Annotated in this window: 50 protein-coding genes; 31 read left to right on the top strand and 19 right to left on the bottom strand. The window is 71.2% G+C overall.

All coding sequences use genetic code 11. The features are described from left to right. Positions 1–31 precede the first annotated feature (31 nt). Positions 32–1,378: a PH domain-containing protein gene (locus AC07EJ_RS23570; RefSeq protein ID WP_478884884.1), complete on the bottom strand. Its 1,347-nt coding sequence runs from the start codon at positions 1,376–1,378 to the stop codon at positions 32–34. Then, entirely contained in the window at positions 1,375–1,899 is a 525-nt protein-coding gene (locus AC07EJ_RS23565; protein ID WP_478884883.1) for a PH domain-containing protein, read from the bottom strand. Before AC07EJ_RS23565 ends, AC07EJ_RS23570 begins: the two co-directional genes overlap by 4 nt. Positions 1,900–1,930: 31 nt before the next feature. Between AC07EJ_RS23565 and AC07EJ_RS23560 the strand changes: the two genes are divergently transcribed. Continuing rightward, positions 1,931–3,082, top strand: coding sequence for an NADH-quinone oxidoreductase subunit D (locus AC07EJ_RS23560; RefSeq protein WP_393586768.1), 1,152 nt, complete (start codon positions 1,931–1,933; stop codon positions 3,080–3,082). On the opposite strand, the gene AC07EJ_RS23555 is transcribed toward AC07EJ_RS23560, so the two are convergent. Beyond that, positions 3,047–4,093 (bottom strand): SAM-dependent methyltransferase, encoded by a 1,047-nt coding sequence (locus AC07EJ_RS23555; RefSeq protein ID WP_478884882.1) that lies wholly within the window; start codon positions 4,091–4,093, stop codon positions 3,047–3,049. The genes AC07EJ_RS23560 and AC07EJ_RS23555 overlap by 36 nt on opposite strands. A 118-nt stretch (positions 4,094–4,211) precedes the next feature. On the opposite strand from AC07EJ_RS23555, the gene AC07EJ_RS23550 reads away from it, so the two are divergent. Both AC07EJ_RS23550 and AC07EJ_RS23545 read left to right on the top strand, forming a co-directional pair. Further along, complete coding sequence (locus tag AC07EJ_RS23550; protein ID WP_389487488.1) at positions 4,212–5,414, top strand: sensor histidine kinase; 1,203 nt, start codon at positions 4,212–4,214, stop codon at positions 5,412–5,414. Between the two features lie 88 nt (positions 5,415–5,502). Then, positions 5,503–6,177, top strand: coding sequence for a response regulator transcription factor (locus tag AC07EJ_RS23545; protein ID WP_362900904.1), 675 nt, complete (start codon positions 5,503–5,505; stop codon positions 6,175–6,177). Positions 6,178–6,213: 36 nt separating this feature from the next. Here the strand turns inward: AC07EJ_RS23545 and AC07EJ_RS23540 are convergent, their stop codons facing one another. Then, positions 6,214–7,320, bottom strand: coding sequence for a DUF5937 family protein (locus AC07EJ_RS23540; protein ID WP_389487486.1), 1,107 nt, complete (start codon positions 7,318–7,320; stop codon positions 6,214–6,216). 193 nt (positions 7,321–7,513) lie between these two features. Here AC07EJ_RS23540 and AC07EJ_RS23535 point away from each other — a divergent pair, with 193 nt between their 5' ends. Further along, complete coding sequence (locus AC07EJ_RS23535; protein WP_389487484.1) at positions 7,514–7,732, top strand: hypothetical protein; 219 nt, start codon at positions 7,514–7,516, stop codon at positions 7,730–7,732. Between the two features lie 22 nt (positions 7,733–7,754). Here the strand turns inward: AC07EJ_RS23535 and AC07EJ_RS23530 are convergent, their stop codons facing one another. Continuing rightward, positions 7,755–8,954: a threonine aldolase family protein gene (locus AC07EJ_RS23530; protein ID WP_478884881.1), complete on the bottom strand. Its 1,200-nt coding sequence runs from the start codon at positions 8,952–8,954 to the stop codon at positions 7,755–7,757. A gap of 134 nt (positions 8,955–9,088) precedes the next feature. Between AC07EJ_RS23530 and AC07EJ_RS23525 the strand changes: the two genes are divergently transcribed. The 11 genes from AC07EJ_RS23525 (at position 9,089) to AC07EJ_RS23475 (ending at position 19,036) form a co-directional block, all read left to right on the top strand. Further along, positions 9,089–10,018 carry a Rossmann-like and DUF2520 domain-containing protein gene (locus tag AC07EJ_RS23525; protein ID WP_478884880.1) on the top strand — a complete coding sequence of 310 codons (930 nt, stop codon included), beginning with the start codon at positions 9,089–9,091 and terminating at the stop codon, positions 10,016–10,018. Beyond that, positions 10,015–11,004, top strand: coding sequence for a pantoate--beta-alanine ligase (gene panC, locus AC07EJ_RS23520; protein ID WP_389487478.1), 990 nt, complete (start codon positions 10,015–10,017; stop codon positions 11,002–11,004). Before AC07EJ_RS23525 ends, panC begins: the two co-directional genes overlap by 4 nt. Continuing rightward, positions 11,001–12,755: an L-aspartate oxidase gene (locus AC07EJ_RS23515; protein WP_389487476.1), complete on the top strand. Its 1,755-nt coding sequence runs from the start codon at positions 11,001–11,003 to the stop codon at positions 12,753–12,755. The genes panC and AC07EJ_RS23515 overlap by 4 nt, the downstream gene beginning before the upstream one ends. A gap of 5 nt (positions 12,756–12,760) precedes the next feature. Next, positions 12,761–13,747 carry a carboxylating nicotinate-nucleotide diphosphorylase gene (nadC, locus tag AC07EJ_RS23510; protein ID WP_478884879.1) on the top strand — a complete coding sequence of 329 codons (987 nt, stop codon included), beginning with the start codon at positions 12,761–12,763 and terminating at the stop codon, positions 13,745–13,747. 5 nt (positions 13,748–13,752) lie between these two features. Then, positions 13,753–14,550, top strand: coding sequence for a type III pantothenate kinase (locus AC07EJ_RS23505; protein WP_362900890.1), 798 nt, complete (start codon positions 13,753–13,755; stop codon positions 14,548–14,550). A gap of 179 nt (positions 14,551–14,729) precedes the next feature. Further along, entirely contained in the window at positions 14,730–16,328 is a 1,599-nt protein-coding gene (locus tag AC07EJ_RS23500) for a hypothetical protein (RefSeq protein ID WP_389487472.1), read from the top strand. A 115-nt stretch (positions 16,329–16,443) separates the two neighbouring features. Then, on the top strand, positions 16,444–17,079 hold the full coding sequence (locus tag AC07EJ_RS23495) for a hypothetical protein (RefSeq protein WP_389487470.1): 636 nt from the start codon (positions 16,444–16,446) through the stop codon (positions 17,077–17,079). Positions 17,080–17,092: 13 nt separating this feature from the next. Further along, complete coding sequence (locus AC07EJ_RS23490) at positions 17,093–17,275, top strand: hypothetical protein (protein ID WP_393586782.1); 183 nt, start codon at positions 17,093–17,095, stop codon at positions 17,273–17,275. A 96-nt stretch (positions 17,276–17,371) separates the two neighbouring features. Beyond that, complete coding sequence (locus AC07EJ_RS23485; protein ID WP_478884940.1) at positions 17,372–17,908, top strand: BlaI/MecI/CopY family transcriptional regulator; 537 nt, start codon at positions 17,372–17,374, stop codon at positions 17,906–17,908. 9 nt (positions 17,909–17,917) lie between these two features. Further along, a complete protein-coding gene (locus tag AC07EJ_RS23480) occupies positions 17,918–18,460 on the top strand; it encodes an amino-acid N-acetyltransferase (protein WP_389487466.1) in 543 nt (180 codons plus the stop codon). Between the two features lie 237 nt (positions 18,461–18,697). Next, entirely contained in the window at positions 18,698–19,036 is a 339-nt protein-coding gene (locus AC07EJ_RS23475; protein ID WP_389487464.1) for a histone-like nucleoid-structuring protein Lsr2, read from the top strand. Here AC07EJ_RS23475 and AC07EJ_RS23470 read toward each other — a convergent pair. After that, positions 19,015–19,590 carry an SCO3374 family protein gene (locus AC07EJ_RS23470; RefSeq protein ID WP_389487462.1) on the bottom strand — a complete coding sequence of 192 codons (576 nt, stop codon included), beginning with the start codon at positions 19,588–19,590 and terminating at the stop codon, positions 19,015–19,017. The genes AC07EJ_RS23475 and AC07EJ_RS23470 overlap by 22 nt on opposite strands. A gap of 432 nt (positions 19,591–20,022) precedes the next feature. Between AC07EJ_RS23470 and AC07EJ_RS23465 the strand changes: the two genes are divergently transcribed. Next, positions 20,023–22,551, top strand: a complete 2,529-nt coding sequence (locus AC07EJ_RS23465) for an ATP-dependent Clp protease ATP-binding subunit (protein ID WP_389487460.1) — start codon at positions 20,023–20,025, stop codon at positions 22,549–22,551. A 78-nt stretch (positions 22,552–22,629) separates the two neighbouring features. On the opposite strand, the gene AC07EJ_RS23460 is transcribed toward AC07EJ_RS23465, so the two are convergent. After that, positions 22,630–25,686 carry an NACHT domain-containing protein gene (locus AC07EJ_RS23460; protein ID WP_478884878.1) on the bottom strand — a complete coding sequence of 1,019 codons (3,057 nt, stop codon included), beginning with the start codon at positions 25,684–25,686 and terminating at the stop codon, positions 22,630–22,632. Positions 25,687–26,147: 461 nt separating this feature from the next. On the opposite strand from AC07EJ_RS23460, the gene AC07EJ_RS23455 reads away from it, so the two are divergent. Continuing rightward, the gene (locus AC07EJ_RS23455) at positions 26,148–26,825 is read left to right on the top strand and encodes a M23 family metallopeptidase (RefSeq protein WP_389487456.1); all 678 of its coding nucleotides are present in this window, start codon (positions 26,148–26,150) and stop codon (positions 26,823–26,825) included. 69 nt (positions 26,826–26,894) lie between these two features. Here the strand turns inward: AC07EJ_RS23455 and AC07EJ_RS23450 are convergent, their stop codons facing one another. Then, the gene (locus AC07EJ_RS23450) at positions 26,895–27,467 is read right to left on the bottom strand and encodes a TetR/AcrR family transcriptional regulator (protein ID WP_389487454.1); all 573 of its coding nucleotides are present in this window, start codon (positions 27,465–27,467) and stop codon (positions 26,895–26,897) included. Between the two features lie 146 nt (positions 27,468–27,613). Here AC07EJ_RS23450 and AC07EJ_RS23445 point away from each other — a divergent pair, with 146 nt between their 5' ends. The 3 genes from AC07EJ_RS23445 to AC07EJ_RS23435 all read left to right on the top strand — a co-directional run bounded on the left by AC07EJ_RS23445 (position 27,614) and on the right by AC07EJ_RS23435 (position 30,472). Next, positions 27,614–29,362 (top strand): MDR family MFS transporter, encoded by a 1,749-nt coding sequence (locus AC07EJ_RS23445; protein WP_389487452.1) that lies wholly within the window; start codon positions 27,614–27,616, stop codon positions 29,360–29,362. 143 nt (positions 29,363–29,505) lie between these two features. Then, on the top strand, positions 29,506–29,973 hold the full coding sequence (locus AC07EJ_RS23440) for a helix-turn-helix transcriptional regulator (protein ID WP_389487535.1): 468 nt from the start codon (positions 29,506–29,508) through the stop codon (positions 29,971–29,973). A 52-nt stretch (positions 29,974–30,025) separates the two neighbouring features. After that, positions 30,026–30,472, top strand: a complete 447-nt coding sequence (locus AC07EJ_RS23435) for a VOC family protein (RefSeq protein ID WP_389487450.1) — start codon at positions 30,026–30,028, stop codon at positions 30,470–30,472. Between the two features lie 78 nt (positions 30,473–30,550). On the opposite strand, the gene cseC is transcribed toward AC07EJ_RS23435, so the two are convergent. The 5 genes from cseC to AC07EJ_RS23410 form a co-directional block, all read right to left on the bottom strand. Continuing rightward, positions 30,551–31,936, bottom strand: coding sequence for a two-component system sensor histidine kinase CseC (cseC, locus tag AC07EJ_RS23430; protein ID WP_389487448.1), 1,386 nt, complete (start codon positions 31,934–31,936; stop codon positions 30,551–30,553). Positions 31,937–32,124: 188 nt separating this feature from the next. Beyond that, positions 32,125–32,841: a two-component system response regulator CseB gene (cseB, locus tag AC07EJ_RS23425; protein ID WP_389487446.1), complete on the bottom strand. Its 717-nt coding sequence runs from the start codon at positions 32,839–32,841 to the stop codon at positions 32,125–32,127. 114 nt (positions 32,842–32,955) lie between these two features. After that, on the bottom strand, positions 32,956–33,609 hold the full coding sequence (locus tag AC07EJ_RS23420; RefSeq protein ID WP_389487444.1) for a hypothetical protein: 654 nt from the start codon (positions 33,607–33,609) through the stop codon (positions 32,956–32,958). Next, positions 33,597–34,145 carry a SigE family RNA polymerase sigma factor gene (locus tag AC07EJ_RS23415; RefSeq protein WP_389487442.1) on the bottom strand — a complete coding sequence of 183 codons (549 nt, stop codon included), beginning with the start codon at positions 34,143–34,145 and terminating at the stop codon, positions 33,597–33,599. The genes AC07EJ_RS23420 and AC07EJ_RS23415 overlap by 13 nt, the downstream gene beginning before the upstream one ends. Before the next feature lie 181 nt (positions 34,146–34,326). Beyond that, positions 34,327–35,223 carry an HhH-GPD family protein gene (locus tag AC07EJ_RS23410; RefSeq protein WP_389487440.1) on the bottom strand — a complete coding sequence of 299 codons (897 nt, stop codon included), beginning with the start codon at positions 35,221–35,223 and terminating at the stop codon, positions 34,327–34,329. A 144-nt stretch (positions 35,224–35,367) separates the two neighbouring features. Between AC07EJ_RS23410 and AC07EJ_RS23405 the strand changes: the two genes are divergently transcribed. Beyond that, complete coding sequence (locus AC07EJ_RS23405) at positions 35,368–36,930, top strand: sensor histidine kinase (RefSeq protein WP_478884877.1); 1,563 nt, start codon at positions 35,368–35,370, stop codon at positions 36,928–36,930. Positions 36,931–37,004: 74 nt separating this feature from the next. Beyond that, the gene (locus AC07EJ_RS23400) at positions 37,005–37,652 is read left to right on the top strand and encodes a response regulator transcription factor (RefSeq protein WP_478884939.1); all 648 of its coding nucleotides are present in this window, start codon (positions 37,005–37,007) and stop codon (positions 37,650–37,652) included. Here the strand turns inward: AC07EJ_RS23400 and AC07EJ_RS23395 are convergent, their stop codons facing one another. Next, a complete protein-coding gene (locus tag AC07EJ_RS23395) occupies positions 37,653–38,294 on the bottom strand; it encodes a phosphatase PAP2 family protein (protein ID WP_389487436.1) in 642 nt (213 codons plus the stop codon). A gap of 185 nt (positions 38,295–38,479) precedes the next feature. Between AC07EJ_RS23395 and AC07EJ_RS23390 the strand changes: the two genes are divergently transcribed. Next, positions 38,480–39,277 (top strand): hypothetical protein, encoded by a 798-nt coding sequence (locus tag AC07EJ_RS23390; RefSeq protein WP_389487435.1) that lies wholly within the window; start codon positions 38,480–38,482, stop codon positions 39,275–39,277. Between the two features lie 306 nt (positions 39,278–39,583). On the opposite strand, the gene disA is transcribed toward AC07EJ_RS23390, so the two are convergent. Together disA and radA are read right to left on the bottom strand one after the other, a co-directional pair. Further along, positions 39,584–40,708: a DNA integrity scanning diadenylate cyclase DisA gene (disA, locus tag AC07EJ_RS23385; RefSeq protein WP_362900849.1), complete on the bottom strand. Its 1,125-nt coding sequence runs from the start codon at positions 40,706–40,708 to the stop codon at positions 39,584–39,586. 130 nt (positions 40,709–40,838) lie between these two features. Further along, a complete protein-coding gene (radA, locus tag AC07EJ_RS23380) occupies positions 40,839–42,248 on the bottom strand; it encodes a DNA repair protein RadA (RefSeq protein ID WP_389487433.1) in 1,410 nt (469 codons plus the stop codon). A 254-nt stretch (positions 42,249–42,502) separates the two neighbouring features. Between radA and AC07EJ_RS23375 the strand changes: the two genes are divergently transcribed. Beyond that, positions 42,503–44,305 carry a BACON domain-containing protein gene (locus AC07EJ_RS23375; protein ID WP_393586796.1) on the top strand — a complete coding sequence of 601 codons (1,803 nt, stop codon included), beginning with the start codon at positions 42,503–42,505 and terminating at the stop codon, positions 44,303–44,305. Between the two features lie 80 nt (positions 44,306–44,385). Here AC07EJ_RS23375 and AC07EJ_RS23370 read toward each other — a convergent pair whose 3' ends face one another. Continuing rightward, complete coding sequence (locus AC07EJ_RS23370; RefSeq protein ID WP_478884938.1) at positions 44,386–45,198, bottom strand: DUF3109 family protein; 813 nt, start codon at positions 45,196–45,198, stop codon at positions 44,386–44,388. 233 nt (positions 45,199–45,431) lie between these two features. On the opposite strand from AC07EJ_RS23370, the gene AC07EJ_RS23365 reads away from it, so the two are divergent. The 4 genes from AC07EJ_RS23365 to ilvD all read left to right on the top strand — a co-directional run bounded on the left by AC07EJ_RS23365 (position 45,432) and on the right by ilvD (position 50,075). Next, on the top strand, positions 45,432–46,364 hold the full coding sequence (locus tag AC07EJ_RS23365) for a Ppx/GppA family phosphatase (protein WP_389487429.1): 933 nt from the start codon (positions 45,432–45,434) through the stop codon (positions 46,362–46,364). Positions 46,365–46,553: 189 nt separating this feature from the next. Continuing rightward, positions 46,554–47,378: a sugar phosphate isomerase/epimerase family protein gene (locus tag AC07EJ_RS23360; protein ID WP_389487427.1), complete on the top strand. Its 825-nt coding sequence runs from the start codon at positions 46,554–46,556 to the stop codon at positions 47,376–47,378. Continuing rightward, on the top strand, positions 47,375–48,010 hold the full coding sequence (locus AC07EJ_RS23355; RefSeq protein WP_389487425.1) for a TetR/AcrR family transcriptional regulator: 636 nt from the start codon (positions 47,375–47,377) through the stop codon (positions 48,008–48,010). The genes AC07EJ_RS23360 and AC07EJ_RS23355 overlap by 4 nt, the downstream gene beginning before the upstream one ends. A 211-nt stretch (positions 48,011–48,221) precedes the next feature. Then, a complete protein-coding gene (gene ilvD / locus AC07EJ_RS23350) occupies positions 48,222–50,075 on the top strand; it encodes a dihydroxy-acid dehydratase (protein ID WP_478884876.1) in 1,854 nt (617 codons plus the stop codon). A gap of 258 nt (positions 50,076–50,333) precedes the next feature. Here ilvD and AC07EJ_RS23345 read toward each other — a convergent pair whose 3' ends face one another. Further along, positions 50,334–52,706: a serine/threonine-protein kinase gene (locus AC07EJ_RS23345; RefSeq protein WP_478884875.1), complete on the bottom strand. Its 2,373-nt coding sequence runs from the start codon at positions 52,704–52,706 to the stop codon at positions 50,334–50,336. 233 nt (positions 52,707–52,939) lie between these two features. Between AC07EJ_RS23345 and AC07EJ_RS23340 the strand changes: the two genes are divergently transcribed. Continuing rightward, complete coding sequence (locus AC07EJ_RS23340) at positions 52,940–53,257, top strand: SH3 domain-containing protein (RefSeq protein WP_389487419.1); 318 nt, start codon at positions 52,940–52,942, stop codon at positions 53,255–53,257. Positions 53,258–53,437: 180 nt separating this feature from the next. On the opposite strand, the gene AC07EJ_RS23335 is transcribed toward AC07EJ_RS23340, so the two are convergent. Then, the gene (locus AC07EJ_RS23335) at positions 53,438–54,148 is read right to left on the bottom strand and encodes an alpha/beta fold hydrolase (protein WP_478884874.1); all 711 of its coding nucleotides are present in this window, start codon (positions 54,146–54,148) and stop codon (positions 53,438–53,440) included. A 126-nt stretch (positions 54,149–54,274) separates the two neighbouring features. On the opposite strand from AC07EJ_RS23335, the gene AC07EJ_RS23330 reads away from it, so the two are divergent. Further along, positions 54,275–54,802, top strand: a complete 528-nt coding sequence (locus tag AC07EJ_RS23330) for an EamA/RhaT family transporter (protein WP_389487415.1) — start codon at positions 54,275–54,277, stop codon at positions 54,800–54,802. 128 nt (positions 54,803–54,930) lie between these two features. After that, positions 54,931–55,704, top strand: a complete 774-nt coding sequence (locus AC07EJ_RS23325; protein WP_389487413.1) for a class I SAM-dependent methyltransferase — start codon at positions 54,931–54,933, stop codon at positions 55,702–55,704. The last annotated feature ends 808 nt before the right edge of the window (positions 55,705–56,512 follow it).

Below are 56,512 nucleotides of genomic sequence, written 5' to 3'. Positions count from 1 at the left end.
GAGGCCCCGCCCCATCGCCGTGCCGCCGCTCTCACGAAGCCATCCAGCGGTCCGGCCGTGCCACCTTCCGTCCCGTGCGCGAGCGGTCCGCCTGGGAGCACAGGAGTTCCGCCGCCTCCCCGGCGTCCCGCAGCCGGGCCGTCACCGTCTTGTTGGCGCCCGTGTCCACATGGACGTCGGCCACACCTCGGAACCGCTCCCAGGGCCCCTGCGTGAGCCGCACGCTCTGCACCTTCGCGTGCGGCACCAGCGCGAGCCGCCGCCGCACCAGTCCGTGCCGGGACGCGAACACGGCGTCGGTGGTCGCGAGCCCGTAGCCCCGCCACCAGACGGGCATGCACCACGCCGAGCGCTTCGGCGGCCGGGCGAACGCCTCCTCCTCAGGAACCGTCACCCCCGGAAGCACTCGTTCCACCAAGCCCTGTGCGATCCCGCGCGGCGCGACCGGCACCAGGACGGAGTTCGACGAGCCGGCCACGTCCAGCTCCACGCGCACCCAGCCGAGCCGCCGCCACAGCAGCGGCTCCACGATCCGGACGGTCTGCACCCGCCCCGGCGGCACCGTCTCGTGGTCGCGGTCGAGGAGGCCGTGGTCGATGCGCAGGCCGTCCGGCGACTCGCCCACCGTCCAGTCGTACTCCTTGATGAAGCGGCCCACGCTGTTCGTGCCCGCGCCGCCCACGAGCGGGATGGCCACGGCGAGCACCGTCCACAGGTTGTGGGTGGCGAACCACAGCAGCGTCGGCACGACGACCGCGGCGAGCAGCATCGCCCAGGGCCCGCCGGTGAGCAGGAGCGCGACGGCGAGCATGCGGGGCGGCACGTGCAGGATCTGCTCGGCCGGCGCCTCGCCGACGCCGCGCACGGACTCGGGCGCGAACCCGGCCGCGCGGGCGAGGAGTTCGGCGCGCAGTTCGCGGGCCTCCCGCTCGCCGAGATAGGCGAGTTCGTCCTTCTTGTCCGCCCCGACGACGTCCAGTTTGAGCTTGGCGACGCCCACGAAACGGGCGAGCAGCGGCTGGGTGACGTCCACGGCCTGGATCCGGTCGAGCCGGATGTGGGCGGTGCGGCGGAACAACAGGCCGGTACGGATGCGCAGTTCGGTGTCGGTGACGGAGAAGTGCGTGAACCACCAGGTCAGGAACCCGTAGAGGGCGGCGGCCGGGATCAGTACGGCTATGCCGATGAGGAGGGTGCTCGCGGTGAGCTGGGCGAGCCTGCGCTGCGCCTCGTTCAGGTCGTGGACCGCCCAGCCGAGGACGATCGCGACGGGCGCCCAGGCGCGGCGCAGCGGGGTGACGGGGTGCAGGCGCCGCTCCGGCGCCTCGGCGGGCACGTCCTGGTCCCGTACGTCCTCGTGGACGTCCGGGGTGGTCACAGCCCCGCCGATCGGGCCTCGCCGAGTTCGGTGAGCCGGTCGCGCAGGCGCTCGGCCTCGGCGGGCGTCAGGCCGGGGATCGTGGCGTCGGTCGCCGCGGCCGCCGTGTGCAGCTGAAGGCTCGCGAGTCCGAACTTCCGCTCCAGGGGCCCGGACGTGACCTCGACGAGCTGCATGCGCCCGTACGGCACGATCGTTTCCTCACGCCACAGGACGCCCCGGCTGATCAGCAGGTCGTCGGCGCGCTCGGCGTAGCGCCACGAGCGCCAGTTGCGCCCGAGCATCGGCCATCCCCACAGCAGCCCGGCTAGCGGCAGCAGCGCGAACGCCGCCCACACGCCGCCGGCGAACACCCCGAGCAGCACCCCCACCGCCACCGTCAGCGGCACGAGCCACAGCACGAGCAGCAGTCTGCGCACCTTCAGCAGCCCCCTGGGGAGCCCGGTCCACACCGGCTCAGCCCCGGCTCCCGCCCCGGCTCCCGCCTTCGGAGCCGCCGTCCCCTCAGTCCCCGTTTCCATGCACCCACCCTACGTACGAGACACTGTTCCCATGACGCCCACGAGGGAGACGACGGTCGGCATCGGCGGCGCCGCCGAGACCACCGACATGGTGCTCAACATCGGCCCGCAGCACCCGTCCACGCACGGGGTGCTGCGCCTGCGCCTCGTCCTCGACGGCGAGCGCATCCAGCAGGCCGAGCCGGTCATCGGCTATATGCACCGCGGCGCGGAGAAGCTCTTCGAGGCCCGCGACTACCGGCAGATCGTGATGCTGGCCAACCGCCACGACTGGCTCTCCGCCTTTTCGAGCGAGCTCGGGGTCGTGCTCGCCGTCGAGCGGATGCTCGGCATGGAGGTCCCTGAGCGCGCGGTGTGGCTGCGCACCCTGCTCGCGGAGCTGAACCGGGTCCTCAACCACCTGATGTTCCTTGGTTCGTACCCGCTCGAACTGGGCGGAATCACCCCGGTGTTCTATGCCTTCCGGGAGCGCGAGGAAATCCAGAACGTCATGGAGGAGATGTCCGGCGGCCGCATGCACTACATGTTCAACCGCGTCGGCGGCCTCAAGGAGGACATGCCGGCCGGCTGGACCACCCGCGCGCGTGGGGCGGTCGCCTCGGTGCGCTCGCGCATGAGCGTGTACGACGACCTGGTCCTCGGCAACGAGATCTTCCGCGGCCGCACGCGCGGCGTGGGCGTGCTGTCCCCGGAGGCGGTGCACTCCTACGGGGTGAGCGGTCCGATCGCCCGCGCCTCCGGAGTCGACTTCGACCTGCGCCGCGACGAGCCGTACCTCGCGTACGGGGAGCTCCAGGACACCCTGAAGGTCGTCACGCGCCGCCAGGGCGACTGCCTGGCCCGCTTCGAGGTCCTCCTGGAGCAGACCCACAACGCGCTCGACCTCGTCGACGCCTGCCTGGACCGGCTCGCCGAGCTGCCGCCCGGCCCCGTCAACCAGCGCCTCCCGAAGGTCCTCAAGGCGCCCGAGGGCCACACGTACGCGTGGACCGAGAACCCGCTCGGGATCAACGGCTACTACCTGGTCAGCAAGGGCGAGAAGACGCCGTACCGGCTCAAGCTGCGGTCCGCCTCGTACAACAACATCCAGGCGCTCACCGAACTGCTGCCCGGCACGCTCGTCTCGGACATGGTGGCGATCCTCGGGTCACTGTTCTTCGTCGTCGGTGACATCGACAAGTAGGTCGGTGACGTCGGCAAGGAGCAGGTCCCGCGCCCGTACGCCCACGGGCTGCACCAGCCATCCGAAGTCGCCGAGCCCGCCCGCCGCGGTGAGCTCGGCGGCCTCGCCGGCTCCGGAGAGGGCCCGTACGTAGGCCGCCGGATCGCTGGAGGCGAGTGCCAGCGGCGGCCGTCCGCCGCTCACCCCGAGGGCGTGCAGGGCCGCGCGCTGCGTGAGCAGCAGGGCGCCCGGGAGCGCGCACGCGTCGAACGCCACATGGGCCGTGATGTCGCACGAGCCGTCCGGCACGGGCGGCGTCTCGCGGCCCTCACGGAAGCCCGTGAGCGTCCCGAAGGGCGGCCGGGCATCCCGCGAGTGCGCGTAGTCGACGGCGACCGCCACGCCGGTCTCCAGCGTCCCCGTGGCCGCGGCCCAGGCGGTGTCCCTGGGGAGGCCGATCTCCGCGCGGAGCCCCGGTCCACCGGCGAGCGGCCACCACCGGGCCAGCCAGTCCGCCTCCGGACCGTCCACCACCGGCTCCCCGAGCCCCTCGGTCCCGTCCTCCTGCACGAGGACCTGGCGCGGCACTCCGGAGGCGTCGGTCTCGACGACGTCCAGGGGGACGTTGTCGAGCCACTCGTTTGCGAAGAGGAGTCCGGTGACCCCCTTCGGGGGGTGTGCGCGCCACTCGATGCGGTGGTCGAGGCCGGCGGGACGCTCCGCCCGTTCCACCGCGTACGCGGTGGTGCGGGCCGCCACCTCGGCGGGCAGTGACTCCAGAACGGCCGTCACCAGCTCGCCGCGGCCCGCGCCCATGTCGACGAAGGCGAGCTCGGCAGGACCACCGAGCGCCTCGTCCACCCGGCACAGAAGCCGCGCGACGGCCCCGGCGAACAGCGGCGACGCATGCACCGACGTGCGGAAATGCCCCGCGGGCCCCTCGGGTCTGCGGTAGAAGCCGCTGGGCCCGTACAGCGCCTCTTCCGTCGCCTCGCGCCACCCATGCCCCGCACCCCGCTGCTCTTTCGTCACAGGGAAAGGCTAGGTGCGCAGGAGGGGTCGGCCTCCACCTTGGGGAGTACGCCGGCGGCACTCGGATCGAACCTCCGGTTGACCCCTGCACACTGCACGCTTCTTTACGCTGGGTTACGTGCAGCGCCTCTACGACTTCTTCCGCCGACACCCGACGTGGGTCGACAGCTTCTGGGCCGTCGTCCTCCTCGGGGTCTCCGGCATGAGTCTGATCGCGGGGCAGGAGAACATGCAGGGTGATGCCCGCCTCGTCGGCATCCCCGTCGTCCTCGCGCTGAGCCTGGCCGTCGCCCTGCGCAGGCGCGTTCCCGAGCGGATGCTGGTCCTCATCGCCGTCGTGGGCGTGTTCCAGCTCGTCGCGGACGTACGGGTGCTGCCGGCCGACTTCGCCATGCTGGTGGTCATCTACACCGTGGCGGCGGACAGCCCGCGCTGGGCGTCCCGATTCGCGCTCGTCGGCGGCCTGTGCGCGGCGCCGCTCGCGCAGCTGCGCTGGCCCATGCACGAGACGAGCACCGCGGGCAACGTACTGCTCACGGTCTTCCAGATGGTGCCGTTCGCGCTCGCCTGGGTGCTCGGCGACTCCGTCCGCACGCGTCGCGCCTACCTGGCGCAGCTGGAGGAGCGCGCCGACCGCCTGGAGAAGGAGCGCGAGGCCCAGTCGAAGGTCGCGGTCGCCGCCGAGCGGGCCCGGATCGCGCGGGAGCTGCACGACGTCGTCGCCCACAACGTGTCGGTGATGGTGGTGCAGGCGGACGGCGCCGCGTACGTCATGGACGCCGCTCCCGAGCAGGCACGGAAGGCCCTGGAGACGATCTCCGGGACCGGCCGGCAGGCGCTCGCCGAAATGCGGCGCCTCCTCGGAGTGCTGCGCACCGGTGAGCACCAGGAGAGCGGCGAGTACGTGCCGCAGCCCGACGTCGAGCAGCTCGACGAGCTGATAGAGCAGGTGCGCACCGCGGGTCTGCCCGTCGACTTCAAGGTCGAGGGCACCCCGCGCCCGCTGCCCAGCGGAGTGGAGCTGACCGCGTACCGCATCGTGCAGGAGGCGCTCACCAACACCCGTAAGCACGGTGGCGCGAACGCGGGCGCGAGTGTCCGGCTCGTCTACTTCGACGACGGCCTCGGCCTGCTGGTCGAGGACGACGGCAAGGGCGCTCCGCACGAGCTGTACGAGGACGGGGGCGCCGACGGCCGCGGGCACGGGCTCATCGGCATGCGGGAGCGCGTCGGTATGGTCGGCGGGACGCTCGACGCGGGACCGCGTCCCGGCGGCGGATTCCGGATCAGTGCCCTGCTGCCGCTCAAGCCCGCCCACTGACGCCGCACACGCACCGACCTTGCGCACGTACCGACCTCGCACACGTACTGAACCCGACCCCGTACACGTACCGAAAGGGACCCCCTTCATGGCGATCCGCGTGATGCTCGTCGACGACCAGGTGCTGCTGCGCACCGGTTTCCGGATGGTGCTCGCCGCCCAGCCGGACATGGAGGTCGTCGCCGAGGCGGGCGACGGGGTCGAGGCCCTGGAGGTGCTGCGCGGCACGGCGGTCGACGTGGTCCTGATGGACGTCCGCATGCCGAAGCTGGACGGCGTGGAGACGACGCGGCGGATCTGCATGGACGAGAACCCGCCGAAGGTGCTCATCCTGACGACGTTCGACCTCGACGAGTACGCGTTCTCGGGGCTGAAGGCCGGAGCGTCGGGGTTCATGCTCAAGGACGTGCCGCCCGGCGAGCTGCTCGGCGCGATCCGGGCCGTGCACAGCGGCGACGCGGTGGTCGCGCCGTCGACGACGCGGCGGCTGCTCGACCGCTTCGCGCCGATGCTGCCCAGCTCCGGGAAGGAGCCGCAGCTCGCCGAGCTCGGCCGGCTGACCGAGCGCGAGCGCGAGGTCATGATCCTCGTCGCGCAGGGCCTGTCGAACGGCGAGATCGCGGCCCGGCTCGTCCTGTCGGAGGCGACCGTGAAGACGCACGTGGGCCGCATCCTCACCAAGCTGAACCTGCGCGACCGCGTCCAGGTCGTCGTACTCGCCTACGAGACGGGGCTCGTGCGGGCGGGCGGCGGGGCGGCCTGACCGGCAGGACCGCACGAACCGTACGGACCGGGGCGGCTAGCGCAGTACGCCCTCGATGAAGTCGCTGCCCAGGCGGGCGACGGCCGTCAGGTCCAGCTGGTGCTGGACGTAGCGGCCCCGGCGGCGTGTGGTGATCAGGCCCGCCTTCTTGAGCACGGTCAGATGCCGGGATATCTCCGGTGCCGTCATCCCGTGCGCGTCGGACAGCTCGCTCGTCGTGTACGCGCCGCGTGCCAGGTGGCGGCACAGCCGCATGCGTACGGGGTGTGCGAGGGCCGTCATCCGGCGCGTGAGCTGCTCGACGGTGGCCGGCGTGGTGAGGCCGGGTGAGCCGACGGGATACGTGATCGCCGGCTGCCACCCGAAGCGGTGCAGCACCATGAGATGCGGCCAGCCGAGGCTGGTCGGCACGAGGACGAGGCCGCCGTCCTCCGTGAACGTACGGCCCACGGTGATCTTGTCGACCGTGATCAGGTTCGCCGCCTCGTCGAGCGTGACGACCGAGGACACCGCCGTCAGCGCCTCGGCCAGGCCCTTGCGCCTCAGGAGCTCGGTCTTGTGCCGCGCGTCGGCCGCCAGCTGGTGGTGGACGCGGGCCCAGATGTCCGCGAAGAACGCCTCCTCGCAGTCCTCCACGAGCCTTCGGAACCAAGCGCGCACGGCAGGCGGGTCGTCCAGGAGCCGCCGGGTGAACTGGACCTGGGGCAGGCCGCGCGTGGCCGCGAGGTCCATGGCGCGGCGGCGCATGTCCGGGTCGTCCAGCGGGTTGGCCTCACGCATCGCGTAGCTGTTCTGGCAGGTGAACTCCAGTGCCGCGTCCACGAACTGACGGTCGGTCAGCTTGTCGAGGAGGTCGAGCTCCTCGGCGAGCGTGGCGCCGGGCAGGGCGGCCCGGCCCGGGATCCCGGCGAACGGCGCGAACACGTCCGAGAACGTCGCGCGCCACAGGAAGTCCGCCTCGCAGAGCCGGTCCGCGAGGCACGGGTCGAGGCTCGCGGACACCGCGGTCGTCCAGCCCTGGAGCCCCGGGTGGTGTGCGGGCTCGGACAGCGCGTGCAGCGCCATGCCCAGCTCGGACAGGGGTGAGGGCACCACGCTGATCCGCTCCGGGGCCAGCCCGCTGATGTCGATGCTCACGCTCATGACCCCATGGTGCACGCAGGGTCCGACATCCGAGTTCTCGATTGACGGCTCCCGTCAATCGACGTGACGGGGCGGGGTCGCCGGGCGGAGTCTCGTTTATGTCGGACCGAAGCGGCAAAGCGCAATCAATCTTTACAAATAGCCGCATTCCTGGTCATGACGTGACAGTGAGAAGACCAGCGAGGGGTACGTCATGAGCATCACCCAGCAGTACGCACTGGATGTCTACCGCGCCTCCCAGCACGGCGATCCCGCCCCGCCCGCGCCGGGCCTCCACGACTGGGGCACCATCCGTGAGCTGCGCGACCACCGCCGCTTCAACGCGGTCATCGACGGCCGCCCGGCGCGCGGCCGGATCCGGGCGGCCCTGGCCCGCCTGATCCACACACGGCGCAGGCCGGCGGGCTGCTAGGACCTCTCGTTCGGAGCAGGCCCTAGCCGCTCACAGAAGGCGTGGTTCCCGCCGTCCCGGGGATCCGCGCCACGAAGTCCGCGACGGCCGCGCGGACGTCGTCGGCGGTCCATTCGAGGCCGCGCGCGGACACCGTGACCTCGGTGACCGAAAACCCCGGAGGACCCTGTTCCGACCAGCGCCGGAACAGCGACGTCCGGGTCTGTTCGGCCTGCGTCACCGACGCCTCGTCGAGCTGGTCGGAGGCGTACGGCAGCCAGACCTGGAACTCGTGCGTGTGCGGCACCTCGGGGTGCACCCGCACCCACGGCACCCCGGCCTCGGCGAACCCTTCGCGCAGCGCCTCGGCGACCACGCGCGCGTGGGCCACGTACTCGGGCACGCGCGGCAGCTCCTGCTCCAGGCCGACCAGGGCCGAGAGCACCGCGGGGAACTGCTGGAAGAGCTGGCCTCCGTAGCGGTGCCGCCAGGTCTTCGCCTCGTCGACGAACGACCGGGGCCCGGCGAGCGCCGCTCCGCTGAGGCCGCCGAGCGTCTTGTAAAACGACACGTACACGCTGTCGGCGAGATCGGCGATCTCGGCCAGGGAGCGCCCGAAGTGGGTGGTGCACTCCCAAAGGCGTGCCCCGTCGAAGTGGACGACGGCGTCCCGTTCCCTGGCCGCCTCGGTGACGGCGACCAGCTCGTCCCAGGTGGGCAGGACGTAACCGGCGTCCCGGAGCGGCAGTTCGAGCATCAGCGCGCCGAAGGGCTCGGCGAAGTCGCGCACCTCGTCGGCGTTCGGCAGCCGCGGCTCGCTCGTCGGGTGGACGGTGCGCAGACCGCTCACCGCGCTGAAGGCGCCGCGCTCGTGCCGCTCCGGGTGTGCCATCGGGTGCAGGGCGACCGTCGGGTTGCCCGTGCGGCCCGCCCAGCAGCGCAGGGCGACCTGCTGAGCCATCGTGCCGGTGGGGAAGTAGGCCGCCGCCTCGGTACCGAGGAGCCCCGCGACGCGCTCCTCCAGGTCGGCGACGATGCCGTCGCCGTAAAGATCGCTGGTCTGGCCGGGGTCGGCGACGGACCAGGCAGCCTCCGTGAGGGCCGTCAGACGCTCACCGATCGTGGCGTCGAGGCCGTGCACGCCGAGGATCCGCTCGGCGCCCTGCACAGCCGCGGCGCGGCGGGCCCGCGCCTTCGTCGTGTCGTCCGCCGCGGGGTTCTCCCGCTCTTCGCTCTCCGTCATCCGCCGATGATGTCGTATGCGCGTGCGGTTGCCCACAGCCCGTGGAGGGACCGGAGCCCCTGGAGCAGATCGCGTTAACATGACGAGAAATCGTCCGGTACCCCGAGCGGACTGGAACGGAAGGCCGTCGTCCTGTGAACGCACCTCCTCGACCCGAACCCACCGACCCCAGGGACCGCCCCGCCCGGCTCACTGTCGGAGTGGTCGGCGCGGGCCGTGTCGGTCCCGCCCTCGCGGCCGCCCTGGCCCTCGCGGGACACCGCCCCGTCGCCGTTTCCGCGGTCTCCGAGGCATCCGTGCGCCGGGCCGCCCTCATGCTGCCCGACGTCCCCGTGGTGACGCCCGCCGAGGTCCTCGCGCGCGCCGAACTCGTGCTCCTCACGGTGCCCGACGACGCGCTGCCCGGCCTCGTGGAGGGGCTCGTCGAGACCGGTTCCGTACGCCCGGGACAGCTGATCGCGCACACCTCGGGGCGGTACGGAGCCAAGGTGCTCGACCCCGCACTGCGAGCCGGCGCCCTGCCGCTCGCGCTGCACCCCGCCATGACGTTCGTCGGCAGCCCCGTAGACGTACAGCGGCTGGCCGGGTGCGCCTTCGGCGTGACCGCGCCCGAGGAGCTGCGGCTCGCCGCCGAGGCGCTCGTCATCGAGATGGGCGGCGAGCCGGAGTGGATCCGTGAGGAGTCGCGCCCGCTGTACCACGCGGCGCTCGCCCTCGGCGCGAACCACCTGGTCACGCTGGTCGCCGAGTCCATGGATCTACTGCGCGACGCGGGCGTCGAAGCCCCCGACCGGATGCTCGGCCCGCTGCTCGGCGCGGCCCTCGACAACGCCCTCAGGTCCGGTGACGCGGCGCTCACCGGGCCTGTCGCGCGCGGGGACGCGGGCACGGTCGCCGCCCATGTCGCCGAGCTGCGCAAGCACGCGCCCCAGACCGTCGCCGGGTACCTGGCGATGGCCCGCGCCACCGCCGACCGGGCCCTCGCGCACGGTCTGCTCAAGCCCGAGCTCGCCGAGGACCTCCTCGGGGTCCTGGCCGACGGCGCCGAGGGGGACCAGCGATGACCACTGTGCTGCACACCGCCGAAGAGCTCCGCACGCGCGCGCGTGCGGGCCGCCGCGCCGTCGTCATGACGATGGGCGCCCTGCACGACGGCCACGCCGAACTGATCCGCACGGCCCGCTCGATCGCCGGCGCCGACGGCGAAGTGGTGACGACCGTCTTCGTGAACCCGCTCCAGTTCGGCGCGGGCGAGGACCTCGACCGCTATCCGCGCACCCTCGACTCCGACGTCAAGATCGCCGAACAGGCGGGCGCCGACGTCGTGTTCGCACCCTCCGTGGACGAGGTCTACCCCGGCGGCGAGCCCCAGGTCCGCGTCACCGCGGGCCCCATGGGCGAGCTCCTCGAAGGCGCGTCGCGGCCCGGCCACTTCGACGGCATGCTCACCGTCGTCGCCAAGCTGCTCCACCTGACCGCGGCCGACATCGCGCTGTTCGGGCAGAAGGACGCCCAGCAGCTCGCCCTGATCCGGCGCATGGTGCGCGACCTGAACTTCCCCGTGGAGATCGTCGGCGTGCCCACCGTGCGCGAGTACGACGGCCTCGCCCTCTCCAGCCGCAACCGCTACCTCTCCGCCGACGAGCGGCGCACCGCGCTCGCCCTGTCCCGGGCGCTCTTCGCCGGCGCCGACCGGCACGCCGCCCAGGAGGCGCTGCGCGCGCGTGCCCACGAAGCGCCCTCCACGCACGCGCGTGCCGACGCACTGAACGCGATAGGCGAGGCCCGCGCCGCCGCCGACGCGCACGCCGTCGCGAAGGCGTCGCCCGGCGGCCCCGAAGCCGTCCGCGCCGCGGCCCGCCAGGTCCTTGACGAGGCCGCCCGCGTCCGGCCACCGCTCACGCTGGACTACCTCGCCCTCGTCGACCCGGCCGACTTCACCGAGGTGAAGCACGGCTACACCGGAGAGGCCGTGCTCGCCGTCGCCGCCAGGGTCGGCGCGACGCGACTGATCGACAACATCCCCCTGACCTTCGGAGCTCCCGTATGAGTGCCACAGGGACCACAGCCACCGGTACAGCGACCGGCATACGCCTGCACGCGCCCGCGCCCGGCTGGTCCGTCACCGCCGACGTCGTGATCGTCGGCTCCGGTGTCGCCGGACTCACCGCGGCCCTGCGCTGCCAGGCGGCCGGACTGCGGACCGTCGTCGTCACCAAGGCCCGCCTCGACGACGGCTCGACGCGCTGGGCGCAGGGCGGCGTCGCCGCGGCGCTCGGCGAGGGCGACACCCCCGAGCAGCATCTCGACGACACGCTCGTCGCGGGCGTGGGTCTGTGCGACGAGGAGGCGGTCCGCACCCTCGTCACGGAGGGCCCCGACGCCGTACGGCGCCTCATCGAGACCGGCGCCCACTTCGACGAGTCGGCCGACGGCGACCTCGCGCTCACCCGCGAGGGCGGCCACCACCGCCGGCGCATCGCGCACGCGGGCGGCGACGCCACCGGCGCCGAGATCTCCCGCGCTCTCGTCGAGGCGGTACGCGCGCGGGGCATCAGGACCGTCGAGAACGCCCTGGTCCTCGACCTCCTCACGGACGCCGACGGCCGCACGGCGGGCGTCTCCCTGCACGTCATGGGGGAGGGCCAGCACGACGGCGTCGGCGCGGCGCTCGCCCCCGCCGTGGTCCTCGCGACCGGCGGCATGGGCCAGGTCTTCTCCGCGACCACCAACCCGCACGTCTCCACGGGCGACGGCGTCGCGCTCGCCCTGCGCGCGGGCGCCGAGGTGTCCGACCTCGAATTCGTGCAGTTCCACCCGACGGTGCTCTTCCTCGGCGCGGGCGCGGAGGGCCAGCAGCCCCTGGTCTCCGAGGCCGTACGAGGCGAGGGCGCCCACCTCGTCGACGCCGACGGGGTGCGCTTCATGGTCGGCCAGCACGAACTGGCCGAACTCGCGCCCCGCGACATCGTCGCCAAGGGCATCACGCGCCGCATGCTGGAACAGGGCGCCGAGCACATGTACCTCGACGCCCGGCACTTCGGCGCCGAGATGTGGGAGAACCGGTTCCCCACGATCCTCGCCGCCTGCCGCGCCCACGGCATCGACCCGGTCACCGAGCCCATCCCCGTCGCTCCGGCCGCCCACTACGCGTCCGGGGGCGTCCGCACGGACCTCCAGGGCCGCACGACGGTCCCGGGCCTGTACGCGTGCGGAGAGGTCGCCTGCACCGGCGTCCACGGCGCGAACCGCCTCGCCTCCAACTCCCTCCTGGAGGGACTGGTCTACGCCGAGCGCATCGCGGACGACATCGCCGCGAGCCACCAGGAAAACGGCCTCCACGCGCGCGTGCCCGCCCCCGTGCCGTACCCGGAGACCCCGACCCACCCCCTGATGCCGCCCGAGGCCCGGTTCGCCATCCAGCGCGTCATGACGCAGGGCGCCGGAGTGCTCCGTTCCGCGGACTCGCTCGCCGACGCCGCCGCGGGACTCGGCCGCATCCACGCAGAGGCGGCGGGCGCCCTCGCGGAGAACGGCAAGACCGCGGAGCCCGGCGTCGACACCTGGGAGGCCACCAACCTCCTGTGCGTCGCCCGCGTCCTCGTCGCAGCGGCCCGCCGCCGCGAGGAGACCCGCGGCTGCCACTGGCGCGAGGACCACGGCGACCGCGACGACGCACAATGGCGCCGCCACATCGTCGTACGGCTGAATCCGGACCGGACCCTGGCCGCGCACACGACGCCCACCGCAGAATTCCCCCCGACCCGCCCCGAGCGCCGTACACACCAGCAGGAGCTGTGAGAGACGTGAGTACCCCCGACCTCCCCCTCGCCGAGAGCGGCGGCTGCGGCGACGGCTGCGGCTGCAGCGGCGGAGCCGACGCCGACATGGCCGACATGATGGAGTGCGGCCTCGACCCCGCCCTCGCCCAGCTCCTGGCCGACGCGGGGCTCGACCCCGTGGAGGTCGAGGACATCGCGCACATGGCCATCGCCGAGGATCTGGACGGCGGCGTGGACGTCACCACGGTCGCCACCATCCCCGAGGACGCCGTCGCCACCGCCGACTTCACCGCCCGCGAGGACGGCGTCGTGGCGGGCCTGCGCGTCGCCGAGGCCGTGCTCTCCGTGGTCTGCACCGACGAGTTCGAGGTCGAGCGGCACGCGGAGGACGGCGACCGGATCACCGCCGGGCAGAAGCTCCTCAGCGTCACGACCCGCACCCGCGACCTGCTGACCGCCGAGCGCAGCGCTCTCAACATCCTGTGCCGCCTGTCCGGCATCGCGACCGCCACGCGCGCGTGGGCGGACGCTCTGGAGGGGACGACCGCGAAGGTCCGCGACACCCGCAAGACGACGCCCGGCCTGCGCTCCCTGGAGAAGTTCGCCGTCCGCATGGGCGGCGGCGTCAACCACCGCATGTCGCTCTCGGACGCGGCCCTGGTCAAGGACAACCACGTGGTCGCCGCCGGTGGCGTCGCACAGGCCTTCAAGGCCGTACGGGAGTCCTTCCCGGGGCTCGCCGTCGAGGTCGAGGTCGACACCCTGGACCAGCTGCGCGAGGTCGTGGAGGCGGGCGCCGACCTGATCCTCCTGGACAACTTCACGCCGGCCGAGACCCAGGAGGCCGTCGCCGTCGTGGGCGGCCGCGCCCTCCTGGAGTCCTCGGGCCGGCTGACCCTGGCCAACGCGCGCGAGTACGCCGGGACGGGCGTCGACTTCCTCGCGGTGGGCGCGCTGACCCACTCGTCGCCGATCCTGGACATCGGCCTCGACCTGCGCGCGGCGGAGTAGTCGCCATGCTGCTCACCATCGACGTAGGCAACACGCACACCGTCCTCGGCCTGTTCGACGGCGAGGAGATCGTCGAGCACTGGCGCATCTCCACCGACGCCCGCCGTACCGCCGACGAACTCGCCGTGCTTCTCCAGGGCCTGATGGGCATGCACCCGCTGCTCGGCGACGAGCTCGGCGACGGCATCGACGGCATCGCCATCTGCTCGACCGTCCCCTCGGTCCTGCACGAACTGCGCGAGGTCACCCGCCGCTACTACGGAGACGTCCCCGCCGTCCTGGTCGAACCCGGCATCAAGACCGGCGTCCCGATCCTCATGGACAACCCCAAGGAGGTCGGCGCCGACCGCATCATCAACGCGGTGGCGGCGGTCGAGCTCTACGGGGGGCCCGCCATCGTCGTCGACTTCGGCACGGCGACCACCTTCGACGCGGTCTCCGCGCGCGGGGAGTACGCCGGCGGCGTCATCGCCCCCGGCATCGAGATCTCCGTGGAGGCCCTCGGCGTCAAGGGTGCCCAGCTCCGCAAGATCGAGATCGCCCGTCCGCGCAGCGTCATCGGCAAGAACACCGTCGAGGCCATGCAGTCCGGCATCCTGTACGGCTTCGCGGGCCAGGTCGACGGCGTCGTGACCCGCATGGCGCGCGAACTCGCCGACGACCCGGACGACGTGACCGTCATCGCCACCGGCGGCCTCGCGCCCATGGTGCTCGGCGAGGCCGCGGTGATCGACGAGCACGAGCCGTGGCTGACGCTGATCGGCCTGCGCCTGGTCTACGAGCGGAACGTCTCCCGCTCCTGACGCGCCCTGTCGGCGACGCGCCCTGTCGGTGGTGCCCCAACTGCCCCTTCGCGTACGGACTTTCGACAAGGCGTGCGCGAAGGGCGCAACCGTTCGTACGCTTCGCTCGTCTCCGCAGAGACGGGGCACGAGTCGGCATGCGATGGACGTGGGGCGAAATGTGGCGTAAGGGCAGACAGTTGGCGGCTGCGACGGCGGCGATCGCGCTGACCGGGGCCGGTCTCACGAGCGCCACGGCCTGGGCCGCGGACGGCCCCACGCCTCCCACGCAGTCGTACGCCGTCATCACCGCGCCCGCGCAGATAGCCGTCCCGGCGTCGGGCACCGCCATGGCCCCCGAGGTGGGCTACGGCTTCGCCGACGACGGCGTGGAGGGGCTCCCGCTGCCCGAGAACGCCAAGCTGGTGATCGACGCGAGCGGCCTCAAGGGCATCGCCACGATCAAGGCCAAGAACGACCGGTGCACGGCGGACGGAGCCGTCGTCACATGCCTGGACGACGGCAATCTGCACGGCCCGTTCGAGCCCTTCACGCTCAGCGCGGTCGCCGGTACGAAGCCCGGCGACACCGGAACGCTGCGCTACGAGGTCACCGCGGACAAGGCCACCCCCGACACCGAGACCTCCAAGGTCGTCATCGGCTCCCCGAAGATCCAGGTCGCCGCACTGCCCGCCAGGTCCGGCCTGACGCCCGGCCAGTCCGTCGGCTACCCCGTGGTCCTGCGCAACACGGGCGACCTGCCCACCGAACAGATCACCGTCCGCCTCACCGGCAGCCCGGGCGTCACCTTCGCCGGGAAGCACAGCAACTGCCTCTACCTGCCGGGCGACTTCGGCAGGGACGACGCCGACGTGACCTGCGTCTTCAAGACGGCCATCGCTCCGGGTGACACGGTTGGATTCTCCGACCCGCTCGAAGGGTCCCTCGGCAAGGACGCCTTCCACACCTGGACCGACATCACCGCCGAGGCCGTCCCGGCCTCCTCCGGCACGGACACCGGCGGCACCCCCGGCAAGGGCGCCGCGCTCACCCTGACACCTGCCACGGGCACCGGTTTCGCAGACAGCCACCGGGTGACGTACGACGCCGACAACGCCGCCGACTTCCTCGCAGTCGGCGCCGTCCTCGTGCCCGGCAAGAAGGGCTCCACCCACCCGCTCGCCTTCGGCCTGCGCAACGCGGGCCCCGCCGTGGTCACCCACCCCGACAGCAAGCCCGTGGCCTACGCCGAGGTGACACTCCCCAAGGGCGTCGTCGCCAAGAGCGTGCGCGTCGACGAGGAGCCCGACGACCAGGCGAGCGGCGACTGCTTCACGTACACCGGCGGCAAGACCTCGCCCTTCGAGCCGGGCCACCGCCGCTACCTCTGCCCGGACACCGTCTCCGAGGAGAGCGGCGACGGCCAGATGTACCGCTTCCAGGTCAGCTACGAGAAGGACCTCGCCGCAGGCGCCGCCCGCGGCACGGTCACGGTGCGCCCCGGCGACGGGATCGTCCTGAACGACCCGGACCAGTCCAACGACGAGGCGGCGATCACCGTCGGTGAGGCGTCCTCCTCCCCGTCGCCGTCCCCGTCGGCGTCGGGCGGGACCGCGGCCCCCTCGCCCTCCGCGTCCGCCACCGTCTCCGTGACGTCGGGCGGCTCGGGGACCTCGGGCACGTCCGGGTCCATGGCGGCGACCGGTGCCGGGTTCCTGCCGTGGCTGGCCGCCGCGGCCGCGGCGGCGCTCGGTGTGGGCGCGATCGTGTTCGCCATGTCGCGGCGCCGGGCCGAGTGACCTGGGGCGGCCGAGTGGCCCGGGGCGAGTGACCGGGCCGCAGGCCGCGCAGCAAGCCACGCCGCAAATTGGCGGTTAAGCGGATTTTGTCCGTCGTGCTGCGTATCGTCGGCCCATGCCCACGCCCTACGGAAACCGCGGCGGCATGGCGTTCGGCGCTGAAGAGCTGCGTGTGCTCCGACGCGCCCTTGCCCTTGCCCTTCACCCGAGTCCCGTCTCCGCCGAGGACATCCAGGACTGCCTCCGGCTCGCCGAATCGGTCGACGAGGCAGCCGACGAAGGCGCCCGAATCCGCGCCTTCCTGCTGGCCGACCTCGCCCGCTACCGGGCTGCCCTGCCCGGCACCACCACCGGCTACCTGGAGCTGCTCGACGAGTCGCTCGCGGCGGGCTATCAGCCCGGCGCCGACGACCTCGCCGCCCTGCGCGCCCTGCGCGGCAACCCCTCCGCCGCCACCCTCCTCGAACGCTGCCGCACGCTCGCCGAGCGCGACGTGCGGGCCAGGCTCGAGGGCCGGGCGCCGGCGCGCGGGCAAACGCGCGTCGCACAGCCCCGCGTCCCGGCCTGCCGTACCCGGCTGCTCGCCCTGCCCGGGGGCCTCTCCGCGACCGGGAAGCCGGCATCCGAACCCAGGCCCCCGGCGAACCCCCCGGCCCCGCCGCGCCCCATGCCCACCCCGGCCGAGGTCTTCCCGCCCAAGCGCCGCCCCGTGCCCCCCACGGCCCCGCCGCAGGAGCTCGCCGTCGGATAGCTACTCTGGGGGCATGGACTACGTCTCCGCGCTCGTGCCCCCCGTAGTGATGGCCGTCTTCTTCATCGGTCTCATCGTGACGATGGTGAAGTCCCAGGGCGGCGACAAGAAGGCCAAGGAAGACGCGGCCGTCGACGCGGCGATCGCCCGCGCCGAGGCGGCCCGCCAGGCCACCCCGCAGCCCAGCGACATCTGAGAAGGGCGCCCCACCGGGCGCCCTTTTTGTTGTCATTGAGCCCCGTTCGCCACGTCCGGCGCCCTATTACCGACTTCTGCCACTAGTGTGCTGCTCGTGCCGCGCCCATTGGGAGAACTCGAAGACGCAGTGATGACACGGGTGTGGAAGTGGAACCGCCTCGTGACGGTTCGCGAAGTCCTGGAAGACCTCCAGCAGGAACGGTCCATCGCCTACACCACGGTCATGACCGTTCTGGACAATCTTCACCAGAAGGGCTGGGTACGCCGCGAAGCGGAAGGCCGGGCCTATCGATATGAGGCCGTCTCCACTCGCGCCGCGTACTCCGCCGCGCTGATGAACGACGCATGGTCCCAGAGCGACAACCCGGCGGCGGCTCTCGTCGCCTTCTTCGGCATGATGTCGCCGGAACAACGCGAAGCGCTGGCCGATGCCGTGCGCATGGTGCAGGGACCTCGGGGGCAGTCCACCGCGACTCAAGAGCCCGAAGCCGCCGAAGCCACCGAAGCTCCCGAAGAGCCGCGCGACTCCGAACGAACTCCAGGGCCTGAAGCATCGGAACGGCCGGAGGGACCTCAAGAGCCTGAAGGGCCCGAAGGACCCGAGGCGCCGGCTCCGGACGCCGGGCGATAGCGTCCGCTCATGCCAGCACAGCTCCCCGAAGACACAGCAAAAGCAGTCACCGTGCGCAGGGCGAGGACGGCCGATGTGCCGTCCGTGCGCCGACTCCTCGACGCGTACAGCCGTGAGGGGATCCTGCTCGACAAAGCCACCGTGACTCTTTACGAGGACATCCAGGAGTTCTGGGTCGCGGAACGGGACGACAACGCGGAGGTCGTCGGCTGCGGCGCCCTGCATGTCATGTGGGAAGACCTCGCGGAAGTCCGCACCCTCGCCGTGAATCCGGTGGTCAGGGGCGCGGGCGTCGGCCATCAGCTGCTCCAGAAGTTGCTGCAGACCGCGCGCTGGATCGGTGTTCGCCGGGTTTTCTGTCTCACCTTCGAAGTTGAGTTCTTCGCGAAGCGCGGTTTCGTGGAGATCGGAGAGGCACCCGTCGATACGATCGACACCGATGTCTACAGCGAGCTCTTGCGTTCCTATGACGAGGGTGTCGCTGAGTTCCTCGGTCTCGAACGAGTGAAACCGAACACCTTGGGCAACAGCCGGATGCTTCTGCATCTGTGATCGCCCCCCGGTATTCCTGAGCAGCTGCCTGCCCGGGTGCCCTATGTCCGAAACGCGCATCTTTCCGGGCTTCTCGGGGCGCTTGGTCTCTCCTGGATCTCTCCCAGGGGTTTGTGTTTTTCCAGCAAAAGCGGTTTGCTTTCCGACGTACTGCGTACTGCATATAACAAGGGGACGGCGAATCAACGACTGAGGTCGTGGGGTCCGGCCCTACAGATATCGATGAAAGGAAATCCGGTGGCACAGAAGGTTCAGGTCCTTCTTGTCGATGACCTCGACGGTGGCGAGGCGGACGAGACCGTGACGTTCGCGTTGGACGGCAAGACTTACGAGATCGACCTCACCACCACCAACGCGGACAAGCTCCGCGGGCTTCTTGAGCCGTATCTCAAGGGCGGTCGTCGCACCGGAGGCCGTTCCGCCGGCGGACGCGGCAAGGCGCGCGCCGCGGTGGCGGGCGGCAGCCAGGACACGGCGCAGATCCGTGCCTGGGCCAAGGAGAACGGTTACGAGGTCAACGACCGCGGTCGTGTCCCCGCGTCCATCCGTGAGGCCTACGAGAAGGCCAACGGCTGAGCGCAAGCACGTCGCAGCCGGATCCGGTGGCACTGAGTCGCCGCCGTTTCCACCAGCCGTACGAGACCGGGGGCGCCCCCACCGCCCCCTACGGCCGACAGCGCCGTCAGAGCCGGAAGTGTCGGCTCGACGTCGCACCCGGGCTCGGGGGGCCGCACCCAGACAGCGGCCTCCTGCGGGTCCGGCACTCCCGGGGGCGCGGGCGCGTCGATCCGCCCGCCCGCACCGATCACGGTGAGATCGAGGGGCAGCGCCCCCCACTCCAGCCAGTCGAGCAGCCCCGGCAGCTCCTCCGCGCTGCCCGCGGCCACCAGCAGGCGCATCGTCTCCCCTTGCAGGGCCACCGGACACCCGGGGTCCAGCCGCCGCAGCACGGCACGTCCCGCCTCCGCGGGCAGCTCCAGTACGTCGAAACGCAGCCCCGTCAGCAGCTGAAGGCCCATGGGGCCCGGCGCGGTGGGCCAGCCGAGCGCGTTCTCGTACCACTCCCGCACCGGATCGCCCGCGTCGAGCGGCCGACGGGGCAGGGGCACGGTGTGCACGATGGAGACCATGTCCGGAGCAACCGCCGGGAACCCTCGCGGGTTACGCAGCGTTGTCAGATGAGTGCGCAGAGTTTCTCAAATGGGGGCGTGCGGGGGTGTTGGGCGGCGCAAGAGTGTTCGCCCGTAGCGGAGGGAACCGGCGCGCGCCGCATGGAGTGTCACTCCTGGCGGGTAAGACATCCCTAGTGAGGAGGGGCGACACGTGGGTTCGGGCCGTCTTGCGTTCGCCATCGGCGTACTGATGGTGGGGGTAACTGCCTGGCCTGCGGGAACATCGTCTCGCACCATCGGTGTTGGAGCAGTTGTCGGCGTTCGGGTCTGGAGGCCATCGACGGGTGTCGGCAGTTGGAATGAGCGGTCCCCGCTTGCGGGACTAAGCTGCGGAAGGACAGGGAGGGGAGCGTCCCCTTACTGCCTGACCGCTCTGAGGAGCGATTAACGATGTTCGAGAGGTTCACCGACCGCGCGCGGCGGGTTGTCGTCCTGGCTCAGGAAGAAGCCCGGATGCTCAACCACAACTACATCGGCACCGAGCACATCCTCCTGGGCCTGATCCACGAGGGTGAGGGTGTCGCCGCTAAGGCCCTGGAGAGCCTCGGGATTTCGCTCGAGGCGGTCCGCCAGCAGGTGGAGGAGATCATCGGTCAGGGCCAGCAGGCCCCGTCCGGGCACATTCCCTTCACCCCCCGTGCCAAGAAGGTCCTGGAGCTGTCGCTCCGCGAGGCTCTTCAGCTGGGTCACAACTACATCGGCACGGAGCACATCCTGCTCGGCCTGATCCGTGAGGGCGAGGGCGTCGCCGCCCAGGTCCTGGTCAAGCTGGGCGCCGATCTCAACCGAGTGCGGCAGCAGGTCATCCAGCTGCTCTCCGGCTACCAGGGCAAGGAGACCGCCGGCGCCAGTGGCGGTCCTGCCGAGGGCACGCCCTCCACGTCCCTGGTCCTCGACCAGTTCGGCCGGAACCTCACGCAGGCCGCCCGCGAATCCAAGCTCGACCCGGTCATCGGGCGCGAGAAGGAGATCGAGCGGGTCATGCAGGTGCTGTCCCGCCGCACGAAGAACAACCCGGTCCTCATCGGCGAGCCCGGCGTCGGCAAGACCGCCGTCGTCGAGGGCCTCGCGCAGGCCATCGTCAAGGGCGAGGTGCCCGAGACCCTCAAGGACAAGCACCTCTACACCCTCGACCTGGGCGCGCTGGTCGCCGGTTCCCGTTACCGCGGTGACTTCGAGGAGCGCCTGAAGAAGGTCCTCAAGGAGATCCGCACCCGCGGCGACATCATCCTGTTCATCGACGAGCTGCACACGCTGGTCGGTGCGGGTGCCGCCGAGGGCGCCATCGACGCCGCTTCGATCCTGAAGCCGATGCTGGCCCGCGGTGAGCTCCAGACCATCGGTGCGACCACGCTCGACGAGTACCGCAAGCACCTGGAGAAGGACGCCGCTCTCGAGCGCCGCTTCCAGCCCATCCAGGTCGCGGAGCCGTCGCTGCCGCACACGATCGAGATCCTCAAGGGTCTGCGCGACCGCTACGAGGCCCACCACCGCGTCTCCATCACGGACGAGGCCCTCGTCCAGGCGGCGACCCTGGCCGACCGGTACATCTCGGACCGCTTCCTGCCGGACAAGGCGATCGACCTGATCGACGAGGCCGGTTCCCGGATGCGCATCCGCCGGATGACCGCGCCGCCGGACCTCCGCGAGTTCGACGAGAAGATCGCGGGCGTGCGCCGCGACAAGGAGTCGGCCATCGACTCCCAGGACTTCGAGAAGGCAGCTTCGCTCCGCGACAAGGAGAAGCAGCTGCTCGCCGCGAAGGCTAAGCGCGAGAAGGAGTGGAAGGCCGGCGACATGGACGTCGTCGCCGAGGTCGACGGCGAGCTGATCGCCGAGGTCCTCGCGACCGCGACCGGCATTCCCGTCTTCAAGCTGACTGAGGAGGAGTCCTCGCGTCTGCTGCGCATGGAGGACGAGCTCCACAAGCGCGTCATCGGCCAGAAGGACGCCGTCAAGGCGCTCTCGAAGGCGATCCGCCGTACGCGTGCCGGTCTGAAGGACCCGAAGCGCCCCGGTGGCTCGTTCATCTTCGCGGGCCCGTCCGGTGTCGGTAAGACCGAGCTGTCCAAGGCGCTCGCCGAGTTCCTCTTCGGTGACGAGGACGCGCTGATCTCCCTCGACATGTCGGAGTTCAGCGAGAAGCACACGGTCTCGCGTCTCTTCGGTTCGCCTCCCGGTTACGTGGGCTACGAAGAGGGCGGCCAGCTGACGGAGAAGGTGCGGCGCAAGCCGTTCTCGGTGGTTCTCTTCGACGAGGTCGAGAAGGCCCACCCGGACATCTTCAACTCGCTGCTGCAGATCCTGGAGGACGGTCGCCTGACCGACTCCCAGGGCCGGGTCGTGGACTTCAAGAACACGGTCATCATCATGACGACCAACCTCGGCACGCGGGACATCTCGAAGGGCTTCAACCTCGGCTTCGCGGCCACGGGTGACACGAAGTCCAACTACGAGCGCATGAAGAACAAGGTCTCGGACGAGCTCAAGCAGCACTTCCGCCCCGAGTTCCTCAACCGCGTGGACGACGTCGTCGTCTTCCCGCAGCTGACCCAGGACGACATCCTCCAGATCGTCGACCTGATGATCGGCAAGGTCGACGAGCGCCTCAAGGACCGGGACATGGGCATCGAGCTCAGCCAGTCCTCGAAGGAGCTCCTGGCCAAGAAGGGTTACGACCCCGTGCTCGGCGCGCGTCCGCTGCGGCGCACGATCCAGCGCGAGATCGAGGACTCGCTCTCCGAGAAGATCCTCTTCGGCGAGCTGCGTCCGGGCCACATCGTGGTCGTCGACACGGAGGGCGAGGGTGACGCCAAGACGTTCACCTTCCGCGGCGAGGAGAAGTCCCCGCTGCCGGACGTCCCGCCGATCGAGCAGGCGGCCGGCGGAGCCGGGCCGAATCTGAGCAAGGACGCGTAACCCTTCGGGGACGCGCTGAGACGAAGGGGCTGCCCCGGGACTTCGGTCCTGGGCAGCCCCTTCGTCGTGCGCTCGGGGTCATTGACCGGACCGGTGGACGGTGACGTCGGCCTGCGGGAAGAGACCGGCGTACACGTCGTCCGAGGCTGGTGCCGCGTCCTCGGTGAAGTAGAGGCGCACGTCGTGCGCGTGCGGGACGGCAGGAGCGAAGCGGGAGACGCGCTCCTCGGTCCCCGCCTCCAGGTGGAGGGAGAGGACGCGGATTCCGGTCAGCTCGGTGGTCGGGCCGTGTGCGGGCAGGAACCGGCCGCCCAGGGAGAGGCGGGTGAGCGCGGGGTGCCCGGCGAGCTGCTCCCAGTCGCGTGGGCCGAGCGCGCCCGCGTCGCTGGACAGGTTCAGCCGGGTCAGCTCGGGGAAGGCGTCAAGGCCCGTGAGCCCGGTGGTCCGCGTGGCGCCTTGGCCGAGGATGAGGTGGTCGAGCGGCGCCCCGACCGGCAGGAACGTGGCGAGCGAGTCGCCGGGGACCGGCTGGATGACGCTGAGCGAGGAAAGGCTGGTCACCCGGGACAGGCCGGTGAGCGTCGGCAGTGCGGGCAGGTCGATCACCGACAGATGCCGTAGCTGCATCTCGGCGAGGGGTGCCAGGTCGCGGACCTCCGGGCAGTACATCAGGGACAGGAACTCCAGTGACGGCAGGGCGTGCAGTTTCCGGAGATCCGTGATGTACGGGTTGCTGCGCAGGGTCAGGAACCGTGTGCCCTCGGGGTCCAGTGCCCCCATGAACTCGTCGAGCGGATACTCCCCGGTGAGGTCGACCCGCCGCCACGGCGGCATCGTCCACATCGCGCGTACCTGCTCCTCGCTCGTGACGGTCAGGTCGAGTCCGTCCCGCCCCACATGCGCGATCACCTCGTCCGCGTACTCCTGCGCGTCGAACCTCCGCCAGGTGCCGACGAGTTGACGCCGCACGTCGAGCGAGGTGTGGGCGCGGAAGCGCTTCAGGACCGGCAGGGAGCCCTCGTGGCCCAGGCGGGAGGCCGTGGTCACCACCGCGTGGGCCTCCTCGTCCGTCAAATCCTGTGGTCCGGGAAGGAGTTCGAGGACGAACGGGCCCGCCTGCGCGAGCTGGGCGGCCTCCTGAGGGGTCCGGGGCGGGATCAGGGCGGCGGCCCGTTCCCGTACCTCTTCGAGGACCTCCTGTTCGACCGCCGAGGCGTCCTGAAGGCTCGCCAGCGCGAGCAGGGTCACGCGCGGGCTGTCCGCGGCGAGCAGGCCCCGCAGGAGCGTCGTCCGCTCCCGGGTACGGGCGTGGGCCACGGCCATCCGCACGACGTCCTCCCACTGCGTGTCGCCGGCGTGGCCGAGCAGGACGTCGAAGTGGCCCTCCTCGACCGCGTAGCGCGCACCGAGGTGGTCGAGGAACGTCCGGTGTGCGAAGTCGACCACCTGCGGGGCGGGACTGCGCAGGACGCCGCTGCGCAGCAGGAGGTGGCGCAGGATCGCGGGGGCGTCGCCCTGGCGTGCGGCGTCGGGGACGCAGGGCAGGGCGCGTTCGAGGAGTGCGAGCGCGGTGGCCTCGTCCATCTCGGTGCGGCCCGCGAGCACCAGGGCGTAGGCGAGGCGCTGGAGGAGTTCGGTCTGGTCCTCGGTGTCGAGTTCGATGCCGTCGAGGCCGCCCATGCCGCGCTGGCGGTCGCGGTCGGTGAGGATCATCTGGAGCGCGGCGTCGTACAGGGCCTTGCGGCGCGGCGGCAGATAGCCGCGGCGCGCGCGGTGGAGGGCGCAGATCATGCCGCACATGAGGGGGTTGGTCGCCAGGAGCGACAGGTCCGGCTTGGCGCGCAGGGCGTCCAGCAGCGGTTCCTCGTGCTCCGCGGCGCCGGCGGCCGCGTGCCACCTGTGCACGAAGGCGCCGACCGTCCGGCGGCCCATGGGGGCGAGGGACAGCTCGGCGAACCCGTCCCCGGCCAGCCAGTCGGAGCGTACGGCGGTGGGGCGGGCGGTGAGCAGCCAGCGGTTGCCGGGGAAGGCGCGGACGAGGCCGAGCAGCCAGTCGCGCACGCGGGGCCGCTCGGCCGAGGGGACCTCGTCCAGGCCGTCGACCATCACGAGGCCGCGCCCCGCCCTCAGGACGCGCTCGGCCCAGCCCTCGGGCGGGGTGTGCGGGCAGTCGGCGGACGTGAGGAACGCGGCGGGGGAGGGGAGCCCGGCGGCGCGGATCAGGGTGCGCAGCGGCAGTACGTACGGGATACGGCCCGTGGTGGTGATCGCCAGCCACTGGATGAGGGTCGTCTTGCCGGAGCCCGCCTCGCCGCGCAGCAGGACCCGGTCGTGGCCGTCGAACGCGTCCTCGGCCCTGACCTGGACCGTCGTCGCTCCCTGGGGTTCGCCGTGCGCGTCCTCGGGGCCGGCCTCGCGGGTGGCTTCGAGGCTCAGGTACGCGACGTCGAGGGGCCAGACGTCGGGGGAGTCGCGCAGATCGAGGCCGAAAATGGTGATGCGGTTGTGGCGTGCCGCGAGGTGGGCGCGGTAGCGGGTCTCGAAGGCGGTGTCCTGTGCGTCGGCGGTGTCCTGTGCGTCGCGTGGCGCGGTGCGCGTGATGAGCGCGTCCACCTTGGCGATCAGTTCGGACTGGGCGCGACTCTGCTCGACCAGCGTGCGGGCCACGAACGTGGAGCGCTGGGTGAAGAAGTGCAGGATGTGCAGGCACGCCCACTCGGTGACCGAGTCGAGGAAGTAGGCGGCGTCGGTGGAGAGGTCGGGCGCGGGGGCCGCCTCGCGCAGGGTGCGGGCCAGCCGGCGGTGACCGAGGCGGACCGCCTGGATGTCGTCCATGTCCAGGTCGCCGAGGGCGAGGAGCCTGCGGGCGAGGGCGGCCGTGACCGCCTCCTGCTCGTCCGCGGGGAACGGGGGCTCGCCCGGGGACTGCACGGCTTCCCGCACCAGACGGTCGGCGAGGTGCCCGACCTCCTTCTCCCCGAGGGACCTCTTCTCGCCGCGGAAGGTGACGAGGCCCGAGAGGCGTACGGGCTTGTCCACCAGGCCGGCGCCGGGGCCGTCGCGAGTGAGGAGCTGCTTCACCAGAGGCGTGAGGACGCTCGACGCCAGGCGCGTGCCGAGGACTGCGGGATCCATCTGCCGTTCCCCCCGAAGGCCGTGAAACCAGGCGCTTCAGCGTAGCCCGCGTCACATTCCCGGGTCTGGGGATCTTGCCTCCCGGTGACATGCCGCACAGGCGTTTTGTCCGATACTAGCCGAAATAGTGGAAGCGCTGCTGGAGTGAGGGGTTGTGGTGGCATCGAAGAGTTCGGGCGAAATGTCCACTTCTTGGATCGGTGGGGCGAGGGCCGGTGGGGCGCCCGGATGCAGGGGTGCGAAGGGGCCCTAAACCTAAAAACGAGGCACAAAAGCGACAGATCGCAGGGGGTCTTCGGGGGCTGTCAAGAGGTTGAAGTCCCGACCATTCACTACGGCTTTAGGTAGTAGATGGGGCCTTTGAGCCGAGATGGGGTCCCGGGTTACCAATGAACAGCCAGCCCGGCACGTCACCAACGAGTGCCGGTCTGCCCCTGTCATCAACGCGGAGGTAATCCCGAATGTCGAAGCGCACCATGACTCTTTCTTCCGGCTCGTCCCTGCTCCGTACTCGGGCGGCCGTCGTGACCGTCGCCCTGGGAGCCACGGCGCTGCTGGGGGCCGGGGCTGCGGTCGCCGCCGAAAGCACTCAGGGAAGCGTCGCGCTGCCCAGCGCGGCTGCCGCTTCGGTCCAGGCGCAGGCCAAGGCGCAGGCCAAGGCCGCCGACCAGGCGAAGCAGAACGCCGCGCAGGTCAAGGAAGCCGCGGCGAAGAAGGCCGCCTCCTGGATAGACCCGGTCAAGAAGTACACGCTGTCCGCGGGCTTCGGCCTCGGCGGCAACATGTGGTCGCACAAGCACTCCGGCCAGGACTTCGCCGTGCCGATCGGCACGAACGTCATGGCCGCCCACGGCGGCACCGTCGTCAAGGCCGGCCCCTACGGCGGCGGCGACGGCCCGGCGTACGGCAACGCCATCGTGATCAAGCACGGCAACGGCACGTACTCGCAGTACGCGCACCTGTCCCGCATCGACGTGCACATCGGCCAGACGGTGTCCACCGGTCAGCACATCGCGCTCTCCGGCAACACCGGTAACTCCAGCGGCCCGCACCTGCACTTCGAGATCCGCACGACCCCGAACTACGGTTCCGCGGTCAACCCGGTCAACTTCCTGAAGTCCGTGGGCGTCAGCGTCTGACCTGCATGAGCGAGCTCAGCTGCGTAACTGAGCTCACCTGCACAAAAGAGCTCAACCGCATGACGCGACTCAGGCGCTCCGCTGTGCCTGGGTGATGAGATCGGTGGCGACCTCGAGGATGGCCTTGCGCTTTTCCTCCGGGTCGCCTTCGACGTCCTTGAGGACGAACAGGCCCGCGTGCATCGAGAAGATCGCGCTGAAGCAGCGGACCCGCTCGGTCATGGTGGCGTTCTCGGGCAGGAGCTGGTCGAGGAGCGCCTTCATCCGGTCCTTGAACAGCTCGCCGATGCTCAGCTCGCGCATGGTCGCCTGGTTCTCCTGCATGAAGCGGAAGAGCGGGCCCGCTCCGTGCAGCGCCAGGCTGTAGCGCTCCATGAGGTCCTGCTTGGTCTCCAGGGTCGGGGGCTGCTCCTTGCCCCACTCGATCAGCTCGTCGATCGGGCGCGTCAGGTCCTCGAAGAGGCTGACGACGATGTCTTCCTTGGTCTTGAAGTGGTAGTAGAGCGCTGCCTTGGTGACGTCGAGGTGCTCGGCGATCTCGCGCAGCGAGGTCTTCTCGTAGCCCTGCTCGGCGAACAGTTCCAGCGCCACGTCCTGGATGCGCTGCCGCGTGTTCCCGCGGCGCTGCTTGCTGCTGCCCATCTGTGGCTGCTCCTTCGTGCTGGTGGCGGGGCTTGGGCCAAAACTTACTTGACGCCCGGCTAGTTAGCGCTCTATCTTCCCTCAGTGTAGTCAACTTGCCGGGCGGCAAGTAAGTAGCGGTGGGTAAGTAATGGGGAGTGGGGATCATGGCGGAGACCGGAACAGTGGCGGTGGACACCGGCGGGGGTGGCGGCAAGGCCGGCCGCGCGGACGGCAAGGAGCCGCAGCCGCGCAGCGTGCGGGTCGTCCTGATGGCGCTGATGATCGCGATGCTGCTCGCGATGCTCGACAACATGATCGTCGGCACGGCGATGCCCACGATCGTCGGTGACCTGGGCGGCCTCGAACATCTCTCGTGGGTCGTGACCGCGTACACGCTCGCGACCGCCGCATCGACCCCCATCTGGGGCAAGGTCGGCGACATGTACGGCAGGAAGGGCGCCTTCCTGACCTCGATCGTGATCTTCCTGATCGGCTCCGGGCTCAGCGGCATGGCCCAGGACATGAACCAGCTCATCGCGTTCCGCGCGATCCAGGGCCTCGGTGCCGGCGGTCTGATGGTCGGCGTCATGGCCATCATCGGTGACCTGATTCCGCCGCGGGAGCGCGGCAAGTACCAGGGCATGATGGCCGGCGTCATGGCGCTCGCCATGATCGGCGGGCCGCTCGTCGGCGGCGCCATCACCGACAACTGGGGCTGGCGCTGGTCCTTCTACATAAACCTGCCGCTCGGTCTTGTCGCCCTCGTCATGGTCACCGCGGTCCTGCACCTGCCGAAGAAGCGGGCGAAGGGGAAGATCGACTACCTCGGCGCTGCACTGCTCACCGTCGGCATCACCTCGATCGTGCTCATGACGACCTGGGGCGGCTCGCAGTACGCCTGGGGCTCCGCCGTGATCATGGAGCTCGGCGCGATCGGTGTCGCCGCGCTCGTCGGCTTCCTCTTCGTCCAGACGAAGGCGGCCGAGCCGATCCTGCCGCTGCACATCTTCCGCAGCCGCAACTTCACGGTCATGTCCCTCATCGGCTTCATCACGGGCTTCGTGATGTTCGGCGCCGTGCTCTTCCTGCCGCTCTACCAGCAGACGGTGCAGGGCGCGAACGCGACCAACTCCGGTCTGCTGCTCCTGCCGATGCTGCTCTCGATGATGGTCGTCTCGCTGGTCGCGGGCCGCGTCACCACCAACACCGGCAAGTACAAGGTGTTCCCGCTGGTCGGCAGTGTCCTGATGGTGGCCGGACTCTTCCTGCTCGCGCAGATGGACACCGACACCTCGCGGTTCACGTCCGGCCTGTTCATGGCCGTGCTCGGCGCGGGCATGGGCTGCCTGATGCAGATCACGATGCTGGTCGCGCAGAACAGCGTCGAGATGAAGGACATGGGCGTCGCCTCGTCCTCCACGACCCTGTTCCGTACGCTCGGCTCCTCCTTCGGCGTGGCGATCATGGGCGCGCTCTTCAACAACCGAGTCCACGACGTGATGGCCGAGCGGGCCGGGGCGGTGGGCGGCAAGATCACGGAGCAGTCCACGCAGCTGACGCCCGAGGGCCTGGCCAAGCTGCCGGCCGTGGTGCGCGACGCCTACCTGCACGCGGTGTCGGCCGGTACGCACTCGGCGTTCCTGCTCGGCTCGATCGTCGCCGTGCTGGCGCTGATCGCGGCGGTCTTCGTGAAGGAGGTGCCGCTGCGGGGCGCGGGCCCCGCCAAGGAGGCGCCGAGCTCTCCCGAGACGGCTGCTCCGGCGGACGCGCAGCCGGTCGACATGGCCAAGGCCGGTGCGGCTGCGAACGCTGCGGCTACGAACGGTGCGGCTACGGCCGACGCGAAGCCGGTCGAGGGGGGCGCGGCTGGGGACGCCGCGGCGGACGGCAGGACGGTCTCCGAGACCGTCTGAGCGGGTCGTCCCGATCTTCCTCGGCTGTATGTAGGCCCCCGGTGCGCTCAGGTGCACCGGGGGCCTTCGCCGTGCCTGGGCCGTTGCCATCCGGTGCGGGCGCGTTGTCAGTGGCGCGTGCCAGCATCGGTGGCGTGGAGAAAATGCGGCAGCTGCGGCTCGCCAAGGACGCGATGGACCGCGACTGGGCCGAGGCGGAGCTCGACCTGGACGCGGTGGCGGCCCATGCCGGTTACTCGCGCTACCACTTCGTGCGGTGCTTCAAGGAGGCGTACGGGGAGACGCCGGGGCAGTATCTGACGCGCCGTCGGATCGAGCGGGCCGAGGAGATGCTGAGATCGGCGGATCTGTCGGTGACGGAGATCTGTGTCCTCGTGGGATTCAGCAGCCTGGGCACGTTCTCGTCCCGGTTCAAGAGACAGACGGGCCTGACGCCGAGTGAGTACCGGGCGAAGCACGTGGGGCGCGGGGCGGCGCTCATCCCAGGGTGTTACGCGATGTTGTGGGCCGGCGGCTTCCCCGGCAGAGCGCCTTTGGGGAGTACGGGTCCGGGGGCCGGCGAGGAGCGCAATTCTGGAGAAGCGGGGGAGGGGGACGACTGCCTACGGTGACAGGGCACGGCCGGATTCCCCGGCGCGTGGCCCGAGCAAAGCGGAGCGCATCATGATCAAGGGACTCGCCATTTCCACCGTCTGGGTTCTCGACCAGGACCGGGCCAAGGAGTTCTACATCGAGAAGCTGGGGCTCGAGGTGCGTACGGACATGACCATGGGCGAGGGCGGTATGCGCTGGCTGACCGTGGGGGCCAAGGACCAGCCGGACGTCGAGCTCACGCTGATGGTGCCCGGGGCGCCCGCGATGGACCCCGAGTCGGCCGAGGCGGTGAAGAAGCTGGTCTCCAAGGGAATCCTCGGGGCCGGCGTCCTGGTCACGGACGACATCCACGGTGACTACGAGCGGCTCAAGGCGCGCGGGGTGCAGTTCCTCCAGGAGCCGCAGGAGCGCCCGTACGGGACCGAGGCGATCTTCCGCGACGACTCCGGGAACTGGTTCTCGTTCACGCAGCGCAACGAAGGGCTCGACCTCGACAAGGAGTGGGCCACCAGCTAGGCCTCTCGTTTGGATCACGCCAGGCCCGCAGCGAGGACGACGGCGACGGGGCGTGCCCGGTCCGCCTCGGTGTCCGCCTCAGTCCGGCAGCCGCAGCATCGGGAAGCTTCCCGTGTTCGTCGGCGCGTGCTCCGGCAGCCACAGCACCGCGACCGCGCCCTCCGCCGGAGTTTCGGCAGGAGCGTCCGGCGAGCGCACGTTGCGGAAGGTGAGGCGGGCGCCGAGGACGCGCGCCTGGCCCGCCGCGATCGTCAGGCCCAGACCGTGCCCATGGCCCGCGCGGTCCGCAGCGCCCGTACGGAACCGGCTCGGCCCCTCGTTGAGCAGCTCCTCCGGGAACCCGGGGCCGTGATCGCGTACGCGCACCACCCGGCCCTCGACGCTGACCTCGACCGGCGGCCTGCCGTGCTTCGCGGCGTTGGCGAGGAGGTTGAAGAGGATGCGTTCGAGGCGGCGCGGGTCGGTGGTGACCTCCGACTCGTGCACCACGCTCACCAGGACGTCCGCGTGGCGCGCGCCGATCCGCCGCGTCACGAACTCGCCGAGCAGCAGGTCCTGGAGCTCGGCCCGCTCGGCGGCGCTGTCGAGACGCGCCACTTCGAGCACGTCCTCTACGAGCGTGCGCATCGCCTGGGCCCGGTCCTTGACCAGCTCGCTCGGGCGTCCGGGCGGCAGCAACTCCGCCGCGGTGAGCAGTCCGGTCACCGGCGTACGCAGTTCGTGCGCGATGTCCGCGGTGACCCGGCGCTCGGCCTCAAGACGCTGCTTCAGGGCGTCGGCCATCGCGTCGACGGCCTGCGCGAGATCATCGGTCTCGTCGCGCACGACACCGCCGATGGCGTCCCCGACCCGTACGTCGGTCCGCCCCTGCGCGACCTCCCTGGCCGCCGACGCCGCCTTGCGCAGGCGCCGTGACACCTGCCCGCCGATCAGCACGCCGAGGGCGCACCCGCCGAAGACGACCGAGATCGAGCCGATGATCAGGGCCTGGTCGAGGTCCTTCATGACGGTGGCGCTGCGGTCGGTGAAGCGGGTGTGCACGGACAGCAGGCGCCCGTCGCCGAGCGGGACCGCGGCCCAGATGTCGGGTACGCCGCCGGCCTCCTCGGAGACGAAGGTGGCGCGCCGCCCCGCCATCGCCTTCTTGCGCAGGTCAGGGGGTATGCCCGGGTCGTCGACCTTGAAGCCGACGGGGAGGCCGCGCCCGGTGGCCTCGTACTGGCGCGCCACGAACTGGATGCGTTCGTCCTGCACGTCGCGCGCGTTGTCCAGCATCGAGACGCGCGCCGCGTTGTGCACGACCAGGCTCAGGGCGACGGCGACGAGCGCCCCCACCAGGGCGATGGCGACGCTGATCTTCCAGCGCACGCCGGTGTGCAGCACCGGGCGCAGCCGTCTCAGCGGCAGCTGCAGCTGCAGCGGCCGCCCGAGCCGGGCGCGCACGGTCGCGGCGGCCCCCCTCATATCCCGATCCCGTCCCTCGTTCGACAGCGAATGACCCGGCCGGCCCACGGACCGACCGGGCAAACGGTTCTCCGGACACCGGGCGCAGACAAGGCATCCGGCCCCGGCCCGACACCTGGCTCCAACCCGACACCCGTGTCCGACCCGACACCCGCCTCCGACGCAACACCCCGCCCCGGCACGATCCGTCAGGCCTTGAGCTTGTAGCCGAAGCCGCGGACCGTCTCGATCCGGTCCTGGCCGATCTTCGTGCGCAGCCGCTGCACATGGACGTCGACGACGCGGGTGTCCCCGCCCCAGCCGTAGTCCCACACGCGTTCGAGGAGCTTGTCGCGGGAGAGGACCGTGCCGGGCGCGGACGAGAACTCGAGCAGCAGCCTCATCTCCGTCGGCGTCAGCGCGACAGTGGCGCCGTCCTTGCGGACCTCCATGCCCTCGGTGTCGATCTCCAGATCGCCGAAGTGCAGGACACCGCCCGTGGCGCCGGAGTGGTCAGGGGCGGCCGGCGCCGCGCCGGACGCCGACCCGTTCGCATGCCCGAAGCGCCGCAGGACGGCCCGGATCCGGGCCACGAGCACGGCCCCGTCGAACGGCTTGGTCACGTAGTCGTCCGCGCCCGCCTCCAGGCCGAGCACCACGTCGATCGAGTCGGCCCGCGCCGACAGCATGATCACGGGGACGGTGGACTCGTCACGGATGCGGCGGCACAGGCTCACGCCGTCCAGGCCCGGCACCATCACGTCGAGCAGCGCGATGTCGGGCCGGTTCGCGCGGAACGCCTCGAGGCCCGCGAGGCCGTCGGGCATGGCCGTGACCACGAAGCCGTCCCGCTCGAGGGCGAGCTGGGTGGCCTCGCGGATGACGTCGTCGTCCTCGACGAAGAGGACGTGAGTGTGCTCTGCCATCCGAATCCGCTGCTCCTGATACGTCGTCCGAAAGTGGTCTGGTCCGTCATGCCGTCACGTGCCGCCGTGTGCCGTCATCTGCTCTGCATGGTCGGTGCTGCCCGGCCCCGCCGCTCAGTTGTCGGACGGCTCGGGCGTGTCCCCGTTCACCGCGTTGCTGTAGTCGTTGTGCGTCCGGTCCTGCTCGACGAACCGGCCCGTCGTCCAGCGATACGTCAGGACGTCCTCACCCGAGGGATACGCCACCGAGTCGCCCTTCTCGTACACCTGCTTGGTGACGACGAGGTCGCCCCGGTCTATCTCCGCGTACACCGGAGGCTCCTCGGCCTTGAAGACGTTCTCGTACTTCCCGCCGGTGTCGCGGTACACGTAGCTGCCGATGCTGACGGCGTCTCCGCAGGTCATGACGTTGACCACGACGTCGTTCGACGTGTTCCCCGTCAGGTTTCCGTAGGACACGTCGACCGGGTACTCCTTCCCCACGCACGGCTTGAGGTCGCGCTTGACCTCCGTGCTCACCGCCGGGTCGTCCTTGACGAGCCGGACCGCGTTCACCTGCTTGGGCGCGGGGGATGCCGGAGAGGACGACACCTTCGGGGCGGCCGAGGCCCCCGGCTCGGAGCGGGCGGGCCCCTCGTCACGGGCGCCGGTGCCGCCGGCCGAGCAGGCCGTGAGGGCGCCGAGGAAAAGGCCGAGGGCGGCGAGCGCGGCCACCGCCGTACTCCCCGCCTTCAGGACCCGACCGGCACGTATGCCTAGGCCGCGCAACGCTCCGTCTCCTCCCGTTCGAGCGCGCGGTGACCGGACTCGTGGCGGTTCCGGCTCTCCAGCTCCTCGCGGAGCCGGGCCAGCGCCCGGTGCAGCGTGCTCTTCACGGTTCCGGCCGACATGCCGAGGGCGGCGGCCGTCTCCTCTGTGGACATCTGCTCCCAGTGTCGCAGCACCACGACGCTGCGCTGCTTGGGAGCCAGCACCTTCATGATGTCCATGAGGAGCGCGCGGTCGGCGTGCTGCTCGGTCGAGTCGTCGATGCTCGCGTCGGGCAACTGCTCGGTGGGCACCTCTTCGAGCTTGCGGGCGCGCCACCACTCCGTACGCGTATTGATCATGACGCGGCGCAGATAGGCGTCGGCGAGGCGCTTGTCGGCTATGCCGTCCCAGCGGCCGAACGTCCGCACCAGCGCGGTCTGGAGCAGGTCCTGGGCGTCGACGGGGTCCGGCACGAGGCGCCGGGCGCTGCGCAGCAGAGCGTCCTGCCGAGTGCGGACGTACTCCTCGAACTCGAGCACCTCGCCGTGCGCCATGCCAACCGCCTTCCGTTCGCGAACCGTTCGCGCTTTCCCTGTCCGTCACCTGTAGGTGATCGGTACACGGAGGAAGCTACGGAGGCGTTGTCACGGGGGTGTCCGCTTCAGCCTGCGGCGGGCGCACGGCTGTCCGTCGGTTGTGTAACAGACGTAAGACGTGGGTAAACCCGTACGCCCGTCAGCTCGTCGGCAGCCGGTAGAAGCCGTCCGGCAGCGGCTCCACGAGCCCGTCCGCGACGAGCCCGTCGAGGGCGCGCGCCCGCTGCACCGGCTCGTCCCACACGCGGTCCAACGCCGCCTGGGGAACGGGCGAGACGGCCTCCCGCAGCACGGCCAGCAGCTTCCCGCGCACCTGCCGGTCCGTGCCCGCGTACGTCTGCCCTCGGCGCGGCGGACCGACGTGATCGGGCTTGCCCGCGAGCCGCCACGCGCACTGGGCGGCGATGGGGCAGCGGTGGCAACTCTCGTTCTTCGCCGTGCAGATGAGGGCGCCGAGCTCCATGGAGGCCGCGGCCCAGCGCGAGGCCGTCGACTCCTGCTCGGGCAACAGGGAGCGGGCGAGCTTGCGTTCGGCCGCGGTCGTGGCGTTCGGCGGGTACTGCACACCGCTCACCGCCCGCGCGAACACGCGCCGCACGTTGGTGTCGAGGACGGCGTGCCGCTGCCCGTACGCGAAGGAGGCCACGGCGGCGGCCGTGTACTCGCCGATGCCGGGCAGCGCGAGCAGCTGGCCGTGCGCCGTGGGTACGTCGCCGCCGTGCCGCTCCGTTATGGCGACGGCGGCGCCGTGCAGCCGCAGCGCGCGGCGGGGATAGCCGAGTCTGCCCCAGGCGCGCACGGCCTCGCCGGGCGCCTCCTTGGCCAGATCGGCGGGACGTGGCCACCGTGCGAGCCACTGCTCGTACACGGGAAGGACGCGGCTCACAGGCGTCTGCTGGAGCATGAACTCGCTGACCATCACGCCCCAGGGGCCCGCGTCGGGGCGGCGCCACGGCAGGTCGCGGGCGTTCTCGGCGAACCAGTCGATGACGGGGGCGTGCAGGGACTCGGTGCTGGTGTTCGTGGGCGCAGTCATGGCAGGACGATCCTGCCACGGGGAGCGGGGACGGCGCGGACACCCTGCGACGCAAACGGGTTGGCTCGGCCTCGATCGCTTGACGCCCACCCCTGACGATCGGCAGGGGCGGCGGCCGGACCGCCGCTTGTACCTTCGGAAGACGTGAGACCACCAGCCCGCAGCGCGGGCCCCCTGCTCTGGGCGTCCCTGGCCGTCCCCGCAGTCGCCGCGGAGCGTCTCGGCCTGAACGAGCGGACCCCGCTGTGGGCCCAGCTCAGCGGCCTCGCGATCCTGGCCGCGGCGACCGCGCTGCACCGCACCTGGCCCGCGACGGCGTTCCTGCTCGTGGCGGCGCCGGGTCTAGCCACGTCCGCCTCCCTCTTCACCACGTCGTACGGCTGCGCGCTGGCGGCCTTCGCCTTCCTGCTCGGCCTGCGCGGCACGGCGACCGGCATCGCGCTGCTCTCGTTCGCGGCGGTGGCGGCGGCCGGCACGGTCAAGATCGCGGTACGCCAGGTCGACCCGGCCGCCGAGTGGCTGGTCCTCATGGGCACGCTGCTGTTCGGCGCCGTCTTCCCCTGGCTGATCGGCCGCTACTGGCGCCAGAGCCGGGAGCTGACGGCGGCGGGCTGGGCGCGGGCCGAGCAGCTGGAACGCGAACACAGAATCGTCGCCGACCGCGCGAGACTGCGGGAGCGGGCCAGGATCGCCCAGGACATGCACGACTCACTGGGCCACGAGCTGAGCCTCATCGCACTGCGCGCGGGCGCGCTCCAGGTGGCGCCGGGCCTGGGCGAGGCGCACCGCACGGCGGCGGGAGAGCTGCGCGCGGCGGCGTCGGACGCGACGGACCGCCTGCACGGAATCGTCGGCCTGCTGCGCGAGGACGACGAGCCGGCGCCCCTGTCCCCACCGGGCGAAAGCATCGCGGAGCTGATCGAAAGAGCGGCGGCCTCGGGCCTCCCCGTAAAACTGCACCGCCCCCAGAACACCACCACGGCCAGCACCACCACCACCCGCACCGCCTACCGAGTGGTGCAGGAAGCACTCACGAACGCGGCGAAACACGCCCCGGGCGCGCCCGTCACCGTCGAACACACGCAGAACGAAGCCGGGACGACGGTGGAGATCACGAACGGCCGCCCACGACACCGTCCGGGCCCGCCGGGCAGCGGGACGGGCCTCATCGGCCTGCGCGCCGGAGTGACGGCGCTGGGCGGCTCGTTCGAGGCGGGCCCGCACGGGCAGGGCTACCGCGTCAGCGCCGGCATCCCCACCAAGAACCCACCGGCCCCCGACACCACACCCGGCGCCGTCTTCACCTCGGCGCGGCGCCTGGCGCACCGCCGGGTAGGTGTCGCGTTCGGAGCGGCGGCGGCAGTGGGGGCGGTCCTGATCGGCGGGGCGTTCGCCTGGTACGCGTACACGAAAACGCACGCGGTGCTGACGCCGGCCGCGTACACGAGCCTGAAGACCGGAACTCCGCTGGAGGAGACGGTCCCGCGGCTGCCGGACCGCACGATCAGCGACCCGCCGGTGGACCGCGCCCCGACACCGCCACCACCGGGAACGGACTGCCGCTACTACAGGGCGAGCGGCGAACTCTTCGTTCCGGTGGACCACTTCAGACTCTGCTTCAACAAAGACAACAACCACGAACTCGTGGAAAAGAGCGTGATCCCCAAACCGGGCATAAATGGACCAGGTGTAACGAACAAGAAGTAACGAATGAGGCGCAATGGAGCAGGTGCAGGAACAGGAGGACGGCATCGATGGCGGAGCGAGCGAGAGGGGGCGAAATGATCCGGGTGCTGCTGGCGGACGACGAGGCGATGATCCGGGCGGGGGTGAGCGCGATCCTCGCGGCGGGCGGCGACTTCGAGGTGGTGGCGGAGGCGGCGGACGGCCGCGAGGCGGTGAGCCTGACGCAGGCCCACCGCCCCGACGTGGCGATCCTGGACATCCGCATGCCACGCCTGGACGGCCTGGCGGCGGCGGAGGAGATCGTACGAGCCGTGCCGGGTACGGCGGTGGCGATGCTGACGACGTTCTCGGAGGACGCGTACGTGGCTCGCGCCCTGGCCGGCGGGGCCACCGGATTCCTCCTCAAGTCCGGCGACCCGCATGAACTGATGGCGGGGGTCAGGGCGGTGGCGGACGGTGCCGCGTTCTTGTCACCGAAGGTGGCGCGCCACGTCATCGACGGCTTCGGGGCGCAGCGCCTGGGTCGGGAGGCGGCGGCCAGGGCCCGGGTGGCCACCCTCACCCCGCGCGAACGCGAGGTGCTGGGCCTGGTGGGCGCGGGCCTCTCGAACCCGGAGATCGCGCGCCGCCTGCACCTGGTGGAGGGCACGGTGAAGGCCTACGTCAGTGCGGTCCTGGAGCGCCTGGAGGTCAGGAACAGAGTGCAAGCGGCCATCGTGGCGTACGAGGCGGGCCTGGTCTGATCACCGCCGATGACCGCCGACAACGGCGTACTCAACGACGGCCCCCGGCCCGGCGAACCAGCGGACAACCCCACTCCCGGACCCTCGCATGGCGAGAGTGACGCGCGCCCCGCCTCCCGTACAAAGACGCACCACGACGAACGAGACAAGAGCCCCCACCACCAGCCCCACAGCGACGTCGTGCGGGTAGTGGACGCCGACGAAGACGCGGGAGAAGGCCATGAGGAGGGCGAGGGGAATCGTGAGCCGGCCGATGGCGGGCCAGGCGAGGGTGAGGCCGACGGCGGAGGCGGCGGCGATGGTGGCGTGGTTGCTGGGGAACGACCAGTCGCCATGAGGGGGACAGGCGACAAGAGAGTTCAGGGCGCCGGAGACGGCCCGGCAGGGGCGCTCTTCGTCCACACCGGATTTGACCAGCTCGCTGCACACATAGGCGACGCCGGTGGCCAGCGGGGCGAGCACCGCGACGGCCAGGGCCCGTGGATCACCGCGCCGGGCCCGCCACCAGGCCACGACGAAGAGCAGGGCGAAGAGCAACAGCCCCAGCTCGGTGAACACTTCCATGAGGTGCTGGAACCACGACGGGGTGTCGTGGGCGAAGCCGGTGATGTCGAGATAGAGATCGGAGTCGAAGGTTCCCATGCCTAGGACGGTACGTAAGGTCCGTACGCGGTCACATCCGGCCATGGTCCCGTCCCGTACCTGACGAAAGACAGGGGTTGTCCGCGCGCCGAAACGGCTGCCCGGGACTATGATCCGCAAAACTCGCGGGCCGTGGCGGCGGGTGGGGGCGGGAGAACGGACGGATCTCTCGTACAGTTTGCGCCGTGGGATCTCTGCGCAATCCGATCGGGCCGCTTCCCTCCACCATTTACTGGCGACGGAGGGCCGTTCTGCTGTCCATGGTGGCGCTGCTCGCGCTGCTGATCGTATGGGCCGTCAACTCCGGTGGCGGAGGCGGCAGGAACAGCGCCGGTGGTGCGAACGACAAGAACACCGCGCCCTCGTCCATCACGCCCGGCCCCTCAGGGTCCGGACCCGCGATCAGCGAACACCCGGGCGGCCGCGACGAGTCGGGCGGCGGCGGTGGCGGTTCCTCCGACGGCGACAACGGCGACGCTTCAGGTTCGGGCTCCGACGGGGCCGGCTCAGGGGCGGGAACCGATGACGGCGCGAAGGGCGGCACAGGCGCCGGCGACCGACTCCCCGCGGGTTCGAGCCTCCCCGACTGCACGACAGGCGGCGTGACACTGACGCTGCGCAGCGTCCACAACTCGTACGCGCCGGGCGAGAAGCCGAAGTTCGAGCTGACGGCCAAGAACACGACGGCGAAGGACTGCAAGGTCGATCTGGGTCCGAAGAACGCGGTCCTGACGATCACTCAGGCGTCCAGTGACAACGAGATCTGGTCCTCAGGAGACTGCCCCAAGGGCTCCGGCAGCCTGCTGCTGCGCGTACCGGCGGGTGCCCACATCACGCGCACGATCGAGTGGGACCGCAAGGCAAGCGCCCCCCAGTGCGCCACCCCGACGGCGGGCCCGGCAACGCCAGGCACCTACCTCGTAGAGGCAAAGGCGGCCCAACTCCCCAAGGCGCAGACGTCCTTCGTGCTGGCCAAGGACTGACACCCGCAGCCCCCGATGGCCCCACCGGCAATCAGTCGCGTACGAAAGGGCCGGAGGGCAGCCCCCACCGGCCGCAAGCCGCGTACGAGACGGGAGGGGCCGTGGCGGGATGTGCGCGCGGAGCCACCAGCACCACATGCGGGTAACTGGGCCGGCGACGAAGCCCCGTAGAACAGCGAGCACGTACATCCCGGCGCGGCCCCGCACCCGAAGACGGCGCTGAGAAGCCACCGGCAAGCCGCACCGCGAGACGCCCCGCCTCAGGCCCGACCAGGAGCACCGCGAGACGCCCCACTCCAGGCCCGACTAGACGTACCGCTCCAGGATCGAAGACTCGGCCAAGCGCGAGAGCCCTTCCCGCACGCTCCGGGCACGGGCCTCACCGACGCCGTCCACCGTCTGCAGATCATCGACGCTGGCGGCGAGCAGCTTCTGCAGGCCGCCGAAGTGCTCGACGAGCCGGTCGATGATGGCCCCAGGCAGCCTGGGCACCTTCGCCAGCAGCCGGAACCCGCGCGGCGAAACGGCAGAGTCGAGGGTCTCCGGAGACCCGGTGTACCCCAACGCGCGTGCCACGGTGGACAGTTCGAGGAGCTCGGCATGCGTCAGCGCATCGAGTTCGAAGAGGGCCTCATCAACGGTCCGGGACCGCTTGGCCGTCGGCTCCGGGACGTAGTCCCGAACGACGAGCTCCCGCTCGGGCTCGACCCCGGCGATCAACTCGTCGAGCTGAAGGGCGAGCAGCCGCCCGTCGGTGCCGAGCTCCACCACGTACTCGGCGATCTCCGTAGCGATCCGCCGCACCATTTCGAGCCGCTGCGCGACCGCGGTCACATCCCGCACCGTCACGAGATCCTCGATCTCGAGGGCGGAGAGCGTCCCGGCCACCTCGTCCAAGCGGAGCTTGTACCGCTCAAGAGTCGCGAGCGCCTGATTCGCACGGGAGAGAATCGCGGCCGAGTCCTCGAGGACTCGCCGCTGCCCGTCCACGTAGAGGGCGATGAGCCGCATGGACTGCGACACCGAGACCACGGGGAAGCTGACCTGCTTGCTCACGCGGTCCGCGGTGCGGTGCCGCGTGCCCGTCTCCTCCGTGGGGATCGTGGGGTCGGGCACCAACTGGACGCCCGCCCGCAGGATCTTGGTGATGTCCTTGTCGATGACGATGCCGCCGTCGAGCTTGCACAGCTCGCGCAGGCGCGTCGCGGTGAACTCGACGTCCAGGATGAAACCGCCGGTACACATCGACTCGACGGTCTTGTCCCAGCCGAGAACGATGAGTCCGCCGGTGTTGCCGCGGAGGATGCGCTCGAGGCCGTCACGCAGCGCCGTACCGGGCGCGACGGCGCTCAGTGAGGCGCGCATCAGCCCATCGGCACCGGAGCTCCCGCCGGACTTGCCGGGAGCTGCTGCCCGGTCGTTGGCTGCCACTGCACTCCTCCGCTCGCAGATGTCGCAGATATCGCAGATGTCACAAGTGCCGCAGATGTCGCGGATCCTGCGAAACTTGCAGATCTTGAACGCCCAGGGTTCGTACGCACGGGCGAGACCAGGGCAAAGTCTACCGGCGCTCCTCCGTCTCCCGTGGGGCCTCTCGGCGACGGCTCCTGGGCAGCACGCGCAGAGCGTCCCCCATGTCGGCGACTTCGATGACCTTCATACCGTCAGGCACCTTGCCGGGGTCGCTCGGGACGAGGGCGTGGGTGAAGCCGAGCCGGTGCGCCTCGGAGAGCCGGCGCTGCACGCCGGTCACCCGTCTGACCTCGCCCGCGAGGCCCACTTCGCCGATCGCGACGAGGTTCTTGGGGAGCGGGGTGTCGCTGGCGGCGCTGGCGAGGGCGAGCGCGATGGCGAGGTCCGCGGCGGGCTCGGTGAGCTTCACACCGCCGACGGTCGCGGAGTAGATGTCCCGCTTCCCCAGCGCACTGATCCGCCCGCGCTGCTCGAGCACGGCGAGCATCATCGAGACGCGAGACGTCTCCAGACCGGAGGTCGTACGCCGAGGGGACGGGATCTGGGAGTCGACGGTGAGGGCCTGGACCTCGGCGACCAGAGGCCGCCGCCCCTCCAGGGTGACGGTGAGGCACGTCCCGGGGACGGGCTCGTCGCGGCGGGTGAGGAACAGTCCGCTCGGGTCGGCGAGTCCGGTGATGCCTTCGTCGTGGAGCTCGAAGCAGCCGACCTCGTCGGTCGTCCCGTACCGGTTCTTCACGCCGCGTACGAGACGCAGGCGCGCGTGCCGGTCGCCTTCGAAGGAGAGGACGACGTCCACGAGGTGCTCGAGGAGACGGGGTCCGGCGATCGCGCCGTCCTTGGTGACGTGACCCACGAGGAGGGTGGCCATGCCGCGCTCCTTGGAGGCGCGGATCAGGGCGCCGGCGACCTCGCGGACCTGGGCCATGCCGCCGGGGGCGCCGTCGATCTCGGGGGAGGCGACGGTCTGCACGGAGTCCATGATCAGCAGCGAGGGCTTCACTGCGTCCAAGTGGCCGAGGACCGCGGACAGATCGGTCTCGGCGGCGAGATAGAGATGGTCGTCGATGGCCTTGATGCGGTCGGCGCGCATCCGGACCTGGCTGGCCGACTCCTCGCCCGTGACATACAGGGTGCGGTGCTCGTCGCTGGCGGCCTTGGCGGCGACGTCGAGCAGGAGGGTGGACTTGCCGACGCCGGGCTCGCCCGCGACCAGGACGACGGCGCCGGGGACGAGGCCCCCGCCGAGGACCCGGTCGAGCTCGGGCACGCCGGTGGAGCGGGCGGTGGCCTGCCGGGCGTCGACCTGGCCGATCGGGACGGCAGACGTCGTGACCCGGCCGGGCGCGGTCGTCCGCACGGCGGGCGCGCCGTACTCCTCGACCGTCCCCCACGCCTGGCACTCGCCGCAGCGCCCCAGCCATTTCGCCGTCTGCCAGCCGCACTCGGTGCAGCGGTAGGACGGCCGGTCCTTGCCGGATTTAGTACGGACAGCCATGCCCCGAACCGTAACCGAGACCACTGACAACCTGGCGCCGACCGTCACCCGCCGCCTTCCGCCGCCGGCCGGAGGGCCTCCGCGCCGGGTGTGCGCCCGTGCGCCCCAGCGCACATAAATGCACCGAGCACATGTTCCCCCGTACGGAATTTGCTATTCCCGTCCCCTTTTGAGGGATCGTTTCACCCGTACGGATTAAATGTCCCCAAGGGGGAGGAAGGGTGCGCCACCATCCGCCTACGGTCGCACGGGTGATGACCAGCAGGCCGGAAACCCCCACGCAGACCACCGGCGCACACCGGGCGCACCGCGACGGTCGCGGGCGACCTGCGCCGCGGACCGTACCCCAGCGCCCGACATCGCGCTACGAGCCTTATCTGGACGGCCTGTTCACGTACTGCCTGTCCGTCCTGTGCGATCACGACGACGCCATCGCGGCGCTGGGCGACGCCCTCGCGCTCGCCGAACGCCGCGGCTCCCGCGGCCCTGAAGTCGAGAGCGACCGTAAGGCGTGGCTGTACGCGCTCGCGCGCTGGTCGTGCCTGCGGGCCCTGACGGAGGCGAGGCGCCGCAGACAGGGGGTGCACGCCTCGGGCAGGCCCCGCCCCGAAACCCGGCCCGCGGAAAAGACCCCTTCCGTAAAGACTCGCTCCGCAAAGACGCCTTCCGTAAAGGCCCTTTCCGAAAAGCCCCCTTCCGAAGAGGGCCCCTCCGAGGAGATCCAGGCGCAGCGCCGCCGCGAGCTGGCGCTCCTGGCCTGGCCGGAGGCCGCCGGTACGACGCCCGAGCAGCGCGAGGCGCTGGAACTGGCCGTACGGCACCAGCTGTCGCCCCGAGAGGTCGCCGCCGCACTCGGCACGGACCCGGGACTCACCCGAGAGCTGCTGGCCTCCGCTGCCTGTGAGGTGGAACGCACCCGCGCCGCGCTGGCCGTCGTGGAGACCGGCAACTGCCCGAGCGTCGCGCGCCTCACCGGGGACAACCAGCTGCTGCTGAGCTCCGCCCTGCGCCGCGAACTGGTCCGACACGTCGACGACTGCCCCCGCTGCCGCCGCACCGCCGAGCGCGCCGCCCCCGGCGCCTGGCCCGGCACCGTGGTCACCCCGGCCGCCCTGCCCCTTGCGACGGCCCCGCGCGCGGCTCTGCACCGGGCGATGGCCCACGGCAGTCGCTCCCAGCGCGGCGCGGTACCCCGCTTCGACCGGCGCGGCTTCCCGATGGACCCCAAGGACCGCGCCGCCCGCCGCGACCGGCTACGCGCGCGTGCCGTCACGACGACGGTCGTCGCCACGGTCGTGGCCGCCCCGGTACTGGCGCTGTGGGCCGCGTACCGGGGGGCGCCGCAGACGGGCGAGGGCCAGGACGGGCGCTCGATCAGCGCGAGCGAGGCCGGCGACCCGGGCGGGCTCGACGGCAACCGCGCGGACGGCGCCTACGAGAACGCGGGCAACGCGCGCACGACCCCCGACCCCCGCTTCACCGCGGGCAGCCGCTCGCCGGAGGTCTCCGTGGAGGTCATCAGCCCCGGCGGACCCTCGCACTCCGGTCCGGGACGGCTCACCGTGGAGGCGCAGCCCAGCGGCTCGGCGACCCTCATCACGCTGACGGCGTCCGGGAGTTCACCGGTCCACTGGTCCGCGCACACCGGAGCCGGCTGGCTCTACCTGACGAGCACGTCGGGAACCCTGCGGCCAGGCGAGTCGTTCACGATCCGGGTGTACGTCGATCATGACCGGGAGCCCGCCGGTCACTGGTCGGCGCGCATCGGCATCGACCCCTCCGGGGCAGTCATCTCAATAGAGGGATACGGGAGTTCGGGCCCCTCGCAGCCCGGCACCTCGGATCCGGGCCCCGACCCGTCGAACACGGGAAACCCGGGCCCCGGACCGTCGGACCCCGACCCCACGCCGTCGGACCCGGGCTCGTCGGACCCGGACCCCACCCCGTCCGACCAGAGCCCTACGCCGTCCGATCCGTCACCGAGTCCGTCGGCCCCCGGGGACTCGTCACCGCCACCGAGCGGCGGCGGCAGCGGCGCGAGCCCCAGCGGCGGATAGCCAGCGGATCACCAGCTGATCGCCGACGGACAGCGGACAGCCGACGGACAGGCGAGGACGGTCCAAGGAAGAGGACCGCCTCAGGAAGCGGTGGCGGGATCCGCCGGATGCGGTGCGAGCAGCGGCAGCTGGGAGGCCAGGCGCTCCTCGCACAGCTCGGCGAGGCGGTCGTAGCCCTCCTTGCCCATGAGCTCGGTCAGCTCGGGCCGGTAGGAGACAAACACCGGGTCGCCCGCGCCGTGGGCCGACGTCGCCGAGGTGCACCACCAGTGCAGATCGTGGCCGCCCGGACCCCAGCCGCGGCGGTCGTACTCGCCGATCGATACCTGGAGCACCCTGGTGTCGTCGGGCCGGTCGATCCACTCGTAGGTCCGCCGGACCGGCAGCTGCCAGCACACGTCCGGCTTGGTCTCCAGGGGCTCGCGGCCTTCCTTGATCGCCAGGATGTGCAGCGAGCAGCCCGCGCCGCCCTTGAAGCCGGGACGGTTCTGGAAGATGCACGAGCCGTTGTACGGGCGGGTCTGCCGCTCGCCGTCGTCGTCCGTGGAGACCCAGCCCGTCTGCGTACCGACCTCGTGGTGCTGCCAGATGTCGGGCGTGAGCCGCGCCACGAAGCCGGCGACGCGCTTCTCGTCGTCCTCGTCGGAGAAGTGGGCGCCGAGCGTGCAGCAGCCGTCGTCCGCGCGGCCCGCCTGGATGCCCTGGCAGCCGCTCCCGAAGATGCAGCTCCAGCGCGAGGTCAGCCACGTCAGATCGCAGCGGAAGACCTGCTCGTCGTCCGCGGGGTCGGGGAACTCGACCCAGGCTCGGGCGAAGTCCAGCCCCTTCTCGTCGGGGACGGAACCTTTCGCCGAACCCTTCGAAGACGACTCCTTCGCCGATGACCTCTTCAGCGGTGACCCCTTACCTACTGATTCCTTGCTGCCTGATTCCTTTGTTTCCTTCGATTCCTTCGACTTCGGCGCCTTCGACGGCTTCGTGGCCGACTTGGCTTCCTTGTCGCTCTTACCGCGCTTGTCGCTCTTGTCGGCGTTGACCTTTTTCGTCTTTGGCACGGTTCCAGGGTAAGCGCGCTGCAGTGCCCTCGGGGACTGACGCCCGCCCCGCGCGCAGTAGCGTTCCGTATATGAGACTCGGTGTCCTCGACGTGGGTTCGAACACGGTGCACTTGCTTGTGGTGGACGCGCACCCGGGCGCGCGACCGCTGCCCGCGCACTCGCACAAGGCAGAGCTGCGGCTCGCGCAACTGCTCGACGACCGGGGTGCCATCAGCGCCGACGGCGTGGCCCGGCTGACCGCCACCGTGCGGGACGCCCTGGAGGCGGCCGAGGACAAGGGCGTCGAGGACCTCGTGCCCTTCGCCACCTCCGCCGTACGCGAGGCCAGCAACGCCGACGAGGTCCTCGCCCGGGTCAAGGAGGACACCGGCGTCGAGCTGCGCGTCCTCACCGGCGAGGAGGAGGCCCGGCTCACCTTCCTCGCGGCCCGCCGCTGGTTCGGCTGGTCGGCCGGGAAGCTGCTCGTCCTGGACATCGGCGGCGGCTCCCTCGAAATCGCGTTCGGCATCGACGAGGAGCCCGACGCCTCGGTTTCGCTGCCGCTCGGGGCGGGGCGCCTGACGGCGGGCTGGCTGCCGGGCGACCCGCCGGAGGCCGCCGACATCAAGGCGCTGCGGCGGCACGTGCGGGCGCAGATCGCACGCTCCGTCGGAGAGTTCGCGCGCTTCGGCAGACCTGATCACGTCGTAGCGACGTCCAAGACGTTCAAGCAGCTCGCGCGCCTCGCCGGAGCGGCTCGCTCCACCGAGGGGCTGTATGTCCAGCGGGAGCTGAAGCGCAAGTCCCTGGAGGACTGGGTGCCGCGCCTCGCCGCGATGACGGAGGCGGAGCGCGCCGAGCTCCCCGGGGTCTCGGAGGGCCGCGCGGGCCAGCTGCTCGCGGGCGCGCTGGTGGCGGAGGGGGCCATGGACCTCTTCGGGGTCGAGACCCTGGAGGTCTGTCCCTGGGCGCTCCGGGAAGGCGTGATCCTCCGGCGGCTCGACCACATGCCGGGCGTGTGACGCACGGGATGCCGGTGGCGTGACGCACGGAATGCCGGTGGTGTGACGCACGGAATGCGGGAGGTGTGACGCACGTACGGGCAGCGGCGGCCCCGCACTTTCCGGGCGCCGCCGCACTGAGGCGCACCCCACAGCGCCCGCGCGCCGGCCAACTCCCCGGGGCTCAGCCGTGGCCCGTACTCTGTCTGCGTGGCAGAACCAGTGGTGCGCATCCCGGATGCGAAGGTCGCCCTGTCGACGGCCTCGGTCTATCCGGAGTCGACGGCGACGGCCTTCGAGATCGCGGCACGCCTGGGCTACGACGGCGTCGAGGTCATGGTCTGGACCGACCCCGTCAGCCAGGACATCGAGGCCCTGCGCCGGCTCTCCGACTACCACCAGGTCCCGGTCCTCGCCGTGCACGCGCCCTGTCTGCTGATCACGCAGCGCGTCTGGTCGACCGACCCGTGGACCAAGCTCCAGCGCGCGAAGTCGGCGGCCGAGAAGCTGGGCGCGTCCACGGTCGTCGTCCACCCGCCCTTCCGCTGGCAGCGCCAGTACGCGCGTGACTTCGTCGACGGCATCTGGCGCATGGCCGACGAGACCGACGTCCGCTTCGCTGTCGAGAACATGTACCCCTGGCGCTACCGCGACCGCGAGATGCTCGCGTACGCCCCCGAGTGGGACGTCTCCAAGGACGATTACCGGCACTTCACGGTCGACCTCAGCCACACCGCGACGGCCCGCACCGACGCGATGTCGATGATCGACCGCATGGGCGACCGCCTCGGGCACGTCCACCTCGCGGACGGCAGGGGATCGGCGAAGGACGAGCACCTGGTCCCCGGACGCGGCACGCAGCCCTGCGCCGAGCTCCTGGAGCGCCTCGCGCTGACCGGCTTCGACGGGCACGTCGTGATCGAGGTCAACACCCGCCGCGCCATGTCCAGCGCCGAACGCGAGGCCGACCTCGCCGAGGCGCTCGCCTTCACCCGCCTCCACCTCGCGTCGGCGGTCCGGGTCCCCCGCTCATGACCGGCCCGGACGACGTCCCTCCCGTACGCCGCAGGGGCCGGCCCTCCCGTATGCAGACGGAGGCGGCGGGCCCCGCGACCCGCGACCGCATCCTGGAGGCGGCCCGCGCGGAGTTCTCCGAGCGCGGCTACGAGAAGACCTCGGTACGCGGCATCGCCAAGGCTGCGGGCGTGGACGCGGCGCTGGTGCACCACTACTTCGGTACGAAGGAGCAGGTCTTCGAGGCGTCCATCGAGGGCGCCTTCGCCCCCGCCCTGAACGCGCCGGCCGCGATCGAGGACGGCCCGGTGGACGGCGTCGGCGAGCGCCTCACCCGCTTCATCTTCTCCGTGTGGGAGAACCCGGCGACCCGCGCCCCGCTCCTCGCGATCGTCCGTTCGGCCGTGAACAACGAGACCGCGGCGGCCGTCTTCCGGCGCCTGGTCGCCGTACAGCTGCTGCGGAAGGTCGCCCGGCAGCTGGACCTGCCGCCCGAGGAGGCCGAGCTGCGGGCGGAGCTGGCGGCGGCGCAGCTCGTGGGGATCGCGATGCTGCGTTACGTGATCAAGGTGGAACCGCTGGCGTCCGCGGACATGGAGCGGATCGTCGAGCGGGTGGCACCTGTGGTGCAGGGACATCTGACGGGGGAGTGACGCCCGCCCCTGCGGCGAGTGACGCCCGCCCCTGCGGGGGCCGGTGGGGGCGGGGAGGACGGGCGGTGGGAAGGACGGGCGGCACGTACAGCGAGACGCCCGTCCCGCATTCCGGACACCCTGTCCGGATCTTGGATCGGCGGCGTACGCTCGGTATCAGCCCTATCTGCCGCACGGGTCCCTGACCGGGCCCTTGAAGGAGCGAGCGACGATGCCCGAGCTGAGGTCCCGCACAGTCACCCACGGACGCAACATGGCGGGCGCACGTGCCCTTATGCGCGCCTCCGGGGTACCCGGTGCGGACATCGGCCGGAAGCCGATCATCGCCGTGGCCAACTCGTTCACCGAGTTCGTGCCCGGCCACACGCACCTCCAGCCGGTCGGCCGCATCGTCTCCGACGCGATCACGGCGGCGGGCGGCATCGCGCGCGAGTTCAACACGATCGCCGTCGACGACGGCATCGCGATGGGCCACGGCGGCATGCTGTACTCCCTCCCCTCCCGCGACCTGATCGCGGACTCGGTCGAGTACATGGTCGAGGCGCACTGCGCCGACGCCCTGATCTGCATCTCGAACTGCGACAAGATCACGCCCGGCATGCTGATGGCGGCCCTGCGCCTGAACATCCCGACGGTCTTCGTCTCCGGCGGCCCGATGGAGTCCGGCCGCGCCACGCTGGTCGACGGCACCGTGCGCACGCTCGACCTGGTCGACGCGATCTCCGACGCCGTGAACGACAACATCTCGGACGAGGACATCCTCCGTATCGAGGAGAACGCCTGTCCGACCTGCGGCTCCTGTTCCGGCATGTTCACGGCCAACTCGATGAACTGCCTGACCGAGGCCATCGGCCTCTCCCTCCCCGGCAACGGCACGGTCCTCGCCACGCACACGGCCCGCAAGGCGCTGTACGAGAACGCGGGCCGCACGGTCGTGGACATCACGCGCCGCTACTACGACGAGGACGACGCGTCGGTCCTGCCGCGTAACGTCGCCACCTTCGCGGCCTTCCAGAACGCGATGGCGCTCGACATCGCCATGGGCGGCTCCACCAACACGATCCTGCACCTGCTGGCCGCCGCCCAGGAGGCGGGCGTCCCCTTCGGCCTCGAGGAGATCAACGAGGTCTCGCGCCGGGTGCCGTGCCTCGCCAAGGTCGCCCCGAACGTGGCGAAGGACCGCACGTACTACATGGAGGACGTGCACCGCGCCGGCGGCATCCCCGCCCTGCTGGGCGAGCTGTACCGCGCCGGCCTCCTCAACGAGGACGTCCACGCCGTCCACAGCCCGTCGCTCTCCGACTGGATGAAGACGTGGGACGTGCGCGCGGGCTCCCCGTCCGCCGAGGCCGTCGAGATGTGGCACGCGGCCCCCGGCTGCGTCCGCTCGGCGGAGGCGTTCTCCCAGTCGGAGCGCTGGGAGGCCCTCGACGAGGACGCCGAGAACGGCTGTATCCGGTCCGCCGACCACGCGTACTCGAAGGACGGCGGCCTGGCCGTCCTCAGGGGCAACCTCGCGGTCGACGGCTGCGTCGTGAAGACGGCGGGCGTCGACGAGTCGATCTGGACCTTCGAGGGCCCGGCGGTCGTCTGCGAGTCGCAGGAAGAAGCCGTCGACAAGATCCTTAAGAAGCAGGTCACGCACGGCGACGTCGTCGTCATCCGCTACGAGGGCCCCAAGGGCGGCCCCGGCATGCAGGAGATGCTCTACCCGACCTCCTTCCTCAAGGGCCGCGGCCTCGGCAAGACCTGCGCCCTGGTCACGGACGGCCGCTTCTCCGGCGGCACGTCGGGCCTGTCCATCGGCCACGCCTCGCCCGAGGCGGCGTCCGGCGGCACGATCGCCCTCGTCCAGGACGGCGACCGCATCCGCATCGACATCCCGAACCGCTCGATCGAACTCCTCGTCTCCGACGAGGAGTTGGCCACCCGCGGCGACGCCCTGAACGGCGTCTACGCCCCGGCCGCCAGGGACCGCAAGGTCTCGGCCGCGCTCCGCGCCTACGCCGCGATGGCCACGAGCGCGGACAAGGGTGCGGTGCGGGACGTTTCGAAGCTGGGCTGAGGACCGGCGGCCCGACTCTGCCCGAGGCCGCCTGGACGAACGCCGATATGAGCCCGCCCGGTGGCGATTTCGCTGCCGGGCGGGCTCATATCTGTACGAGGACTGCACCTTGCCTGCGTGATGTCCCGGCCCGAGCCGCCGGCGTTCCGGCGCAAGTATCCGGAGCCCCGCTCCGACTCACCGGCGTCCCGGCGCAAGTCAGCGCCCCTGCCCGAGTCACCAACGCCCTGGCCCGAGTCACCAGCGTCCCGGCCCGAGTCACCAGCGTCCCGGCTCCCGCCCGTCCACCGCGAACACACTCCCGTCCGGCGCACTCCCGTAGACGCGCCCTCCCTCACCCACGACGGGCGCGGGCAGCTCTCCGACCACCCGCCCGGGTTCACTCCCGAGCCGCGGTCGCGTCTGCCCGAGAGGCTTGCCGGTGCGGACGTCGGTGGCGAGGAGGCGACCGTCAGGGGCGGTGAGGTAGACGTGGCGGTCGTCGGCCGCGGGTGCCGAGCCCCTGCTGATGGAGGTTTCCAGCCGCCACCGCTGAGTGCCGGTCGCCGTGTCCACGGCCACGAGGGCCCCGCCCACGGCGAGGAGATACACGGAGTTGCCGTGCAGAGTGGCCGTTGCCTGAGGAAGGGCGGTCGGCAGCGCCGACCGGTGCACGCTGCCGTTCGTCGGCACGTAGCGGACGAGGGCAACGGTCTCGCTGGCAGTGTTGCGCTCGGTGAAGCAGACGGTGCCCTTCGAGGTGCCGACCGGGGCCAGGTTCCCGTTGAGCCGCCGTTGCCACCGAACGGCCCCGGACTCCGGGTCCACGGCACTGACCTGCGTACTCGAACCGTCCGGGGAGACGGTCGTCGCATAGGCGAGGCCCTTGCCGAAGTATGCGAACGTGGGCTGCGTCTGACCCGGCAGGCGGTGGCTCCAGACCTTGCTGCCCGTGGCGCCGTCGACCCTGGTGACCGTCCCGTCGGCCGCGGTGAGCAGCACCGTCCCGCCCGCGTGCAGCACGCGGCCGTCGTACGCGGCGACGTCCATGTCCCATCGGGGCTTGCCCGTACGGGGATCGAGCGCGCGCAGTCGCAGGCCGTCGGCACTGATCGTGTGGACGAGGCCGCCGGAGAACACGGGGGCCGTCGCCGTCGGCGAAGCGCCCGGATCACCGCCGGTGCCGGTGCCGGTGGACCTGCGACTCCACAGCACGTTTCCGTCGCGTGGATCGACGGACGCGGCGAGCACGCCGGGCAGTGCACATCGCAGCGCTCCGCCGCCGTACGAGCACGTCGGCATCACGGCGGCCGAGGCACCCGATCCGCTGCCCAGCCCGCGGACCCAGGGCCTGAATCCGTGCGCGGCGTGACCGGCCGTGGGGGCAGAGCGCGCGCTTGAGGGCCCGCCATCGCTCAGCGACGTGAGAGCGACGGACGCCGCGGCGACCGCGAGGACGACGGTCAGGGCACCGCCGACGATCAGAGCGCGCCGCCGACGGGCGACACCGGTTGCCCGGCTGCCGGCGGCCTCCGTGGAGTGGGGGCCGGGATGGTCGGGGGAGTGGCCCGTGTCCGCCGGCCTGTCGGCCGACGGGTTGTCGTCGGTCGGATCTTCGGCGAGTGCGCGGGACGAGCGGATGTGTGTCTCGGCGGCGGGCGCGCGGGACGAGTGGCTGTGCGGTGCCGAGGGGGCGCGGGACGAGTGGCTGTGCGGCGCCGCGGGCACGCCGTGGGACGGCCATCGGTCCCCGGCTCCAACTGTGGTTCCCGCCCCCGCTCCGGCCCTGCGCTGTGAGGGTATGAACGCCTGGGTGTCGTACAGCGCCGAGACCCGGCGCAGCTCCTTCATCAGCTCGTCGGGGGTCGGACGGTCCTCGGGTTCCTTGGCGAGACAGCGCATGATCAGCGGGCCCAGGTCGTCCGGGACGTCCGTCAGATCGGGCTCGTCATGGACCACTTGGTAGGCGACCAGGTAGGGGCTGTCGGAGTCGAAGGGGCCACGTCCGGTCGCCGCGTGCACCAGGACCGAACCGAGTGCGAAGACGTCGGCCGCCGGTCCCACCTCGCGCGGCCGGCGGAACTGCTCCGGCGCCATGAAGGGCGGCGTACCGATCAATTTGCCTGTCTCGGTGCGCAGTTCGCTGTCCTTCGGCCGCGAGATCCCGAAGTCGATCACCTTCGGGCTGTCCTCGGCCAGCAGTACGTTGCTCGGCTTCAGGTCGCGGTGCACGACCCCGGCGCGGTGGATGTCCCGCAGAGCCTCGGCAAGCCCGGCCATCACCTGACGCAACTGGGCCGGCCGCAGCGGCCCGTTCCGCTTCACATGCTCGGCGAGGGTGAGGCCGGGAATGAACAGCGTGGCCATCCATGGGCGTTCGGCATCGGGGTCGGCGTCCACGACCGGCGCGGTGAAAGCGCCGCTCACTCGTCGTGCGGCCGCGATCTCCTGTCGGAAGCGTCCCCTGAACTCGGGGTCCCTGGCGAACTCGGCATGCACGACCTTCACCGCGAGCTGCATTCCCGAGGCGGACCGCGCCAGATGTACGACTCCCATGCCGCCGGAACCCAGGTGTCCTTCAAGGCGGTAATCGCCCGCGTACTCGGGAAGTTCCGCTTCCGCGCCGGGTCCGGCGCTGCGGCCTGGCGGCATGGTCCACCCCCGTGGCTGTCATCCGTGAGCGCCCCGCGTGCAGCCGTTCGCACGAGCGACGCACGGAGCCTAGTCGATGATTCGTACGAGACGGACGAGGCTTGCTAGCCTCCGCGTGCATCAGCTGAACACACTGGTTTCAACGGGGGCTCAACGATCTCTGAACGAGCTCTGACGGAGTTCCAGCGGGTTCGGCGCAAGGAAGGCTCAGGAGTTCAACGGGGGAGGCCCGCATGGCGGTTGAGGAAAAAGAGGATTCAGGAGAGGCCGTGGAGGCCCTTGAGGGCGTGGAGGCCGCGGCGCAGCGCTACTACGCGGTCGCGCCCGGCACGACGCTGAACGTCCGCAGTGGTCCTGGCACGCACTACCGGCCGGTCCGTGTGCTGCCGCAGGGCGCCACCGTGCCGATCTTCTGCCAGCGCCCGGGGGAGACCGTCAGCGGCCCCTACGGCACGACCAAGATCTGGGACAACATCGGTGTCGGCGAGTACGTCTCCGATGCGTACGTGAAGACCGGCAGCGACGGCTACGTGGCGCCGCGCTGCGCGTAGCGGACTGCGGGGGCCGGTCGCGCACTCCGACGCGCGCGACCGGCCCGCGTCATTTCACTGCTGGCCCGCGTCATTTCATCGCCGGGCCCGTCATTTCACCGCCGGCCCGCGTCACCGTCTCCTCCGGCGGCTTTCGGCTGCCGTCCTCTCGGCGGCGGCCTACGGGGCTACTACCGTCCCTCAGCCCCCGCCCGCGCCCCCCGCCTCCTCAAGAAGAATCCCCGCCAGCTCCTCCGGCCGGGAGAACATCGGCCAGTGCCCCGTGTCCATCTCCCGCAGCCGCCAGCTCTCGCCGCGCAGCAGCTCGGCCACGTCATCGGTCGGCTCGGGACCGTCGAGCAGGCACTTGATGTACGTCGCCGGAAGCTCGCCCAGCGGGCGGGACACCACGGCCGGCTCCGACAGCGACGCGCCCGGGTGCGGCGTGGCCCCGCGCACCATCCGCGCGATCTGCGCGTCGTCGAGTCCCTGGCCCTCGCAGTCGGGTGCTGTCAGCGGCGGCCAGTACCCGTCGTTCGCGGCGAGTACGGCCTCCAGCGCCGCCGGCCCCTGCCACCACGCGGACACGAACGACTCCCCGTCCGCCGGAACATTCGAGTCGACGAACACCACGCGCTTCAGCCGGTCGCCGATCCGCTCGGCGGCCTGACCGGCCGGGATGCCCGAGTAGCTGTGCCCGACCAGGACGACATCGCGCAGCCCGAGGCGCTCCACCTCGCCGACGATGTCCTGGACATGGGTCTTCTGCCCGGCCGGAACGCCCTGCTTGTCGGCGACCCCGGTGAGCGTCACGGCGTGCGCGCCATGCCCGGCCGCACGCAGGTCCGGCACCACGTCGTCCCACGCCCACGCCCCGAGCCACGCGCCGGCGACCAGTACGTATTCCGTCATACGGCCAAGGTAGGGGAGGGGTACGACAATCCCGCGGGGATCCTCAGGCACCGTGGGTACCCACGGATACCCACGGTGCCTGCCCCACGCCGTCGCCCCACCCCGCGGCCCCGCCATAATTGACCCGTGAGCGACGAATCCGGCACCCCCCGCCCCGCCCCCGAGACCCAGGAAGCCGCCGGTGGCATCCCCGTCGGCCCCCAGCCCGAGGAGATCCGTTTCTTCGGCAGGACCTGGGTCGAGCACGACGGCGGCTACACCCGGCGCCGCGTCGCGGTCGCCGCGGGAGCGCTCGCCGGCGCGGCGGCAGGCTGTTTCGTGCTCCGCTTCGCGTACGAGGGCCTGGCCATCGCCGATGTCGGCTCCTTCGTGAACGTACTCGTCGTCCTGATGTTCGCGATCTGCAGCGCTCTCGCCTTCCGCCGCACGTGGGACGGCTTCTCGAAGCGCCCGGACCCCGAAGCGCAGGCGTCCCTGCGCGGCTTCATGTCGATCGGCTTCGTCGGCGTCCTGCTCGCCTACTTCCTGCGCTGCTTCTCGGAGGCACCGGGCGAGAAACTCCGCAGGCAGGAGTACGCGACCGCCCGCGAACAGTACGAACGCCGCAGCACCCGCCGCACCGGCAACCCGTCGAAGAAGAAGCGCAGGGGCTGACGCATATGGGTACACGCGGCGCCTAGGTACACGCGGCGCCCAGGTACACGTGTCGCCGGGGATGGGGTGCCGATCGAGCCGGGCGCCACGTACTGACGGGAGTCCCCGGCGCAGGACAGGATGGCGGCATGACCACCGTCTCGCGTGCCCACTCCTTCAACGCCGCGGCTGCCCAGTACGCCGCGAACCGCCCGTCCTACCCGCCCGCCCTCCTCGACGCCGTCGAAGAAGTCGCGGGACGGCCGCTCGCGGGCGCCCGAGTGGCCGACGTAGGCGCGGGAACCGGCATCTCGACCGCCCTCCTGCACGCGCGCGGCGCACGCGTGGTCGCCGTCGAACCGGGCGAGGGCATGGCGGTCGAGTTCCGCCGGGCGCTGCCCGGCGTACCGATTGTGCGGGGCGACGGCAACGCCCTCCCGCTCGCCGACGCCTCCCTCGACCTCCTCACCTACGCCCAGTCCTGGCACTGGACCGAGCCAGCCCGCTCGGCCCCCGAGGCGATGCGGGTCCTGCGCCCGGGGGGCGCGCTCGCGCTGTGGTGGAACACCGTTGCCCTCGACGTCCCGTGGATCGCCGAGCAGCACGATCGCATCGCGCGCCACGTAGGCGTCGAGACGGGCGCCAGGCAGCGCCCCGACGAGGCCCGCGCCACCGAACTGTCGGGCCTTACGGACCTGCCGGGACGGGGCGAGGTCACGCTGCGCCACGTGCGGTGGAGCCGGCATGTCCCGCTGGACACGCACCTCGCCAACATCGGCAGCCACTCGGCGTTCCTGGTCCTCGAAGAGGGCGCCGCGCAGGCTTTCCTCACCGAGGAGCGCACCCGCCTCAGCGACCTCTTCCCGGACGGCACGGTGGAGGAGGCCTACGTGGTCGAACTCCTGGTGGCCACCCGCACCTGACCGACAACCATCAGGACACTGCGGGCCGTACCGACAACCATCAGGACACAGCTGGCCGCACCGACGACCCATCACGGCGCCGGCGGACGTACCGGCGACCATCACGGCGCCGGCGGCCGTACCGACAGCCATCACGGCGCCGTCGTCCGCACCCGTACCGCCCACCCGTCGCGCCCACCGTCCCGCCACCCATCCCTCCAGCGCAGTGGCGCACACGTGATCAAGGCGCCTCAGCTCACCCAGCTCCAGCCGCACGTCGCGGTCGGCGGGCAACGCCTACAGCGCGCCGAGCAGCTTTGGCAGCCGCAGAAAAGTGGCGCTGCCGGCCACCCGCCCGCCCAGCCCGAGAGGTTCGCCGCGACGACCGCGAGGCGCCGTCGCAGCGAGCGCTCTCACAGCGAGGCGCCCGTCAAGGCGAGGCGCCCTCATCGCGAGCGCCGCCACCGGAATCAGCCCCAGCGAGCTGGGCAGGACGACCACGAACAGCGGCGGCCACACCCCGTGCAGGATCCGTTGCCACCGGAACGCCCCGGTCACCTTTGCCGCGGGGAAGCCCCGGTCACCGCTGCCGCCCGAAAGCCTCGGCTGCCTTTGCCGCCCGGACGCCCCGCTCCGAGCCCCTTCCCTCTCCCCCCACCCGCTCTCTCCCCCCCCATTACCGTCTTCGTTGGCTCCGCAACGGAGCTTCCGGCCTCCGAGGCCGGCATGACTTCCCCCCCCTTGTTAACCATGATCCGGGGGGTGGTGTCACCGGTCCCGGAGGCACTGACTGACCGCTGATTAGGGGCATGACCACCGACTTTTCGCA

The organism is Streptomyces sp. NPDC045026 (assembly GCF_056432625.1).
This window is presented reverse-complemented; position numbering and strand designations above follow the sequence as displayed.

Excerpts from the sequence above, each read along its gene's own strand:
- AC07EJ_RS23565 (WP_478884883.1), bottom strand. The coding sequence starts at position 1,899 with ATGGAAACGGGGACTGAGGGGACGGCGGCTCCGAAGGCGGGAGCCGGG.
- AC07EJ_RS23560 (WP_393586768.1), top strand. The coding sequence starts at position 1,931 with ATGACGCCCACGAGGGAGACGACGGTCGGCATCGGCGGCGCCGCCGAG.
- AC07EJ_RS23545 (WP_362900904.1), top strand. The coding sequence starts at position 5,503 with ATGGCGATCCGCGTGATGCTCGTCGACGACCAGGTGCTGCTGCGCACC.
- AC07EJ_RS23540 (WP_389487486.1), bottom strand. The coding sequence starts at position 7,320 with ATGAGCGTGAGCATCGACATCAGCGGGCTGGCCCCGGAGCGGATCAGC.
- AC07EJ_RS23535 (WP_389487484.1), top strand. The coding sequence starts at position 7,514 with ATGAGCATCACCCAGCAGTACGCACTGGATGTCTACCGCGCCTCCCAG.
- AC07EJ_RS23530 (WP_478884881.1), bottom strand. The coding sequence starts at position 8,954 with ATGACGGAGAGCGAAGAGCGGGAGAACCCCGCGGCGGACGACACGACG.
- panC (WP_389487478.1), top strand. The coding sequence starts at position 10,015 with ATGACCACTGTGCTGCACACCGCCGAAGAGCTCCGCACGCGCGCGCGT.
- AC07EJ_RS23515 (WP_389487476.1), top strand. The coding sequence starts at position 11,001 with ATGAGTGCCACAGGGACCACAGCCACCGGTACAGCGACCGGCATACGC.
- AC07EJ_RS23505 (WP_362900890.1), top strand. The coding sequence starts at position 13,753 with ATGCTGCTCACCATCGACGTAGGCAACACGCACACCGTCCTCGGCCTG.
- AC07EJ_RS23495 (WP_389487470.1), top strand. The coding sequence starts at position 16,444 with ATGCCCACGCCCTACGGAAACCGCGGCGGCATGGCGTTCGGCGCTGAA.
- AC07EJ_RS23490 (WP_393586782.1), top strand. The coding sequence starts at position 17,093 with ATGGACTACGTCTCCGCGCTCGTGCCCCCCGTAGTGATGGCCGTCTTC.
- AC07EJ_RS23480 (WP_389487466.1), top strand. The coding sequence starts at position 17,918 with ATGCCAGCACAGCTCCCCGAAGACACAGCAAAAGCAGTCACCGTGCGC.
- AC07EJ_RS23470 (WP_389487462.1), bottom strand. The coding sequence starts at position 19,590 with ATGGTCTCCATCGTGCACACCGTGCCCCTGCCCCGTCGGCCGCTCGAC.
- AC07EJ_RS23465 (WP_389487460.1), top strand. The coding sequence starts at position 20,023 with ATGTTCGAGAGGTTCACCGACCGCGCGCGGCGGGTTGTCGTCCTGGCT.
- AC07EJ_RS23460 (WP_478884878.1), bottom strand. The coding sequence starts at position 25,686 with ATGGATCCCGCAGTCCTCGGCACGCGCCTGGCGTCGAGCGTCCTCACG.
- AC07EJ_RS23455 (WP_389487456.1), top strand. The coding sequence starts at position 26,148 with ATGTCGAAGCGCACCATGACTCTTTCTTCCGGCTCGTCCCTGCTCCGT.
- AC07EJ_RS23450 (WP_389487454.1), bottom strand. The coding sequence starts at position 27,467 with ATGGGCAGCAGCAAGCAGCGCCGCGGGAACACGCGGCAGCGCATCCAG.
- AC07EJ_RS23445 (WP_389487452.1), top strand. The coding sequence starts at position 27,614 with ATGGCGGAGACCGGAACAGTGGCGGTGGACACCGGCGGGGGTGGCGGC.
- AC07EJ_RS23440 (WP_389487535.1), top strand. The coding sequence starts at position 29,506 with ATGCGGCAGCTGCGGCTCGCCAAGGACGCGATGGACCGCGACTGGGCC.
- AC07EJ_RS23435 (WP_389487450.1), top strand. The coding sequence starts at position 30,026 with ATGATCAAGGGACTCGCCATTTCCACCGTCTGGGTTCTCGACCAGGAC.
- cseC (WP_389487448.1), bottom strand. The coding sequence starts at position 31,936 with ATGAGGGGGGCCGCCGCGACCGTGCGCGCCCGGCTCGGGCGGCCGCTG.
- cseB (WP_389487446.1), bottom strand. The coding sequence starts at position 32,841 with ATGGCAGAGCACACTCACGTCCTCTTCGTCGAGGACGACGACGTCATC.
- AC07EJ_RS23415 (WP_389487442.1), bottom strand. The coding sequence starts at position 34,145 with ATGGCGCACGGCGAGGTGCTCGAGTTCGAGGAGTACGTCCGCACTCGG.
- AC07EJ_RS23410 (WP_389487440.1), bottom strand. The coding sequence starts at position 35,223 with ATGACTGCGCCCACGAACACCAGCACCGAGTCCCTGCACGCCCCCGTC.
- AC07EJ_RS23400 (WP_478884939.1), top strand. The coding sequence starts at position 37,005 with ATGATCCGGGTGCTGCTGGCGGACGACGAGGCGATGATCCGGGCGGGG.
- AC07EJ_RS23395 (WP_389487436.1), bottom strand. The coding sequence starts at position 38,294 with ATGGGAACCTTCGACTCCGATCTCTATCTCGACATCACCGGCTTCGCC.
- radA (WP_389487433.1), bottom strand. The coding sequence starts at position 42,248 with ATGGCTGTCCGTACTAAATCCGGCAAGGACCGGCCGTCCTACCGCTGC.
- AC07EJ_RS23375 (WP_393586796.1), top strand. The coding sequence starts at position 42,503 with ATGACCAGCAGGCCGGAAACCCCCACGCAGACCACCGGCGCACACCGG.
- AC07EJ_RS23365 (WP_389487429.1), top strand. The coding sequence starts at position 45,432 with ATGAGACTCGGTGTCCTCGACGTGGGTTCGAACACGGTGCACTTGCTT.
- AC07EJ_RS23355 (WP_389487425.1), top strand. The coding sequence starts at position 47,375 with ATGACCGGCCCGGACGACGTCCCTCCCGTACGCCGCAGGGGCCGGCCC.
- ilvD (WP_478884876.1), top strand. The coding sequence starts at position 48,222 with ATGCCCGAGCTGAGGTCCCGCACAGTCACCCACGGACGCAACATGGCG.
- AC07EJ_RS23345 (WP_478884875.1), bottom strand. The coding sequence starts at position 52,706 with ATGCCGCCAGGCCGCAGCGCCGGACCCGGCGCGGAAGCGGAACTTCCC.
- AC07EJ_RS23340 (WP_389487419.1), top strand. The coding sequence starts at position 52,940 with ATGGCGGTTGAGGAAAAAGAGGATTCAGGAGAGGCCGTGGAGGCCCTT.
- AC07EJ_RS23335 (WP_478884874.1), bottom strand. The coding sequence starts at position 54,148 with ATGACGGAATACGTACTGGTCGCCGGCGCGTGGCTCGGGGCGTGGGCG.
- AC07EJ_RS23325 (WP_389487413.1), top strand. The coding sequence starts at position 54,931 with ATGACCACCGTCTCGCGTGCCCACTCCTTCAACGCCGCGGCTGCCCAG.